This is a genomic window from Neptunicella sp. (genome assembly GCF_048268085.1).
Classification (GTDB): domain Bacteria; phylum Pseudomonadota; class Gammaproteobacteria; order Enterobacterales; family Alteromonadaceae; genus Neptunicella.
The window spans coordinates 1-57,671 of the sequence record NZ_JBLWWF010000002.1 but is presented as its reverse complement, the minus strand read 5'-3'; the positions used below and the strand labels follow the sequence as shown (position 1 = coordinate 57,671).

43 protein-coding genes and 4 tRNA genes (1 of these 47 running past the window's edge) are annotated in these 57,671 nt (G+C 44.6%); 25 read left to right on the top strand and 22 right to left on the bottom strand.

All coding sequences use genetic code 11. From position 1 onward, the window contains the following. From ACTD55_RS01680 to ACTD55_RS01650, 7 genes are all read right to left on the bottom strand, one after another. Window positions 1-510 carry the 5' portion of a hypothetical protein gene (locus ACTD55_RS01680; RefSeq protein ID WP_438862565.1) on the bottom strand. It extends 51 nt beyond the left edge of the window, so the window shows 510 of its 561 coding nt (coding positions 1-510); the start codon lies at window positions 508-510; the stop codon falls past the left edge of the window. A gap of 4 nt (window positions 511-514) precedes the next feature. Next, window positions 515-1,456: an alpha/beta hydrolase gene (locus ACTD55_RS01675; protein WP_438862564.1), complete on the bottom strand. Its 942-nt coding sequence runs from the start codon at window positions 1,454-1,456 to the stop codon at window positions 515-517. 155 nt (window positions 1,457-1,611) lie between these two features. Then, a complete protein-coding gene (locus ACTD55_RS01670) occupies window positions 1,612-2,481 on the bottom strand; it encodes a 3-keto-disaccharide hydrolase (RefSeq protein ID WP_438862563.1) in 870 nt (289 codons plus the stop codon). A gap of 130 nt (window positions 2,482-2,611) precedes the next feature. Continuing rightward, window positions 2,612-3,904: an NAD(P)/FAD-dependent oxidoreductase gene (locus tag ACTD55_RS01665; RefSeq protein WP_438862562.1), complete on the bottom strand. Its 1,293-nt coding sequence runs from the start codon at window positions 3,902-3,904 to the stop codon at window positions 2,612-2,614. A 193-nt stretch (window positions 3,905-4,097) separates the two neighbouring features. Then, window positions 4,098-4,859 carry an ABC transporter permease gene (locus ACTD55_RS01660; RefSeq protein ID WP_438862561.1) on the bottom strand — a complete coding sequence of 254 codons (762 nt, stop codon included), beginning with the start codon at window positions 4,857-4,859 and terminating at the stop codon, window positions 4,098-4,100. Beyond that, window positions 4,859-5,782 (bottom strand): ABC transporter ATP-binding protein, encoded by a 924-nt coding sequence (locus tag ACTD55_RS01655; protein ID WP_438862560.1) that lies wholly within the window; start codon window positions 5,780-5,782, stop codon window positions 4,859-4,861. Before ACTD55_RS01655 ends, ACTD55_RS01660 begins: the two co-directional genes overlap by 1 nt. Window positions 5,783-6,033: 251 nt before the next feature. Beyond that, entirely contained in the window at window positions 6,034-7,644 is a 1,611-nt protein-coding gene (locus ACTD55_RS01650) for an ABC-F family ATPase (protein ID WP_438862559.1), read from the bottom strand. A gap of 243 nt (window positions 7,645-7,887) precedes the next feature. On the opposite strand from ACTD55_RS01650, the gene ACTD55_RS01645 reads away from it, so the two are divergent. Together ACTD55_RS01645 and ACTD55_RS01640 are read left to right on the top strand one after the other, a co-directional pair. Next, window positions 7,888-9,147 carry a cation:proton antiporter gene (locus tag ACTD55_RS01645; RefSeq protein WP_438862558.1) on the top strand — a complete coding sequence of 420 codons (1,260 nt, stop codon included), beginning with the start codon at window positions 7,888-7,890 and terminating at the stop codon, window positions 9,145-9,147. Window positions 9,148-9,157: 10 nt separating this feature from the next. Continuing rightward, window positions 9,158-9,745: a DUF1294 domain-containing protein gene (locus ACTD55_RS01640; protein ID WP_438862557.1), complete on the top strand. Its 588-nt coding sequence runs from the start codon at window positions 9,158-9,160 to the stop codon at window positions 9,743-9,745. Window positions 9,746-10,017: 272 nt separating this feature from the next. Here the strand turns inward: ACTD55_RS01640 and ACTD55_RS01635 are convergent, their stop codons facing one another. Further along, window positions 10,018-10,857 (bottom strand): DUF2797 domain-containing protein, encoded by an 840-nt coding sequence (locus ACTD55_RS01635; RefSeq protein WP_438862556.1) that lies wholly within the window; start codon window positions 10,855-10,857, stop codon window positions 10,018-10,020. A 190-nt stretch (window positions 10,858-11,047) separates the two neighbouring features. Here ACTD55_RS01635 and ACTD55_RS01630 point away from each other — a divergent pair, with 190 nt between their 5' ends. Beyond that, complete coding sequence (locus ACTD55_RS01630) at window positions 11,048-11,782, top strand: MauE/DoxX family redox-associated membrane protein (RefSeq protein WP_438862555.1); 735 nt, start codon at window positions 11,048-11,050, stop codon at window positions 11,780-11,782. Window positions 11,783-11,865: 83 nt separating this feature from the next. Here the strand turns inward: ACTD55_RS01630 and ACTD55_RS01625 are convergent, their stop codons facing one another. Further along, window positions 11,866-14,391, bottom strand: a complete 2,526-nt coding sequence (locus ACTD55_RS01625; RefSeq protein WP_438862554.1) for a glycoside hydrolase family 3 protein — start codon at window positions 14,389-14,391, stop codon at window positions 11,866-11,868. A 225-nt stretch (window positions 14,392-14,616) separates the two neighbouring features. Here ACTD55_RS01625 and ACTD55_RS01620 point away from each other — a divergent pair, with 225 nt between their 5' ends. After that, window positions 14,617-15,429 carry a polysaccharide deacetylase family protein gene (locus ACTD55_RS01620; RefSeq protein WP_438862553.1) on the top strand — a complete coding sequence of 271 codons (813 nt, stop codon included), beginning with the start codon at window positions 14,617-14,619 and terminating at the stop codon, window positions 15,427-15,429. A 77-nt stretch (window positions 15,430-15,506) separates the two neighbouring features. On the opposite strand, the gene ACTD55_RS01615 is transcribed toward ACTD55_RS01620, so the two are convergent. Together ACTD55_RS01615 and ACTD55_RS01610 are read right to left on the bottom strand one after the other, a co-directional pair. Beyond that, the gene (locus ACTD55_RS01615; RefSeq protein ID WP_438862552.1) at window positions 15,507-17,198 is read right to left on the bottom strand and encodes a diguanylate cyclase domain-containing protein; all 1,692 of its coding nucleotides are present in this window, start codon (window positions 17,196-17,198) and stop codon (window positions 15,507-15,509) included. Between the two features lie 7 nt (window positions 17,199-17,205). Continuing rightward, window positions 17,206-18,720 (bottom strand): bifunctional metallophosphatase/5'-nucleotidase, encoded by a 1,515-nt coding sequence (locus ACTD55_RS01610; RefSeq protein ID WP_438862551.1) that lies wholly within the window; start codon window positions 18,718-18,720, stop codon window positions 17,206-17,208. 246 nt (window positions 18,721-18,966) lie between these two features. Between ACTD55_RS01610 and ACTD55_RS01605 the strand changes: the two genes are divergently transcribed. Beyond that, window positions 18,967-19,043, top strand: a tRNA-Met gene (locus tag ACTD55_RS01605). Window positions 19,044-19,222: 179 nt separating this feature from the next. Then, a complete protein-coding gene (locus ACTD55_RS01600; protein ID WP_438862550.1) occupies window positions 19,223-20,239 on the top strand; it encodes a fatty acid desaturase in 1,017 nt (338 codons plus the stop codon). Between the two features lie 7 nt (window positions 20,240-20,246). On the opposite strand, the gene ACTD55_RS01595 is transcribed toward ACTD55_RS01600, so the two are convergent. The 4 genes from ACTD55_RS01595 to ACTD55_RS01580 all read right to left on the bottom strand — a co-directional run bounded on the left by ACTD55_RS01595 (window position 20,247) and on the right by ACTD55_RS01580 (window position 24,174). Further along, entirely contained in the window at window positions 20,247-20,474 is a 228-nt protein-coding gene (locus ACTD55_RS01595) for a DUF3820 family protein (RefSeq protein WP_438862549.1), read from the bottom strand. Further along, a complete protein-coding gene (locus ACTD55_RS01590; RefSeq protein ID WP_438862548.1) occupies window positions 20,464-22,266 on the bottom strand; it encodes an ABCB family ABC transporter ATP-binding protein/permease in 1,803 nt (600 codons plus the stop codon). The genes ACTD55_RS01595 and ACTD55_RS01590 overlap by 11 nt, the downstream gene beginning before the upstream one ends. Window positions 22,267-22,364: 98 nt before the next feature. Beyond that, complete coding sequence (locus ACTD55_RS01585) at window positions 22,365-23,987, bottom strand: response regulator (RefSeq protein WP_438862547.1); 1,623 nt, start codon at window positions 23,985-23,987, stop codon at window positions 22,365-22,367. A gap of 111 nt (window positions 23,988-24,098) precedes the next feature. Beyond that, window positions 24,099-24,174, bottom strand: a tRNA-Val gene (locus ACTD55_RS01580). 330 nt (window positions 24,175-24,504) lie between these two features. On the opposite strand from ACTD55_RS01580, the gene gltX reads away from it, so the two are divergent. The 3 genes from gltX to ACTD55_RS01565 all read left to right on the top strand — a co-directional run bounded on the left by gltX (window position 24,505) and on the right by ACTD55_RS01565 (window position 26,280). Beyond that, entirely contained in the window at window positions 24,505-25,908 is a 1,404-nt protein-coding gene (gene gltX / locus ACTD55_RS01575) for a glutamate--tRNA ligase (RefSeq protein ID WP_438862546.1), read from the top strand. A 71-nt stretch (window positions 25,909-25,979) separates the two neighbouring features. Beyond that, window positions 25,980-26,055 (top strand) — tRNA-Ala (locus tag ACTD55_RS01570). Between the two features lie 149 nt (window positions 26,056-26,204). After that, window positions 26,205-26,280: transfer RNA gene (locus ACTD55_RS01565), tRNA-Glu, on the top strand. 554 nt (window positions 26,281-26,834) lie between these two features. Here the strand turns inward: ACTD55_RS01565 and ACTD55_RS01560 are convergent. From ACTD55_RS01560 to gap, 3 genes are all read right to left on the bottom strand, one after another. Then, window positions 26,835-27,734, bottom strand: a complete 900-nt coding sequence (locus ACTD55_RS01560) for a Gfo/Idh/MocA family protein (protein WP_438862545.1) — start codon at window positions 27,732-27,734, stop codon at window positions 26,835-26,837. A gap of 29 nt (window positions 27,735-27,763) precedes the next feature. Continuing rightward, the gene (locus tag ACTD55_RS01555; RefSeq protein WP_438862544.1) at window positions 27,764-28,603 is read right to left on the bottom strand and encodes a D-hexose-6-phosphate mutarotase; all 840 of its coding nucleotides are present in this window, start codon (window positions 28,601-28,603) and stop codon (window positions 27,764-27,766) included. Between the two features lie 85 nt (window positions 28,604-28,688). Continuing rightward, window positions 28,689-29,684: a type I glyceraldehyde-3-phosphate dehydrogenase gene (gene gap / locus ACTD55_RS01550; RefSeq protein ID WP_438862543.1), complete on the bottom strand. Its 996-nt coding sequence runs from the start codon at window positions 29,682-29,684 to the stop codon at window positions 28,689-28,691. 255 nt (window positions 29,685-29,939) lie between these two features. On the opposite strand from gap, the gene msrB reads away from it, so the two are divergent. The 9 genes from msrB (at window position 29,940) to ACTD55_RS01505 (ending at window position 41,566) form a co-directional block, all read left to right on the top strand. Further along, window positions 29,940-30,326: a peptide-methionine (R)-S-oxide reductase MsrB gene (gene msrB / locus ACTD55_RS01545; protein ID WP_438862542.1), complete on the top strand. Its 387-nt coding sequence runs from the start codon at window positions 29,940-29,942 to the stop codon at window positions 30,324-30,326. 353 nt (window positions 30,327-30,679) lie between these two features. Continuing rightward, the gene (locus ACTD55_RS01540; RefSeq protein WP_438862541.1) at window positions 30,680-32,125 is read left to right on the top strand and encodes a glyceraldehyde-3-phosphate dehydrogenase; all 1,446 of its coding nucleotides are present in this window, start codon (window positions 30,680-30,682) and stop codon (window positions 32,123-32,125) included. A gap of 198 nt (window positions 32,126-32,323) precedes the next feature. After that, window positions 32,324-33,451, top strand: coding sequence for a M14 family metallopeptidase (locus ACTD55_RS01535; protein WP_438862540.1), 1,128 nt, complete (start codon window positions 32,324-32,326; stop codon window positions 33,449-33,451). 73 nt (window positions 33,452-33,524) lie between these two features. Then, the gene (locus ACTD55_RS01530; RefSeq protein WP_438862539.1) at window positions 33,525-35,198 is read left to right on the top strand and encodes an alanine/glycine:cation symporter family protein; all 1,674 of its coding nucleotides are present in this window, start codon (window positions 33,525-33,527) and stop codon (window positions 35,196-35,198) included. Window positions 35,199-35,286: 88 nt separating this feature from the next. After that, on the top strand, window positions 35,287-35,610 hold the full coding sequence (locus tag ACTD55_RS01525) for a hypothetical protein (protein ID WP_438862538.1): 324 nt from the start codon (window positions 35,287-35,289) through the stop codon (window positions 35,608-35,610). 4 nt (window positions 35,611-35,614) lie between these two features. After that, window positions 35,615-35,908, top strand: a complete 294-nt coding sequence (locus tag ACTD55_RS01520) for a YeaC family protein (protein WP_438862537.1) — start codon at window positions 35,615-35,617, stop codon at window positions 35,906-35,908. Beyond that, the gene (locus ACTD55_RS01515; RefSeq protein WP_438862536.1) at window positions 35,898-38,672 is read left to right on the top strand and encodes a DUF349 domain-containing protein; all 2,775 of its coding nucleotides are present in this window, start codon (window positions 35,898-35,900) and stop codon (window positions 38,670-38,672) included. Before ACTD55_RS01520 ends, ACTD55_RS01515 begins: the two co-directional genes overlap by 11 nt. 320 nt (window positions 38,673-38,992) lie before the next feature. Then, on the top strand, window positions 38,993-39,757 hold the full coding sequence (locus tag ACTD55_RS01510; RefSeq protein WP_438862535.1) for a class I SAM-dependent methyltransferase: 765 nt from the start codon (window positions 38,993-38,995) through the stop codon (window positions 39,755-39,757). 213 nt (window positions 39,758-39,970) lie between these two features. Continuing rightward, entirely contained in the window at window positions 39,971-41,566 is a 1,596-nt protein-coding gene (locus ACTD55_RS01505) for an MFS transporter (protein WP_438862534.1), read from the top strand. 8 nt (window positions 41,567-41,574) lie between these two features. Here ACTD55_RS01505 and ACTD55_RS01500 read toward each other — a convergent pair whose 3' ends face one another. Then, window positions 41,575-42,210, bottom strand: a complete 636-nt coding sequence (locus ACTD55_RS01500) for a DNA-J related domain-containing protein (RefSeq protein ID WP_438862533.1) — start codon at window positions 42,208-42,210, stop codon at window positions 41,575-41,577. A 379-nt stretch (window positions 42,211-42,589) separates the two neighbouring features. Here ACTD55_RS01500 and ACTD55_RS01495 point away from each other — a divergent pair, with 379 nt between their 5' ends. The 7 genes from ACTD55_RS01495 to ACTD55_RS01465 all read left to right on the top strand — a co-directional run bounded on the left by ACTD55_RS01495 (window position 42,590) and on the right by ACTD55_RS01465 (window position 51,414). After that, window positions 42,590-44,257, top strand: a complete 1,668-nt coding sequence (locus tag ACTD55_RS01495; protein WP_438862532.1) for a ribulokinase — start codon at window positions 42,590-42,592, stop codon at window positions 44,255-44,257. After that, complete coding sequence (locus ACTD55_RS01490; RefSeq protein WP_438862531.1) at window positions 44,254-44,952, top strand: L-ribulose-5-phosphate 4-epimerase; 699 nt, start codon at window positions 44,254-44,256, stop codon at window positions 44,950-44,952. The genes ACTD55_RS01495 and ACTD55_RS01490 overlap by 4 nt, the downstream gene beginning before the upstream one ends. An 88-nt stretch (window positions 44,953-45,040) precedes the next feature. Next, on the top strand, window positions 45,041-46,546 hold the full coding sequence (araA, locus tag ACTD55_RS01485) for an L-arabinose isomerase (protein WP_438862530.1): 1,506 nt from the start codon (window positions 45,041-45,043) through the stop codon (window positions 46,544-46,546). A gap of 106 nt (window positions 46,547-46,652) precedes the next feature. After that, on the top strand, window positions 46,653-47,261 hold the full coding sequence (locus tag ACTD55_RS01480; protein ID WP_438862529.1) for an HAD family hydrolase: 609 nt from the start codon (window positions 46,653-46,655) through the stop codon (window positions 47,259-47,261). A gap of 109 nt (window positions 47,262-47,370) precedes the next feature. After that, window positions 47,371-48,336 carry a hypothetical protein gene (locus ACTD55_RS01475; RefSeq protein WP_438862528.1) on the top strand — a complete coding sequence of 322 codons (966 nt, stop codon included), beginning with the start codon at window positions 47,371-47,373 and terminating at the stop codon, window positions 48,334-48,336. Window positions 48,337-48,355: 19 nt separating this feature from the next. Beyond that, window positions 48,356-49,435, top strand: a complete 1,080-nt coding sequence (locus ACTD55_RS01470) for an aldose epimerase family protein (RefSeq protein ID WP_438862527.1) — start codon at window positions 48,356-48,358, stop codon at window positions 49,433-49,435. 59 nt (window positions 49,436-49,494) lie between these two features. After that, window positions 49,495-51,414, top strand: a complete 1,920-nt coding sequence (locus ACTD55_RS01465) for a glycoside hydrolase family 97 catalytic domain-containing protein (protein WP_438862526.1) — start codon at window positions 49,495-49,497, stop codon at window positions 51,412-51,414. A gap of 192 nt (window positions 51,415-51,606) precedes the next feature. Here ACTD55_RS01465 and ACTD55_RS01460 read toward each other — a convergent pair whose 3' ends face one another. The 3 genes from ACTD55_RS01460 to ACTD55_RS01450 form a co-directional block, all read right to left on the bottom strand. Continuing rightward, entirely contained in the window at window positions 51,607-54,120 is a 2,514-nt protein-coding gene (locus ACTD55_RS01460) for a glycoside hydrolase family 95 protein (protein WP_438862525.1), read from the bottom strand. A 1-nt stretch (window position 54,121) separates the two neighbouring features. Next, window positions 54,122-56,206, bottom strand: a complete 2,085-nt coding sequence (locus ACTD55_RS01455; protein WP_438862524.1) for an alpha-L-arabinofuranosidase C-terminal domain-containing protein — start codon at window positions 56,204-56,206, stop codon at window positions 54,122-54,124. Window positions 56,207-56,305: 99 nt separating this feature from the next. Beyond that, a complete protein-coding gene (locus tag ACTD55_RS01450; protein ID WP_438862523.1) occupies window positions 56,306-57,343 on the bottom strand; it encodes an alpha/beta hydrolase in 1,038 nt (345 codons plus the stop codon). Window positions 57,344-57,671 lie beyond the last annotated feature (328 nt).

Here is a 57,671-nt window from a genome sequence, read left to right as displayed (position 1 = left end):
CTCTGCCTGTTGGATTATTTTATTGGTAACGGGTTTACCGTTGGCCAGTTCCTTGGCTATGTTGTGGATTAAGTTATCCCGCTCAAGGATAAGTTGGTCAGCTTGGCTAAATAAATCGCTAGCCTCGGGGTAACGTTGTTTGATCTGGGTAATATCACCTAAGGTGTAATATGCCTGCTCGACAGCATCATTAAATAAACTGCGTTTTGCATTAAAGACTAAATAATTTTTCACATAAGCAGATTGGATATAGTCAATATCTGCTTGTGTCAGGCCCGCGGCTTTGGCTACCTCGGCGGCTTTGTGTTGCCATTGGTTAATCGCGTCCAAATCACCCGTGGATACGGCGTGTTTTACTCCCGTGATTAAGTCGTGGGTATTGAGAATATCGTCGCGGCTAATGGTTGTCTGGGGCGGCTGATTATTGGCCAGCAAGGTGGGGCTGAAGGTGATAACACTGACGAATGCAAACAACAGTGCTGCCAGACGAGTTTTAGTTATGATAAGCATTGTTTTACCTTCTGGTGTAATCGGTGTTGCCTGGCATGTTGTCGTTGTGGTTTTGTGGCAACGTGGGGTCAATATTGATGCTTCTAAGTGATTCACCGATAATGCGAACCACCGGGGTGATTTGTTCGTTCTTGGTGACAAAGTAACTGTGTCCCTTAATTCTGTCCAGCGAGAAGTTGATTTTATCGCAGTCAATGGCCTGTACATTGTCGGGTAATCGGTGCGGGTTTTCCGGTCCCGATTGGCCTAAGCGTCTGGATACGATTCTGTTGACCATATTCGCCACCACACTGGTGCGTAATGCCAGATCATCTCTGGCATAAAATACCGTGACCTGATCGAAGGTTGTGCTGAATATTTCTCCTTCGTTGCCTTTTTCCAGAGCCTCATTTTCAATATCCGGCGCAATCAAAAATAGTTGGGAGAGATGTTGGTAATCAGTATCTTTTAAACTGTGTAGCAGTAAGCGCGCGCCCATGGAGTGGGCGACAATATGCACGCGGCAGTTGGTTAAAAGACGGGTAACGGGTAATAAACAGGTTTTGACCAGCTCGGCTGCTAAGTCGGCCCATCGTTGATCTTGAAAATAATTGTTCACCGGCATGGCATCTTTTTGCGTCGGCCAGAAAAATGGAATGATTTTAAAGTTGTTTAACCCCGAAAGGTGCAATTGGTGACTAATATTTTCTACCCGTTGCAGTACTTTTTTATAGGGCGGATTGTTAAATCCGTGGATATAGAATACAAAATCGGAATGGGGTGTCTGGTTCAGTTCGTCCACCCATTGGGTTTCGTCAAGTGGAGACACCCGTCTAGGATCGGCAAATCGGCCAAACAGTAACGTATCTGTCAGGATTTCATTTTTTGCCGATAATTCTTGCCGGTTTGTCAGTGGTCTGGCCGAAACCAGCCAACTAATATGACTTTCCGCATCTTCCGTTAACATATTAACGTCCCTATCTGCTATAGATTGTTGATTTTATCAACAGTATATAAGCCAACTGGGGCAGCATTTTCAAGTCGGGTGATCCTTTTCGCATCTCCCGACTATGCTACAACGATATTAAGTTAGGCTAAGAGAAGCACCAACAGCTAGCGTAATTAGTTAAACAGTTTGCTATAGCGGATGGGCAGTTTATCCAGTGTTTTTATTTCAATATTTTTATAAAACACTTCTGCCGCTTCACTTTGCAGCTGAATTTTACCTTCAACTAATGGGGTGTAACTTCCGTTGTCTAGATAGCGGGAGTTTTTCAGTACCATGACGACCTGACCGTTGACGATATGCAGGCTTTGGCCTTCAAAGCAGATCAGTTCGAGCGTATTCCATTGGCCAAAGGGCTTTTCAGCATTCTCTTTACGTAACACAAATCCGGCAATGTTCTCACCTTGCCCCACCTTGATAAACGGCTGAGTTTCGTCCGCCACCGGGTTCATGATGGACTCGGGTAAATAGGCGCGAATATCGATGGCTGACGTGGCCTGACTCCAGTAATCGCCCATATGGCCACGCATAATTTGAAATTCTTGCGATAACATCCAGGAGCGAAAATATTCTTGTCCATGTTCCCCAATGGCATGATATAAAATTCCGCTATCTCTGAGTTTGTTCTCACGGGGAGGCCACTTTTTCTGCCCCCAGCGAAATTGTAATTTGAGATGATAATTGCGATAGGATTGTTTACTGGTGACGGCACCATAAATTTCACCCGAAATTCTCAGTACTGGCTGGTTATCCTGCTCAATAACAGTAAACACCTGATATTTATCATTACCGGTATTAAAACCAATAGGGGCAATAGGTTTACCATTATCATCCAGTGGTATGTCGCCATTATAAGTTTCTTTATGTTTGTAGCTTAAATAGGTATCCCAGTGACTCAGGTTTTTATCCAGCAGCGGTTGCCAGTCTGATGCAAAAGCCGGTGAGCAGATTAAGCTGACAAGTATATAAAAAGGTTTAAATTTCATTGTGTTAAGCCATTTAGACAAGATAAGGGGTTAATAGCATTGTTTTGTTGATTATGTAAAGGATAACCCGGTGTTGTTCACGCCTTCCTTGGCTAACGAGAAGGGAGCCTAAGCTCCCTGAATGTTCAAATTAATGCAATTTTAATTTGGTACTGACCATATTGCCCACTTTACGGCTGAGCATGACTAGCATCCCTTTTAACCAGCCGTGAATGGCGATTTGGTGCATGCTGTATAACGAGGTATAAACCAGTCGTGCCAGTTTTCCTTCCACAAACATACTGCTATTGGACAAATTGCCCATTAAGCTGCCCACGGTACTGTACTTACTTAAATGTACCAGCGAACCATAGTCACTATAGACGTAGTCTTTCAGCGGTTGGCCGTTCAGTTGATGGATAATATTCTTATATACCAAGGAGGCCATTTGATGAGCAGATTGCGCTCGTGGTGGTACCCAGGAACCGTCGGCCTGTTCACAGGCACAGCAATCTCCAAGCACAAAAATATGGTCGTCGGTTTTGGTTTGTAAGCTGGGTTTAACCAATATTTGCTGGGAACGATTAAGCTCGAACAAATCCAGTTGTTTAATAATATCTGGCGCTTTTACCCCTGCTGCCCAAACCATTAGATCACTTTCAATCAGTTCATCCTCGCTGGTGACAAAACCGTCTTGCTGGGCACGGATGACGCGGGTGTCTTCAAGAATGCGTATATTTAATTTCTGTAATGCCTGTTTGGCCGCATTAGCAATGCGTTCGGGCAGGGCGGGTAATATGCGTGAGCCCGCTTCTATAATGGTGATCTGGATCCGTTTGGCCGACATTTCCGGCATGCCATACGCTTTGGACAAGTTAGCGACATGATGCAACTGGGCTGCCAGTTCGGTGCCGGTTGCACCTGCACCGACAATGGATATTTTAAGAATGTTTTGTTTGGTTTCTGGTTGATTAATCCGTAAAAGCTGATTGATCAGCGCCCGATGAAAACGTTCCGCCTGCGCCAATGAATCCAGAAAGTAGCTATATTCTTTGACGCCCGGGGTGCCAAAGTCGTTACTAACACTACCTATCGCCAGTACTAAAATATCGTAGTTAATTTGCCTTTCTGGCAGGATCAACTGGCCGTTTTCATCGTGATAGGCGTCGAGCGTGATCGTTTGTGCAGTTGCGTCGAGATTGGTTAAGGTGCCTTGTTGAAATTCATAACCATTACGACTGGCATGCATACGATAATCCACACCATCGGAACTTTTATTGATGACACCCGCCGCGACTTCGTGCATCAGTGGTTTCCAGATATGCGTTCTGACTTTATCCACCAATACCAGCTCTAACATGGCGTGTTTACGACAATAACGACTTAATTGTGTGACTAATTCAAATCCCCCGGCACCACCGCCTACGATTACGATACGTTTCATGATTTTTTCCACTAAAGTTTAAGAATTTGGGGCAGGGCAGTTGTGTTGGACAGACAGGCAATAGCGCTAACTGGGGGATGAATGGAACGGTATTGGCGGCGCTGGAAATGCGTGTTGTCATAGCCTTCTAAATCAAATTGGATGAGGGCACCCTTATACAAGGATGCCTCTAATCGATAGGCTTATTGTAACACTATTGACGCAAACGGTAACCGGTTTTAAAGATCCACCATATAAAGGTCAGGCATATCAGCATAAACAACAATGTCATGCCCACACTGATACCGATATGCACGTCGGAAACACCGTAAAAACTCCAGCGAAAACCGCTGATCAGATATACCACCGGATTAAACAGGGTGATTTTTTGCCATAGTGGCGGCAGCATACTGATGGAATAGAAACTGCCACCGAGAAAGGTCAACGGAGTAATGACCAGCAATGGCACTACCTGTAATTGCTGAAAGTTATTCGACAATATGCCGAGAATAAAGCCGAATAAACTGAAGGTAACCGCAGTAAGGACTAAAAATGAGAACATCCAAAATGGGTGTTGAATATCGTAATCCACAAAAAATCGTGCAGTAATAAGGATGAGTAAACCTAATACAATCGACTTACTGGCGGCTGCACCCACATAGCCCATCACAATTTCAAGGTGTGATACCGGCGCCGATAATACTTCGTAAATAGTGCCGGAGAATTTAGGGAAAAATATCCCGAAAGCGGCATTCGAAATACTTTCGCTGAGTAACGCTAACATCATTAAACCGGGAATAATAAAGGCACCATAGCTAACCCCGTCGATATCACCCATGCGTGAACCAATCGCCGCACCAAAAACGACAAAGTACAGCGAAGTGGATAATACCGGTGAGGCAATGCTTTGCATTAAGGTACGAAAGGTACGGGCCATTTCAAATTTATAAATAGCCTTGATTGCGTAAAAATTCATTATTTGGCCCTCACTAGATTAACAAAAATGTCTTCCAGCGAACTTTGGGTGGAATTCAGATCTTTAAAATCGATGCCGTGTGCGCTGAGTTTTTTGAGTAGCTCGGCAATGCCGGTATGCTCGCTTTGGGTATCGAAGGTGTAAATAAGCTCGTTACCCTCATTAACCAGCTCCAGTGGCAAACTGTGTAACTCGGCAGGAATGGTATCCAGCGGTGTTTGCAATTGTAGCGTGAGCTGACGCTTGCCTAATTTGTGCATCAGGACTTTTTTGTCTTCCACCAGTACTATTTCACCTTTGTTGATCACACCGATGCGATCGGCCATTTCTTCAGCTTCCTCGATGTAATGGGTGGTTAAAATAATGGTGGCCCCGTTTTCGCGCAAACCGCGTACCATTTCCCACATATCACGCCGCAGATCGACATCCACTCCCGCGGTGGGTTCATCTAAAAAGAGAATATCCGGCTCATGAGACAGGGCTTTGGCAATCATTACCCGACGTTTCATCCCGCCAGATAGCGCCATAATCTTGGAATGACGTTTATCCCACAAACTTAATTGACGCAGGACTTTTTCGATATAAGCGGGATTGGCGGGCTTGCCAAACAGGCCTCGGCTAAAGGAAACCGTGGATTCAACACTTTCAAAAGCATCGGTGCTGATTTCTTGTGGCACTAAACCGATTTTAGCGCGAGCGGCGCGAAAATTGCTGACCACATTGTGACCATCGGCCAGGATCTCACCGTCACTTGGATTAACAATACCGCAAATGGTACTGATTAAAGTGGTTTTGCCGGCACCATTGGGGCCAAGCAGGGCAAATATCTCGCCTTTTTGGATGGTTAAATTAATATTTTTTAGAGCCTGAAAGCCGGAATCGTAACGTTTATTTAAATTTTTGATGGAAATGATTGATGACACAGTAATTCCCTGTATGTAAAGCGAATGCGTTTAGAACGACGAATCAACATTATCATAAGGGATTTAGCTGGCAGAAACTATTGGATTATCATTATGCAATCCATCACTAAATATGATGTTTTAGCGAGTTAAAATTTCAGCTCCCGGTCATCAACTGGTGACACTTAATGCTCAGGGGCGTGGTGAGTTGTTTAACGATAATGAGTAACACTATCCTTCTCCCGCCAGGGAACCATAGTGTTACTCGGCTGTTAGCCGTTGGCCACTTTTAGCTGATGTTCCTGACTGGCCAGATATTCATCATAAGTTCCCTGAAAATCGATCAATCGATGATTTTTAATTTCTACGATACGGGTGGCCAAAGACGAAACAAACTCGCGGTCATGGCTGACAAAAATCAGGGTGCCATCGTACTCAGCTAAAGCGATATTTAATGCTTCAATCGCTTCCATATCCATGTGGTTAGTGGGCTCGTCCATGATTAATACATTGGTGTCCATCATCATTAACTTGCCATATAACAGGCGATTTTTTTCTCCACCCGAGCATACCTTAACCGGTTTGTTAAAGTCGTCGGCAGTAAATAACAAGCGGCCTAGCATGGCTCGTACCTGTAAATCGTCGTGTTTTGGGGTACGCCATTGTGACATCCAGTCGAATAGCGTCATGGTGCAATCAAAGTCGGCGCTACTATCTTGTGGGCAATATCCGATGATGGCATTTTCAGACCACTTCACGATACCTTGCTTGGCTTGTAACTGGTTAAGCAAGCAGCGAAGCAGGGTGGTTTTACCGGCACCATTCTCACCGATAACCGCTAAACGGGCACCGGCTTCCAAAATAAGCTCGCCTTGTTCAAATAACATTTCACCTTCAAAACCATGAGCCAGATTTTCCAGTATCAATGCCTGACGAAATAGCTTCTTGGATTGCTTAAATTGTAATGAAGGGGTTCTGCGACTGGAGGATTTAACTTCATCCAGCGTAATTTTTTCCATCCGTCTGGCGCGGGACGTGGCCTGTTTCGCTTTGGAGGCATTGGCTGAAAAGCGATTAACAAAGCTTTGCAGTTCGTCAATTTCAGCACTTTTTTTAGCATTTTCAGTTAATAGTTGTTCCTGAATAAGCGAAGAGGCTGCCATAAAGGCTTCGTAGTTACCGGGGTAAATACGTAATTCACCATAATCAATGTCTGCCATGTGGGTGCAAACCGCATTCAGGAAGTGACGATCATGGGAAATAATAATCATCGTGCATTTACGCTGGTTGAGGACGTTTTCCAGCCAGCTTATCGTATGGATATCCAGGTTGTTGGTCGGTTCATCCAGCAACAGAATATCCGGATTGGCAAACAGGGCCTGGGCTAATAACACGCGTAATTTTTTACCCGGCGCGACTTCACTCATAGGCCCAAAGTGGAATGCCTCATCAATTCCGGCTTCGAGTAAAATATCTCCGGCACGACTTTCTGCGCTGTAACCGTCCATTTCGGCAAACTGGGTTTCCAGATCGGCGACTTTCATGCCTTCTTCGTCAGACATCTCCGGCAGGGAATAAATCCGATCCCGCTCTTGTTTGATTTCCCACAATTTAACATCGCCCATGATCACCGCATCCACCACCGAGTATTGCTCAAAAGCAAACTGGTTTTGGCTGAGGGTACCGATGGTTTGACCGGGCGTAATCGACACATTGCCCGAGCTGGGGGCGAGTTCACCACTAAGGATTTTCATAAAGGTGGATTTACCACAACCATTAGCGCCAATTAAGCCATAACGATTCCCGTTACCAAATTTGGCGGAGATGTTTTCGAACAGCGGTGTGGCACCAAACTGCATGGTGATGTTAGCGGTGGATATCACGGGTGGTTTCCTAGCATAAGTAAAAACGCTGCAGCGGCTGTGGCGAAAAGGGCGAACAAAATGCATACAACAAAAGGCCGCGCACTATAGTGATTTACGTGCGAAATGTCGAGGTAAACCGCGGATTAAATCGATTCTTTTATCTTGTGTTCATACCAATAGATGACTAAGTAATAAGCAAAGTGTCATTTTTAGCATTGCGCTGTTAACCTGAAGCTAATATCCACATGTTCAGGATAATCAATGACCGATCTGTTAAATAATGCCCAGTGGTTTGTGTTGATTGGTGGCTTACTGGTGTTCATGGGACTGACGTTTACTGTGATCAAACGTCTGCCGGTGACCTCTGCGATTATCTATTTGGCAGTCGGTATGTTGGCGGGGCCGACGGTATTGCATTTGTTTCATTTTAACCCCCTCAAAGAATCCGCTTTATTAGAAGTGCTAACGGAAGTGGCAGTTCTGATCTCGTTGTTTTCTGCCGGGGTTAAAATGCCGGTTCCAGTGCGGTTTTCCAACTGGAAAGCACCACTGTTATTAGCATCGGTGTCGATGACCCTGACGGTCGCCATGGTTGCCGCATTTGCTTACTATCTATTAGGACTGCCATTAGGCGCAGGTGTGCTACTAGGGGCGATTGTGGCACCTACTGATCCGGTTTTGGCGACCGATGTACAAATTCGTCATGCCAGCGATAACGATAAACTGCGTTTCACCTTAACGTGTGAAGCAGGTATGAATGATGGTACGGCCTTTCCCTTTGTAATGTTGGGATTAGGTTTACTTGGAATACATGATCTTGGCGATGCTGGAACGCAATGGATATTATTTGACGTGTTGTGGGCGACGGTAGGCGGGGTTCTGATTGGTATCATTTGTGGGGTAATCTTAGCCAAGGTCGTCTGGATCCTGCGGGGTAAACAGCATCGACATAAATTACTCGACGACTTTTTGGGCTTAGGATTAATTGGTTTTGTGTATGGGTTAAGTGTTATGGCGAATACCTGGGGTTTTTTGGCCGTATTTTTTGCTGCCGTGGCATTGCGTCAAACCGAGAATCAATTAGCGGTAAAATCAACTCGCAAAAATACCTCTTCGCAGAAAATGCCGTCCACAGTCAGTAAAGGGTCGTTAATTTTTAAAGAGCACCTTGAACGTTTGTCTGAATTGGTACTGATTTTACTGATTGGTGGCACGTTGTTTATCGACTCGTGGAGCTGGCGAGCGGTAGTATTGGCATTATTTTTATTTTTTCTGGCTCGACCTGTCAGTGTGTTTATTGGATTACTCGGCAGCCGAACCTCTTTCCGGGTACAGGCGATTTCTGCCTGGTTTGGCGTGCGGGGAATTGGTTCTCTGTATTATTTGATGTATGCCATACAACATGGACTGCCTGAGCATATTGCACTACAGTTGATGCATTTTACCCTGATTGTGGTGACCTTATCGATTTTACTGCATGGCACAACGGTTAAACCCTTAATGAATCGGTTTTGGCGTTAGATCAACAAAGATGATGAAGCAGAAAGGCAAATTAGTTAAATGGGATAATGACAAAGAATTTGGGTTTATTCAGCCAATGGCCGTGAGCAAGCCCATCTTTATCCATAAAAATGCTTTTATTAATAAAACCAGACGCCCTGAGCTTAACGATATTATTACCTATGTGGTTGTCACCGACAGACAAGGAAGAGCCTGCGCTCAACATGCTACTTATAGCGGTGAAAAACGGGTAGTTAAACAGCAAAAATCCGTTAATCGGCTTTCTATCTATCTCGCTATAATCTTTTTAATGCTTATCTCAGTGGCTACCTGGTTGGGGCATTTCCCCAGAATATTGTTAATCAGTTATTGGATGCTAAGTGTTGTTACCTACCTAGCTTACGCCTGGGATAAATCTAGCGCTAAACGCGAAGGTTGGCGAACTTCGGAGCAAACACTACATCTGTTAGCCTTGTTCGGTGGTTGGCCGGGCGCAGCGATTGCGCAGCAGCATTTACGTCATAAGTCGGTCAAAAAGTCCTTCAGGATTACCTTTTGGTTCACTCTGATGGCCAATGTGGTGGCGTTGGTTTGGTACTATTCAGGCAAAGTGGGTTGAATCACAAAGTTTAACTAAATCAATTGCTGTATTGGCGCTTGTGGTAATGCGTTTTCGCACTTTGCTGTCGTATCGATACACAACGCAACGGCAACGTACTGATGGAATTAATCGGGGACATGTGCATCATTCAGGCCAGAATGGCCAGTTGTATGCCGATCTAAGCCCAAAATATTGACAGCCAAACAGATTATTGATTTTGTGGTCGCGCAGCAGCATTAATAGGTATTGGGGTGATAATGGCGTAATTCTGGTTACGCCGTGATCCACTTTTATACTGTTTCAACCGTTAAATCATACCCGGCGTATTTGCGCATATTAATTACCCGATCACCATCCAATAGCCAGTATTGACCTTTGATGCCATTCAACTGGCCGCTAAATTGCCCTTCTTTATCCAGATTGATGGATTTAACTTTGTCCGGATACTGGTCAACCGGATAGTGAATTTCTATTGCTGGTGCATCGACAACATTGATCGCCTGAAGTCCATGTTGCTCGGTTAATGCGGTTAATGGTTCGGCTACTTTTTCCAGTAATTCATCCCGTAATGCGACTAAATCAACCTGTTCCGGCTGGCTTTTTAACATGGTGCGCCAGTTAGTCTTATCAGCGATATGTGCTTTAAAAGTGGTTTCCACTAAACCGCTCATTAAGCGATTTTGTACCCGCATTATGGGAATGGCTTGAGTGGCGCCCTGATCCAGCCAGCGACTGGATACGCCGTCGGTAACGTGACGGGTAATCCCCACTTTCACGGTGCCAGTATTGGCCAAATAGACAAAATGATCGGCAAAACAGTTTTCCTCTCCCCACTGTGGCTCACGGCAGGTTCCGGCATCGTAATGGCACAATTCGGGTTTGATAATGCAACTGTCGCATTGAGCCAATGAAATCAGGCAACGATAGCAATAGCCCTGATTAAAGCTCTTTTTGGTTTTTGTTTGGCAGTGCACACAATGAATTTGGTCATTAAAGCTAACATTGATGTGATGACCAATCAGGTTATTCATATCGACAAGTTGGTCACCGACGGGTAACTGGTATTGAGCTAGATGGTTTGTGTCTGTGCTAACCCGCATCTTGCGGATAGTGCCTTGGTATACTGTCATATTGCGGTGTGCCTACGGTTATTTCGGGATAAAAATAGGCTGGGATTATACCAGTAAATTAAAGTCAAATTTTCGATTTACCCGCAAGTATGTCAGGATAAAACAAAGATGAAGGTCATCTATTGATGTCATTCGTTTATTAAAAAGGATGTTCAGACCATTTCAACTTATTACTGTAAGGAGAAAAGTCATGACAAAAACAGCCAGCCTGTACCGTATGGTTACCGACCAGCATATTTGTCCCTTTGGATTAAAATCCAAAGATCTGCTTAAGCGAGAAGGCTATAGCGTTGAAGATCATAAACTTACGTCACGCCAGCAAACCGATGAGTTTAAACAACAGCATGAGGTTAACACGACGCCTCAGACGTTTATTGCTGGCAGACGTATTGGTGGTTACGACGATTTACGTGAATTTTTTGATAAGGGGCCGGCTCAAACGGAAGGAACGACTTATACCCCGGTTATCGCTATTTTCGCTGTGGCATTGTTGATTGCCCTTGGATTGAACTGGAATACCAGCCAAGCGCTGTTGTCGGCATCGACCATTACACACTTTGTTGCCCTCAGTATGTGTTTATTAGCCGTACAAAAGTTGCGTGACTTGTACGCTTTTTCCAACCAGTTTATTACCTATGATTTACTCGCCATGAGATGGGTGCGTTATGCCTATGTTTATCCGTTTGCAGAAGCCTATGCCGGACTTGGGATGCTGGCAGGATTCAATGCCTGGTTAGTGGCACCCGTTTCATTATTTATTGGTGTGGTGGGGGCGGTCTCGGTGTTTAAAGCGGTTTATATTGATAAACGCGAATTAAAATGTGCCTGTGTGGGAGGTAACAGTAATGTTCCACTGGGATTTGTATCGCTGACCGAGAATTTATTTATGATAGGCGCGGCCCTCTGGATGTGGCTGACACCCTGAGTGACTGACTAGAGCGATGGCAATAAAAAGGTGACTTTTCTTCCCCATATGGGGGAAGAAAGGTCACCAATAGGAAGAAATGGCTATTGCGGACAGTGAGTCGTCTCAGCTGATTTTTCACTAGGCACTATTCGAATATTACTTAAGGTTATATCCGTTTTAGCACCGCTGCTTAATTTGAAAGGGCTATACACTCGAGCGAAATTGACATCACTAAAACAGGCTAGGGGGATGCTAATTTGTTGCCATTGATTAACCTGCACGTTGGTCAGTTGCGTGTTCAAATCCAGTAATTTACTGCAGCCATTTTCACATTGCATTGAAAGCGTTATTGGGCTGGAGGGAAGCTGATTTAATTTTAAATCAAAACTGATGGATGCATTTTTCTCTTGGTAAGGACGTAAATCCTCAGGGAAGTTACTCGCCAATGAAACCGCTGCCTCCTTATGCCACATGATATGCAGCGCATCTTCCTGAACATGGTAATCGGTTGTTTTAACCGATAGCTCAGGTAATTCCACGACGCTGGAAGTCATGGCTTTAGTTTGTTGATTGGCATTAATCCGCAGTTCCCATGGGGCCTGTACCGTCAGACTAAATAATTTCATTGGGGATAATTGAGCTCCCTCAGCGGTTTGTACCGTTTCATTCAAATCATCGCCTAACAGGTTGTCATCCTGATAAGTTAACCCAAAGCCGTATGGCAGCAACGGTGCATATTCAGGATCGAAGCGATTGGCATGCTGAGTCGGCGTATTAGGCCAGCTAAAGGATAGTTTTCCGACGAAATCATAGTTGGGTTTTTGTTCTGCGGCATTAAAGATCACATCCGCAATCGCGCCACCTTCAGTACCGGGTAACCATGCGGCAATGAAGGCGTCAGAAGCATTTAGCTCGGGGTTCACCCACATTGGCCGACCCGAAATAAAGATAGAAACAACTTTGATGCCATCGGCTTTAAGCTGACGTAATAAGGCGAGGTCTTTTTTGTTACCGCGCTGATATTCCAGATTATCGACGTCGCCATTACCTTCCGCGTAAGGGTCTTCACCAAATACCACAATGGCGACATCAGGCTTTTGACGATATTCGCCGCTGACACTCAGTTCAGTGGAACCACCGGCTTGTTCAACTTGCTGTTTGATTCCGTCATAAATAGAGCTACCACCGGGGAAATCAGCATTAACATTTCCGGTACCTTGCCAGGTAATGCTCCAACCACCAGATTGCTTGCCAATATTGTCGGCACCATCACCGGCGATTAAAAAGTGTTGGGTTGGATCAAGAGGTAACAGGTGCTGTTTATTTTTCAGCAATACCAAGGATTCCCGCACCGCTTGGCGGGCAATTTCGCGGTGTGCCTGTGAACCAATAATCTCATTGTTACCGGCTAACTGACGGTGAGCGGGGGAGGGTTTGTCAAATAAACCGGCACGAACTTTTACCCGCAAAATACGTCTTACTGCGTCATCTAGTCGGGATTGTGCAATCACCCCCGATTTGACTTGAGCAATGAGGTTATTCATTAATGGTTTCCACGCATCAGTAGGCACCATATAAATGTCCAGACCGGCATTCATTGCCTGAGGACAATTCTCATTAGTGCAGCCTTTAATTTGACCATGACCGTTCCAGTCACCTACCACTAAACCATCAAAGCCCATCTGATTTTTGAGCACGTCAGTGAGCAAATATTTGTTGCCGTGATTTTTAATTCCATGCCAACTATTAAAAGACGCCATCACAGTTTGGGTGCCCGCACTTAAACCACCTACATAACCTTGCGCGTGAATATCAAATAACTCCTGTTCGCTAGCCAGGTTATTGCCTTGGTCATCACCATTCTCAGTTCCACCGTCGCCAAGGAAATGTTTTGTGGTGGAGATAACGTGTTGTTGATCCATAAAATCAACTCCCACATCACCTTGCAGTCCTTCAACAATCGCTGCCGCGTAATCACGTACGATTTCAGGATCTTCAGAATAGCCTTCATAGGTTCTGCCCCAGCGATCATCACGCACAACTGCAACGGTAGGAGCAAATACCCAGTCGATTCCGGTGGCGAGTACTTCCTGTGCCGTAGCTTGCGCAATTTTTTTAATCAGAGCCGGATTGTGAGCGGCCCCTAATCCAATATTGTGCGGGAATAACGTTGCGCCGATGACATTATTATGACCGTGCACAGCATCGGTGCCCCACATGGTGGGAATAGTAGAGCCGTCCAGAGAATCATCAATGGAGGCTTGATACATATCCTCAGCCAAGGTTATCCAGTCTTCCGCTTTGGCATGTTTATTATTATTCGGAAACGCGCCACCGCCGTTAAGGAACGAGCCAAAACCATAACGACGCATATCTTCAACACTAATATCCCGAATTTCCGGTTGAATGGTTTGGGCAACTTTTTGCTCTAAGGTCATGCCTGACAGTATGGTTTCTACTCGTTGTTCAACAGCAGGGTCCTGTTTGACCTTAATGTTCAGTGATGGCCATATTTTGCTGGCATCTTGATTCACAACAGGATCTTGTTGTGACATATCGTTGCTACATGACTGCATGGCTAACGCACAGGAAAGTAGTAATGTAGATTGGCTTAACAGTTTTTTCATTCAGTTTATATCCAGTATTTCAATACACTGCCTTAGTGCAGTGTTTTACAGTTTGTTTCAATCTTGTTGATGGGGTGTTAATTGTGTATCTTATTATGTAAGCGCTTACATTTACAGTTTTTTTATTCAAACACGATATTTTTTTAGGCTCTGGGCTGAAATCGTAATAGTGGGATGCGCACATCTACGTTAAACAATTAACTCAAAATAAACATGAGGTAAGAAATGAATCATTATTTTAAATTTGCAATTGCCGGGGTGTTATTGAGTATTACATCGATAACCAATCTGGCCTTGGCTGCACAACCAATTCACTGGCCTAATGGTGCTAAAGCCGCGATTAGTCTGGCTTATGATGATGCACTAGATAGCCAACTGGATAATGTGGTACCGGCACTGAATAAATATGGTTTTAAAGGTTCGTTTTATGTGAAATTAGCCTCGCCGGTGATTAATAACCGTTTTGATGAATGGCGGGCCATTGCAGCACAAGGCCATGAATTGGGTAATCACAGTCTTTATCACCCATGTCGGGCATCGTTACCTGGACGGGAGTGGGTAACCGAGGATGCTGATCTGGATCGATACAGCGTGAGCCAAATGGTATCAGAAGTGAAATTGGCTAATACATTTTTACATGCCATCGATGGAAAAAACGACCGAACATTTACGACTCCTTGCGGTGATTTAAAGGCGGGTGGCGAAGATTATGTTAACCAGATTAAGTCTGAGTTTGTGGGAATTAAGTCAATGTTTGGTGATCAACCTCAGCCAGCCACAGAGTTGGATGTAAAGCAGACCCGAGTTTGGGCGCCAACTGGCAATAGCGGTAAAGAACTGATCGACTTTGCCAAGCGAGCCGCTGAAATGGGCACGCTGGGTAGTTATACTTTTCATGGCGTCGGTGGGGATCATCTTATGGTTTCGGTGCAAGCCCATAACGAATTACTCGCTTATTTAGCTGCGCATAAGGATATTTATTGGGTGGACAGTTTTATAAATATCAGTCGCTATATGGCTAAACAACAGACTAAATAATGATCGAGCCTGAACCTGTCACCTGTTTTTCAACGGGTGACAACGTTAACTGATTTAGCTGATACAGGAAGGAAATTTCACTCCAGACTCGTTTGTGGGCTAAAGCAGAAAAATTGATTTCTTCCCTGACTTTTCGCTTGATATAAGGCTAGATCAGCGTTTTTAAGTAATTGTTCAGCGCTAATTGGCTGCTCAGGTGAAAATGTCGCTATCCCAATACTGACGGTGACATAGGGTGCGGCCTCACTGAAGAGGTGGGGGATTTTCTGTTCAATAATGGCAGTTAATATTAACTCAGCAATGTGAATTGCGCCTTGTTCGTCGCTTTGTGGTAACAAATAGATAAATTCCTCGCCACCATAACGGGCCACGAAATCTTCATTTCTGCGTTTATTACTGGAAAGCACATAGGCAATTTCTTTTAGACATTTGTCGCCTTTAGCATGGCCATAGTTATCGTTATAGGCTTTAAAATAATCGACATCTAACAATAAAACCGATAAAGGCCACTGGTGACGAAGGGCTGATTGCAGACTATTTGATAATCGTTGATCGAGCGCACGTCGATTGGCAATGCCGGTTAGGCTGTCGGTTAAGGATAACTCTTGTAGTTTTTGTTTTTGTTGTTCAATGGTATCGACAACATAATTAAAGGAGCGGGCGATATCGGTAATTTCATCATTACCTTGAATAAATAAGGCTTCATTTCCTCCTGAGATGCGTCCACGTACTTTTTTATTGAGTATTTCAAGCCGTTTCACTACTCGTTGGCGGATAAGAAACATTATGGCAAGTAAAAACACGCCAGCAAGCAGAGACATCAGTCCCATCAAGCGAATTTGTTGTTTGACCTGCTGGTTGGTTTGTTGGGTTTCGTGCTGAATCGCATCGTTGAGCTTGGCCGACTGGTATTCAACCAGGTTGGACAAATCATTAACCAGATTTCGCACAAAATGGCCTCTGCCAATTGCTCTTCCGGTGATTTTCAACTGTTCCATCCGCATGGTTATCAAACCTTGTTCACCGAGTAACACTTCGCGCAATTGCACGATGGTTTCGTTGGCGCGGGATTGGGACAAAATAGGTAACTGGCCAATTTTTTGTTGTTGGCTAGCAAGTAATGCATGTACTTTGCTGGAAATCTGTCTTATCTGATTCATTCTGGTAAGCGTAATCGCTTCAGAAGAGGTGGTTACCACATCGGCGAGTTCAATGGTCCATAGATAAGTCGCAGGTGTTTGCGCGTTTTTATCGTCATTATTTAGCATATATTGCATCACCTCTTTATAGAGTTGATACATGATTAGTTTTTGCTGGGTAATCTGGGTTTCAAATTGTAGTTTTTGCTTTATAAGCTGGTTTAAATCATCTAATTCCGTGGCAATTGATTCAATATGGATCGCTAAATAATCATCTTTTTCACTATTGTCGATGAGCGTTAAAATATCTTTGACATTGTTATCAATGTCTTGCTCCGCAATTCGGCGTGATGCCTGGCTGGAAGCTTGCGTGAGCCCTTCAATTAAATAGGTTAAAGAACTTACCTGACTGTTTACCTTATTACTATGCACTAATGCCGGAATCGATTTATCCGTAATATCATCCAAAATCATTTGGAATTCAGTTAATCGATAGTAAACCAGTGAAGCAACTGCACTTAGCAGGAGTAGGGCACTGATTAATATAAAAGTGAAAAACGTGTTGAGGGATAAAGAGCGCTTCTTTGGATTCTCTAACAAATAAGATGATGGGGTGCGTTTTTCCTCCATGAGAACCTTAGTTTTGTGGCGCTTGATCAACTAAGCGAGACTCAATTACAGGCGAGATGATTTTGTCTTGCACAATCTGATTAATCACAATATCAGATAAGGAGCGCGCAGCCTGGTTTGACTGGAGGATTTTATGACTGCTGGATAACATTGAATAACCATCTCCCCCTGCTGCTACATAGTCTGTTGTGGCTAATGTATATTGTTTATTGGTGACCAAGGGCTGGTTATTAATTTGTACCTTGATCACTCTATGTCCCGGTTTATTTGCTGAATTATACACAATTTTTACACCTGATACTTGTAAATAACGGCCTTTGACTTGTTCCACGATACTTAGACCATTCTCTAACGCATCCAGAATTTGCTGGCCACTCACATCAAGCATAACGACACTCGAACGATAGGGCAGAACATCACTAATATCTTTACGGGTTAGCACATAATTGGCCGGAAAACGTTTCTCACCTCTAATCGCTCCGCTATTAAGTACGGCAATGTCTGCACCGCTGTATTGTTTAATACTATCGACAATATAATTGGCAAAAGCATTTTCTGCGGTGCGGATTTGCAGACGCCGGGTGTCAATCGGGATTTGTGACTGACCGATAGGCTCAGCCAACAAACGATTAAGCCGTCCTGTATAACCGGAAATTTGTTCTGTTATCTGCGGTTCTTGTGGGTAGTCCTTTAAATAATGTTTCTGCCACTGAATTGTTAGTGATTCGTGTTTATTGCTTTGCCAGGTTAAATTAACAACCGCCGCGACTCCGGGTTCAGTAATGAAAACCTCATTGGGTAACGTGGTCGCAGGACTATTGGTTTCAGCATTGACGTAATTATCTTTGTGTAAGATTAAATCAACAATCTTCTGATTCAGTAATTGTTTAACACCGGGGAAGTCAACGGAGTATATTAGTACAACAATATCCGCACCCTGTTGACGTAAAAGTGAGGCTTGTTGTCTAATGGCTTTTTCCGGATCGATAATTTGCAAACGTTTGACCGCATATTCCTCGATGACGGATATATCCACAACAGACAAAATACCTAATCGGTAATTATTTTTGTCGATAATCGCGCTGCCAACCAACCCATCTAAATTTCCCTTGGTTAAGGGATCAAAAATATTACTGGCGACTAAAGGAAAGGCCGCTTCAAAGGCACGTAGTGACAACTCATCTTCGAAATAACTGAATTCTCTTTTAGAAACCGCCATCGCATCAGGTTCAAGGGTGTTTAATAAATCAATGATGTGTGAGCCTTTATCTAAAGTAGACAAACCACTGGGGCCCAGGCTAGCGCCACTGAATAGAAAAAATGTATCGGAATTATGTTGGCGGGCTTGCTTTAATAATGTTCCAAGTTCAGCGTATCCGCCTATATTTGGCACTGAAATTTCAGGCATGTTACCGGTGAAAACAATGGTTGCTTTTTCGGTTGCTGCTAGGGATGAAAGACTCACTAAAAACGTGCAGCATAAAATTGAATGTAGCAGATAGTTCAACAAACGTTTGGACATGCAAAGACCTAATAAAGCAAAGATTCATGCGTGATTGACAGACTATATACCAAACTACCTTAAAATGGCGTGTTCAGCGAGAGCTAAAACAGACGGATTGATTCCATTAACATCGTGGATGTCCAAATTGATGAATATATCTCCACTTTAGCGTCCAATTGCTGTATTTATCGGCAATCAAACCCGATTTGCAAAACTTTACTTGCATGATTGAACGACACCCTATATCTTGCCGCTCGAATCGGACGCGGGATGGAGCAGTCTGGTAGCTCGTCGGGCTCATAACCCGAAGGTCGTAGGTTCAAATCCTGCTCCCGCAACCAATTCCGATGTATTGTTTAGTTACCGCTCAAAATATCACTACCTTATCACGTCAGTTATTTTATCTATTCCTCGTAAGATTCCCGTTGCTATAAATATTTATTTGTTCGGTTGTATAAGCCTTTTAGTGTCAATTTTGTTAGGCTAGTTACAGCGTTATATTGGCTTTTGGGGAGTGCTGGTGTTGGAAGCAGAACATTCATTAAATTCATTATCCACACAGCAACAAATCAGGCTCATTACTCAAGCTGTTCGTCATGAAGAGCAGCGTTTAAGAACGCGTTTTGCCATCTTGAAATATCAAAACGGGATTGGCCTGTTTATTTTATTGTTCGCGCTGGCAGGCATGCTCACCAGTGGTTACCTGTATTATTTAGGCAGTATTCCTGCGTGGGTCTGTATTATCGCTGCAGCACTGTTTGCATCTCTTTCCCATGAAATCGAGCATGATTTGATCCATCGACTGTATTTTCGTGAAAACGCTGTGATCTATCATTTAATGATGTTGATCAGCTGGTTAATGCGTCCTAATACGGTTAATCCCTGGTATCGTCGCGATATGCATCTGTTACATCATAAAGTGTCGGGTACCAGTAAAGACATGGAAGAACGTTTGGTGGGCAATGGTATTAAACAGGGTTTTAGCCGTTATGTGGTTATGTTTGATGGTTTGTTGGGGGTACTGCTGCGTCGCTCGGTGTTGCGCAGGGAACTGGATAATTTTTCGGTATCCGAGGTGCTGCGGTCTACCTTTCCGTTAGCGACCTTGTATTTTTCGTGCTGGTACCTGTTTCTGCTATTTCATGGTTTTGATTGGCTGGTGGGAGGCCATTATCCGTCCTGGTTAATGACACTAATGAGCGTTATAAATTTTATTGTGGTGGTATTGATTGCCCCCAACTTTATTCGCTCGGGCTGCTTAAACTTTATTACCTCCAATATGCATTATTACGGTAACGTTAATGGTCTGATTCAGCAGACTCAAATTCTTGATCGCTGGTACTTTATGCCATTTCAGTTGTTTTGCTTTAATTTTGGCAGTACCCATTCAATTCACCATTTCGTGGTTAACCAGCCATTTTATTTACGCCAAATGGTTGCCCGTAAGGCGCATAAAGTCATGCGGGAGCAGGGCGTACGTCATAACGATTTAACCACTTTTACAACAGCGAATCGTTGGTTAAACAGTCCGGGATAGAGACAGGTTACTTTTTGTGGTGATCGCGCAACAGGGGTTGTAGCATTGCTTCAAGGCCATTTACTTTTATTTCGTGTATCAAGGCCAATTGTTGGCCCAGTTTCCCGTCAGGGAATCCTTTACCGGCAAACCAGACTAAATAGGGTTCGGGTAATTCCAGTAATTTTCGACCTGCATATTTTCCAAACGGCATGGTTTGGTTAATGGCTTCTAACATCGCCTGACTATTCTGCATGTTGTTTCTCTGTCTGCTTTTGTTGACTCAGCCACAGTGCTTTATATAAACCATTTTGTGCGAGTAATTGGTGATGGTTACCTTGCTCGGTGACGCGCCCCTGTGATATGACTAAAATATTATCTGCATCGACTATGGTTGATAATCGATGGGCAATAATCAGACTGGTATGGCCTTGGGAAACTTCCCGTATTGCAGATAATATGGCTTGTTCAGCATGGCTATCGAGTGACGAGGTCGCTTCGTCAAACAGTAATATTCGTGAACCTTTAAGAATGGCTCGGGCAATGGCCACCCGCTGTTTTTCGCCACCGGACAGTTTTAAACCGCGTTCACCCACCTGCGTTTGTTTGCCTTGCGGCAGTGACTCAATAAAATGACGTAGATGCGCTAAATCAATGGCTTTTTCGACTTCATCCTGTGAAGCTGAAGGGCGGCCATATTGAATATTGGCAAAAATACTATCGTTAAATAACACCGTATCTTGTGGCACGATGGCGATATTTTGGCGCAATGACGCTTGTGTTACGTCACTGATGGCTTGTCCGTCAATCAGAATGGCGCCTTGATTTACATCATAAAAACGAAATAATAATTTAATGATGGTTGATTTACCTGCACCACTTTCACCGACAATCGCGACTTTTTGCCCAGGCAAAATGGTGAAACTTAAATCCTGTAAAATAGGTCGATCGGAATGATATTGGAAACCGACTTGAGCAAACTCTATCTCGCCTTGAGAAACCGTTAATTCATGGGCAGCATTACTATCGGTAATTTGAGGTTGTTTTTCCAGCAAGGTAAACAGGTTTTCAATGTTGGCCAGCGAGCTGCGGATTTCGCGATAAACAAAGCCTAAAAAATTCAGTGGCATAAAAATTTGCATGGTAAAGGCGTTGATCAAGACAAAGTCACCGAGGGTCATGTGGCCTTGAGTCACTTGTTGGGCGGCTAAGCCCATCATCGCTGTCATGGCCGCGGCAATAATAAAAGCCTGGCCACCGTTTAAGGTAAACAGTGATAAACGGTTTTTGCGACGCGCCTGTTCCCATTCGGCTAAATTAGTGTCGTATAAATCCGCTTCGTATTGTTCATTATTAAAATATTTAACGGTTTCAAAATTGAGTAAACTATCAATCGCACGAGTGTTAGTGCTGGAATCGGCTTTATTCATTTCCCGAACGTAACGGGTACGCCAATCGGTGGCTTTTATTGAGTAGGCAACATAGCAAATAACCGATAATAAAATGATAACGCCAAAACCAATACCGTAATGATAAAACAGTATGCCGGCTACCATGCCTATTTCCAGCAATGTCGGCACGATATTGAACACCATAAAACGCATTAAAAAGCCGATCCCGGATGTGCCGCGTTCTATATCTCGTGATAATCCCCCGGTTTGGCGACTGAGATGAAAGTCCAGTTCCAGTTTATGTAAATGTTCAAAAACTTGCAGACCAATTCGTCGCATGGCCCGCTCGGTTACCCGCCCAAACAACGTATCGCGGATTTCGCCCATTAAAACGTTAGCTAAACGCACCACCCCATAGGCTAGAATCAGAGCAATGGGAATGAATGTGAGCACATTACCGTCACTTTTTACGTCTAAATCATCAACAATATATTTAAGAATAAATGGTAAACCGACACTGGCTAATTTGGCCGCGACAAGACATAACAGTGCTAGAACAATTCGCCCTTTAAATTCGAGCATATAGGGCCACAATTTAGTGAGTACGTGCCAGTTAATTGGGCCGTCATGTTCAGTAGTGAGTTTTGAAGGTCGCATCTAGTTGATAGTCAATATTTTGAGGGCGGGGATCATATCAGTGTTTGTACCAATCCCTAAGTCAGGTTGTTGCGGAATGATGTCGCGGTGATCCATTCTTAGACCAGCTCGGCAAAAAAGCGGCTGACTTTTTGATAACGTTCTTCCTGTTCATCGGTTAGTTCACTGTTTTCAATGGTATAAATACAGCGATTCATGACTGATTTAGCATTATCTGACAGTTCCCGGTTTTTCGATTGCATGGCGATTGCCTGAAGCAAGTTAAGTGCAATAGCCGGGTTTTTGGGCATGATTCGGTATGCTTGCCGGAATATCTTCATGGCATTGAGCAGATCGCCCTTTTGGTAAAACTCCACTGCGCTGTTATTTAATTCTTTAGGACTATGACGGATCGCCTGACGTTCCTGTTTTTCCTGATGAATATAATGCATAAAGATTTGCCCTTGTGAGGGCTCCGTTTTACAGCGGTTTTCTATTTCATTTAGCACATTCATGGATTTCTCGAACAAGCCTATTTCGTGAAAGGCTTTGGCTTTATCGAGTAAATCTTCCATTGAATCATCCGCTAACGATAATTCATCAATTTGCTCCAACAGGGACTGTGCCTTGTCTTTTTCGTCCTGCAAAAAGTGCATCCGGGCATTGATCACTAATAATTGTTCAGTGAGTTGCACCTTGGGAAACTGCTTGCGAAAGCGGCGTAAATACTCATTGGATTGTTTAACTAAATTATTGGTTTCTGAATCGCTGGCGGTCATGGCATAGTCAATTCCCGCTCGCGCCACATTAAGGTATATATCCGGCTGGTCGTAAACCGAGTTTTTGGCGTATCGGACTATCTTTTTCGAAATTTCAAATTGATTGGCATAGTCATGGGTAATTCTGGATAGGGTTACAGCGGTTTTATGCCGATTAATATTCCGTGGAGATATTTCGGAAGCCAGAATAGTACTTTCTAGTGCCATGTCATAGTCTTCCTGACGGATCTGGATTTCGGACAATAAATCAAATGCCTTGATTTGCGCGTCGGCTTTAAAGGCTAAACGCAGTAATAGCTTTTCGGCTTCGGTATCGTTATTTAGTGCAATCAGAGCATTGGCCAAACCAAATTGCGCCCATGCAAAATTTTGTACATTAATGATTGCTTGATAAAAGTCGCGGGCTTTTTCGGCTTGATCGCAGGCTAACAGCAGCTCACCTTTAAGTTTTAGAGCTATGGGAAAGTATTCTGACTTGTCAGGTGTGGTCAGAAAAGCTTCGATATTTTCTAGTGCCAGCTCGTAGAGCTGTTTATCCATTAATTGATAAACTTCACGGAATATTTTTTTGCGTTTTAATACCCGCGACAACCGTTTACCTATTTCATTGACGGTAAACGGTTTAACTAAAAATTCGTCAGGTTGTAATTCGATAATACTGTGAACGATATCTGCGCTGGTATCGGCGCTAATAAAAACAAACGCACTGGCAGGGGAGAGTAATCTGTCTTTAATCAGGGTTTGATAGAGATGGTAGCCTTCCTGTTCTTTTTTTAAATGATACGAACAGATAATCAGATCAAACTCTTCCTGCTCGATCTTATCGATGGCTTTATCCGCTTGATCAATATAGGTGATTTTATCAAAGCCAAGTTCTTGTAAGGCATACTTCATATAGCCTTGGGCAAGAACTTGATCATCAATAATCAAAATATTGGTCGATTTGGCCAAGTTACGATCCATCTTTATGCTTGCTTATTAATTGAATTTAATAAGGTTATCGTAAAATGACTAAAAACTATAACGACTATTTTTATTTTAACGGGAAAATATTAAAGCAGAACTAACAGGAAGTGGTGGACGCTACTGGGCTTGAACCAGTGACCCTCGCCTTGTAAGGGCGATGCTCTCCCAACTGAGCTAAGCGTCCATTTTACTACTTTCTCGACTTGTTAGGCTGTACCTCTCAAGTGGAGCGCTATTATAGGTAGGCAAAATTTACTGTCAACATTATTTGAAAAAAACTGAATCAAATGAACAATATCTGTGCAAAACAGCGTTTAAATTTATTGGTTGAATTAAAAATGCACAAGTCTGGTTTAAAATTACAACAATTTAAGTTGGGCATTGTCCATGATCATAACGAACCATCTGTTTGGTTTGTCACAACGGTTAAATAAAGCCTGTTTCATCAATCGCATTAGTACTGGCTTTAGGCTAAAATGCGGCTAATTTTTTTAATAGATGAGATAGTTATTTTATGACGGTTGTTACCCGATTTGCCCCTAGTCCTACCGGTTATCTCCACGTAGGTGGAGCTCGCACTGCACTTTATTCCTGGTTATATGCTAAAAGCCAAGGGGGTAAATTTGTTTTACGAATTGAAGACACCGATATTGAACGTTCTACTCAGGCAGCGATTGATGCAATTTTAGAAGGGATGAATTGGTTGGGGCTGAGCTGGGATGATGGTCCTTATTATCAAACCCAGCGTTTTGACCGTTATAAAGAATTTGTACAACAGTTACTTGCTGACGATAAAGCTTATAAATGCTACTGCTCACGGGAACGTCTGGACCAAATTCGTGAACAACAAATGGCCGCCGGCGAAAAACCTAAATATGACGGTAAATGTCGTCATGGTGTCGAGCAAGAAGGTGATTATGTTATCCGCTTTAAAAACCCGCAGCAGGGCAGTGTGGTTATCAATGATCATATTCGCGGCAAAATCCAAATCGCCAATGCCGAGTTGGATGATTTAATTATTCAACGTACTGATGGTGTACCAACCTATAATTTCTGTGTGGTGATTGACGACTGGGATATGGGTATTACTCACGTAGTGCGAGGTGAGGATCATATTAACAATACGCCACGGCAAATTAATATTCTTGAAGCCTTGGGGGCTCCTGTGCCGGAGTATGCCCATGTTTCAATGATATTGGGTGATGACGGTAAAAAACTGTCCAAGCGTCATGGTGCGGTTGGAGTAATGCAATATCGGGATGATGGTTTCTTACCGCAAGCATTACTGAATTATCTGGTGCGTTTAGGCTGGTCTCACGGTGATCAGGAAATATTTAGTCTGGATGAGATGATTGAGTATTTTAGTCTGGATGATATTGGTCAGTCGGCGTCGGCATTTAATACTGATAAGCTAATTTGGTTAAACCAACACTATATTAAGACACTGCCTGTTGCAGAAGTGGCAAAGTATGCTCAGTGGCACTTTGAGCAGCAAGGGATTGATACCAGCAATGGTCCTGCGTTGGAAAAAGTGATCGCGATTCAAGCGGATCGGGTTAAAACCTTAAAAGAGCTGGCCGAAATAAGTCGTTATTTTTATCATGAATATGACGAGTTAGATGCGAATGCGGCTAAAAAACATTTACGTCCAGTGGCTCAAGAACCATTAGAGTTGGTAAAGACCAAGTTACAAGGTATTAGCGACTGGACTGCAGAAAATATTCATGCCGCTATTAACGCGACGGCTGAACAATTGGATGTAGGAATGGGAAAAGTGGGTATGCCTTTGCGTGTTGCTGCTACTGGTTCGGGTAATTCTCCGTCACTGGATGTGACATTAGAGTTGCTAACTTTTGAGCAAGTTGCGCAACGAATAGACAAAGCGTTGAAATATATTGCAAATAGATCAAATTCCTAAAAAAAACCGTTGACATAAAAAGGGTGGGTGCCTAGAATGCGCCCCGCTGTCAGGGAATGACATTAAGGCACGGGGCTATAGCTCAGCTGGGAGAGCGCTTGCATGGCATGCAAGAGGTCGGCGGTTCGATCCCGCCTAGCTCCACCAAATTTCATGGAATATTCAACTAGCACCTAGGCCGGTTGAATTAAAGAAAGATAAAAATTCTGTTGTAAGGCAAAATTAAGGTCGCTCGGTTCGCCAGCTCATCTTGCCTTACAAAAATCTCGGAACGTGTTTCCGAAAGAAGATTTTTTGTCCCCATCGTCTAGAGGCCTAGGACACCGCCCTTTCACGGCGGTAACAGGGGTTCGAATCCCCTTGGGGACGCCAAATAAGAAAGGCCCGACTGTAGTTCAGTCGGGCCTTTTTTATTTGTTGTATTCCATGAGAAATGAGAACCCCTCGGTTCGACCAGTTTATCTGGAATAAACTGGAACGTCGCTTGCGACGACCCAAAGGGCGAAATACATGGATGTATGTAGTACAAAAACGTCTGGAACGTTTTTGAACGCACGCAGTGCGGCCCGAAGGGCGGAGGGCAGGGATAGCCCGGAGTAATCCCCACTTTCAGTATCTGGTAATGCCTGTTTGTTTGTCGGGCCTTTTTTATTTGTTGTATTCCATGAGAAATGAGAACCCCTCCGGTTCGACCAGTTTATCTGGAATAAACTGGAACGTCGCTTGCGACGGCCCGAAGGGCGAAATACATGGATTGTATGTAGTACAAAAGCGTTTGGATCGAATTGGAATGCACGAACGGGGGAGTGCGGAATCTTTAGCTGCGTAGCACCCGAATGAACGGTTTGCCATGGTTGGCTAGACTGGGGCGGATCATCATGGATGGGTCATTGACTAACGTAAGTCCGGAATAATCCTACTGCTACTTACCCTTCAATTCGCTGAACGATCTGTTCACACAAGCGATGGCTATCTACTATTTGTTGACTGGCATCGTGGTTGTTGATTCCCTGATTAAATTGCCTAAGCATATCGTCAATCATCGTGACAAATCCGCGTTTATATAGGGTATTGTCCCAATCATTGAAGCTCAGTTCTGTAGCCGTATTATTCTGCCAAACACGGCCTTGGCGTAAGTTCTCAATCTGCCACTTTTTGTTTTCAGCGTAATATTCCAATCGTTCTTCGGTTACACCGTTAAGGCGATTCATCGAAGCGCTAAAGAGACTTCCATGAGCTTGCCACTGGACTTGTACAGATGCTAATAGACTCTGATGTTGATAGGCAAAAACGTCGATCTGTTCTGGCATTGTGCCATTGCAGTGACGGACAAAATCCAACACATGAATAAAATCATCAAATATAAACTGGCGAGCTGTAGAAGGTAAATTGTGGCGGTTTTTCTGGTAATGCACTTGCACTGGTTTGGCTTGTAACAAGGGTTGGTATAACGGAGCAAAACGGCGATTAAAACCTAAAATCAATGGCAGGTTTTTGCGTATTGCCAAGTTAACCAGTTGCTCACATTCTGCATAGTCATAACTAATGGGTTTATCGATAAAAACAGGAACACCAGCGTTCAAGCATAGTGTGGCAATGGCAAAGTGGCTCTCGGTACTGGAATGGATCATTGCCGCATCAGGTTTATTGGCTAATAGCTCAGTCAGATCCTGATAATACTCGTTGATACGATATTGCGCGGCGAGATCAACCAATGTTTCTCGATGACGGGTACATAATATGGGGGTAATGCCCCTATGGTTAGCTACAATGGGTAAATACGCTTTCTGGGCTATATCACCGAGTCCAATTATTGCTATGCGCATGCAAGGCTCCTGTTGATCTGATGCAGTCGTTACGCAATAGTTTGTGCTAGGCAATGTTTTTCATTGACCGCTAACACTCTGCCTTGAGTAATGGCGCTTTCAACACACAGCATGGTTTGGTAACCGTCATGGGTCATATCGCTCATTCCAGCCGATTTATCAATCCAGGGGTTCCAAACGACTAAACTATCGTGGCCATCAGATTGAATATTGGTGCTATATGACGTGGATTGGATCTGGCAGTTGTTTAACGGATTAAGGTGAATACGGTCAGTTTCAGCCGAAAAAGTATAAGGTGAGGGCGTTTGCAGAACATTACCCTGTGCTAATTTGTCAATATATTGCCCAGATACACCATTCAGTCTGACTTGTTCAATATCTTCAATTTTAAAATAGCTGTGTAATGCCGCATTGAAGGTAAAAGGACTGTTACCGATATTTTCGGTGATTAATTCAATATGTAGCTGTTTGCCAATGGTGACTTTTAAACAAACGGCAGCCAATCCGTCAAAACCCGCGCCTACACATGTTTCCGGCGCTAATATAATCTCGGTGCCTTTGACGGTATCCTGGCAATGCGTTACATGCCATTGCTGTTCTCTTACATAACCATGAGCAGGGTATTGTGTATCGTTATGAGGGCCAAACCAGGGCCAGCAAACCGGAACGCCACCACGAATCGCCTTGCTCCCGTCTAATTTGCTTTTGTCACTTATCCATAAACGTTCGCGCTGATCATGTTTAGGGCAAAAGCTCAGAACATGTCCTCCAAATAAACTGATTTTGGCAAAAGCAAAAGCGTTGTTAATTTCCAGACAATCGATTACGGATGGGTGGGATTCAAGGGTTACGGATGGACTAAGTTGCATTGACAGACCTTGTGTTAAAGCGAATGAAAATAATCATCAATAAAAAAGGCGACATAAATGTCGCCTCTAATATGACTGATTGGGTTTATTTTGCAATATGCGCAACTAAATCCAATACCTTGTTTGAATAACCAATTTCGTTATCGTACCAAGATACCACTTTGACAAACGTATCAGTCAGTGCAATACCTGCATCAGCATCAAATACCGATGTGCGGGTGTCACCGATAAAGTCCTGAGAAACCACTGCATCTTCGGTATAACCCATAATGCCTTTTAATTCGCCTTCTGAAGCGGCTTTCATAGCGGCACAAATTTGTGCGTAAGTAGCGGGTTTTGCCAAGTTAACCGTTAAATCAACCACTGAAACATCAGCCGTTGGTACGCGGAATGCCATACCGGTTAATTTACCATTTAATTCAGGGATAACTTTACCCACAGCTTTGGCTGCGCCAGTTGAAGAAGGAATGATGTTTTGAGAAGCACCACGTCCACCACGCCAATCTTTAGCTGAAGGTGAATCGACCGTTTTTTGTGTAGCGGTTGTCGCATGTACAGTGGTCATTAAACCATCAACGATACCAAAGTTATCGTTTAATACTTTGGCCAAAGGCGCCAAACAGTTAGTGGTACAAGACGCATTCGATACGACGTCCTGACCTGTATAGCTGCTATGGTTAACGCCCATAACAAACATAGGGGTGTCGTCTTTGGAAGGGGCAGACATCACGACTTTTTTCGCACCCGCTTCAATATGTTTGCGTGCGGTTTCGTCAGTTAAAAATAAACCGGTAGATTCAACCACGACATCCACGCCAATTGCATCCCACGCTAAATCAGCTGGGTTGCGTTCAGCCGTAACTCGAACTTCTTTACCGTTAACTACTAATTTACCGTCTTTAACGTCAACGGTGCCGTTAAATTTACCGTGAGTAGAGTCGTATTTTAGCATGTATGCCATGTAATCTACGTCAAGCAAGTCGTTAATACCGACGACTTCAATGTCATCACGCTCACATGATGCTCTGAAAACAAACCGACCGATACGTCCAAAACCATTGATCCCAACTTTGATAGTCATGTTCCACCTTACATTTAATGTTGCTGAAATTATTGTAACTAAATTACAGAAATTATTGGTAATGTTCAATGATTACGCGCATAAACTCGCTTCATCTGTTATAAAATTACAATTTAACCCAATTGTTCGTTTAAAAATTAGACACTTGTTCTACGCATGTTAGTTTAGCAATGATTTTGATATTCATCGTTTGTTTGAACTGCTATACCTGTTATTAAATTTTTTATGAAAGACAAACAGTCGTTGAGGATAACTATGAAGTTAACAGAGCAACAATGGCAAGAACGATTAACTCCTGAAGAATTTAGAGTATGCCGTGAAAAAGGTACTGAACGACCATTTACCGGAGAACTGCTCGATGTAAACGATAAAGGGATGTATTTGTGTAAATGCTGCGGTGCCGAACTTTTTTCATCTGACACCAAATTTGATGCTGGCTGTGGTTGGCCATCGTTCTTTGCCGAGCATGCGGAAAATATCGGGTATCACACCGATACCAGCCATGGTATGACGCGGACCGAAATTACCTGCAAGCATTGTGACGCACATTTAGGTCATGTTTTTCCTGATGGCCCACAACCCACCGGACAGCGTTATTGTGTGAATTCAGTTTCTCTTACATTTGAACCCGGCGAAAAATAATTAATGAAAGTTTTTTTCATTTTATTTTGAGCAGAGTATGGTCATCCCAGAGTCTTGGGATGGCCTGTTAAGCCACGATAATCAAAGGCGTTGACTCTGCCACGGTATACATCATAGCTGCTTCAAAATGGTTAAATATCTTATCTCAAACTCACATTGCGTATAAAAAAACAGCGATTGGCGTAAAGTTACCAAAATAAACGCCTAAAGCCGCTGATGTAGAGGCTTTCAGTAATTTCTGTACAATTTTGCATCAGTTGATTCTTTCATTACACTAGCGCCGATTTTGCTATGGCAACTCCCGTAGTAAGACAATAGAACCCTACAAAACAGCAGCGTAAAAGGCCGTAAGAATGAATCAGCAGCATGAACAGCTATTGCAGAACAGTTGGCAGGAACGTCAGGAATATGCCGAACAAATGTTACCGTTATTAGGTAAGTTATACCGGGATAAATCTATCGAAGTAACCATATATGGTCGTTCACTGGTGGGTGCCAGTGCCATTGATATTATTAAAGCGCACCGCACGGTTCGCCAGCACGAAGGTCAGAAACTTCGCCTAAGGGAAACCTTTCCATTTATTCAGGCATTAAGTGCCATGCCGTTAGCGCCGGCTGAGATTGATGTGGGTAAACTAGCTTATCGTTTTCATTATGCCGATTCATCTCAAGGTGCGGACATTCAGACGTACTTAAATAATGCACTAACCAGTATTAATCAGGTATCCGAGCAGCAACAGCCACGAGATGTGGTGCTTTATGGATTTGGTCGAATAGGGCGATTGTTGGCGCGTTTGATGATTGAACGTCAGGGCAAAAACAATAAATTACGGCTGCGTGCAATTGTAGTGCGTGGCGGTAAAGAAGGTGATCTGGAAAAACGCGCCAGCTTGTTACGTCGTGATTCGGTGCATGGTCCATTTAATGGGTCAATTACCGTGGATAACGAGCGTAATGCAATTAAAGCTAACGGTGCGTATATTCAGGTGATTTATGCTAACTCTCCTGACGAAGTAGATTATGCCCAATACGGGATCGACAACGCCATTGTGGTAGATAATACCGGTATGTGGCGTGACGCTGATGGATTAGGCTTGCATCTTAAATCTGAAGGTGCGGCTAAAGTACTGCTCACCGCACCAGGTAAAGGTGAGATTAAAAACATTGTGCATGGCGTCAACCATGGCGACATTTTAGCTGAAGATACTATTTTATCGGCAGCAAGTTGTACTACTAACGCCATCACTCCAGTACTGAAAATGATGGATGAACAATACGGTATTAGCAGTGGCCATGTGGAAACGGTACATTCTTTTACTAATGATCAGCATTTGATTGATAACTTCCATAAAGCGGATCGCCGTGGTCGCAGTGCGGCATTAAATATGGTCATCACCGAAACCGGTGCGGCTAAAGCTGTTGCCAAGGCATATCCGAAACTAGCGGGCAAACTGACCGGCAATGCGATCCGGGTGCCCACTCCCAATGTGTCACTGGCTATTCTTAATTTGCAGTTGAATAACAGCACCAGTCGTGAAGCGTTGAATGATTTTTTACGCAGCGCGTCGTTGTTTTCATCGTTACATCACCAGATAGACTATTCCGCTTCGACAGAAATTGTGTCAACCGATTTGGTCGGAACTCGTTTTGCATCGGTAGTGGACTCTCAAGCCACCATCGTGGCAGATAATCGCGCTACTCTTTATTTATGGTATGACAACGAGTTTGGCTATAGTTGCCAAGTGATGCGTGTGGTGCAAGATATGGCGGGATTAAAAGTACCGTCATTGCCGGTTTAAATTAATTACGAGTAAACAGGGTGGACGTGATTTCACCCTGTTGCATTTTTACCCAGTCCATTTTAATTACTGTCAGCCTAGTTTTACTCTCAACCTTCAAAAATTCGCTAAAAGCCCTGTCAGGGTTAGCCAGTCGCTTTTAAAATATGGTAGATTACGCCAGTCATTTATCCCTACAACTAAATTCGAAGACATTCCATGAGAATAACCAGTAATTTTGATAGCGGAAATATTCAAGTCATCCGTGCGGAACAACCTGATGATATTCAATTAGCTATTAACAAAGATAATCAATCCGATTTTTTTCAGTGGTTCCATTTTAAGTTGGATTCCACTCCATTTATTAATCATAAATTAACTATCCAGAATGTTGATAAGGCAGCTTACCCAGACGGTTGGCAGAATTATCAGGCGGTTGCATCCTACGATCGCGAAGAATGGTTTAGAGTTGATACCGAGTTTGACGGTACGAATCTGCATATCGATCACACACCCGAGCACGACATTACCTATTTTGCCTATTTTGCGCCGTATTCTTACGAGCGCCATCTTGACCTAATCAGTTGGGCACAGACCTGTTTTGATTGCCGTCATGAGCATTTGGGCGAAACGCTGGACGGTCGAGATATGTCGTTATTGGTCGTCGGCCAACCAGAAGAAGGTAAAAAGAAAATCTGGATAACGGCTCGCCAGCACCCGGGTGAAACGATGGCGGAATGGCTGATTGAAGGTTTACTAGAACGTTTACTCGATGAAGATGATGGTGTAGGCCGTTCATTATTGGATAAAGCGGTATTGTATATCGTACCGAATATGAATCCAGATGGCTCGGCTCGTGGTCATTTACGCACGAATGCCAACGGTGCCAATCTGAATCGTGAATGGCAATCGCCCAGTCAGGAAAATAGCCCGGAAGTATTGTATGTATTAAACAAAATGCAACAAACCGGTGTTGATATGTTTTTGGATGTACACGGTGATGAAGCCTTGCCTTATAACTTTGTGGCCGGTTCAGAAGGAACGCCAAGCTATAATGCACGTATCGAAACATTGGAAAACCGCTTTAAACAGGCTTTTTTAATGGCTACACCAGAGTTTCAGGACGAGGTTGGTTATCCCAAGGATGAGCCGGGGAAAGCCAATTTAACAGTAGCGTGTAATGCCGTGGCGCATCAGTTTGATTGTTTGGCTTATACGCTGGAAATGCCCTTTAAGGATAATATAAACTTGGCTGATGCGGCTTATGGCTGGTCTCCCAAGCGCAGTAAACAGTTGGGTGAGGATGTGCTTATTGCTATTCACGCCGTGGCAGATCACTTAAGATAATACGTTGTTTTAAAAACAAACATAAAAATCAGGCGCAACGCCTAATAACAATAAATAATAATAGGGGAATACCTTGGAATCCTTTCATAATTTTTTGAAAATGCTGGATGGTAATTTGGGCAGTGCGGGATGGTTCCCGTATGTACTGTTAGGGGTAGGTTTATTTTTTACAATCTATCTTAAATTTCCACAAATTCGCTATTTTAAGCATGCGTGGTTAGTGGTTACCGGTAAATACGATAAAAAAGGCGCACCGGGCGATACAACCCACTTTCAGTCTTTATCGACCGCGCTGTCCGGCACCGTCGGTACGGGTAATATCAGTGGTGTTGCATTCGCCATTTTCTTAGGTGGACCAGCCGCGTTATTCTGGATGTGGGCAACGGCCTTTTTGGGCATGACCACCAAATTTGTCGAAGTCACCCTGTCGCATAAATATCGGGTAAAAACTGAAGACGGCACGATGGCAGGTGGTCCCATGTACTACATGGATCGACGCCTGAATATGAAATGGCTGGCCATCGGTTTTGCAATTGCCACGGTTATCAGCTCATTTGGTACCGGTAATTTGCCGCAAATCAACAGTATTGCCTCTAGCATGCAAGAGTCATTTGGTCTGGAGCCGATGATCACTGGTGGCGTTTTGGCAGTGTTACTTGGTCTGGTTATCTTGGGCGGTATTCACCGTATCGCGGCAGTCACGTCTAAAATTGTACCGTTAATGGCGGGAATATATTTAATTGGTGCCTTCGGAGTTATTTTTTATAACATCGAAAATATCGGACCCGCTTTTGCTTCTGTTATTGGTGATGTATTTAGCGGTTCTGCGGCTACCGGCGGTTTCCTTGGTGCCACTATCGCGTATGCCTTTAACCGTGGGGTTAACCGTGGGCTGTTTTCTAACGAAGCCGGTCAAGGTTCTGCACCAATCGCTCACGCAGCGGCAAAAGCAGATGAACCTGTTTCAGAAGGGATGGTGTCTATCCTTGAGCCATTTATCGATACCATTATCATTTGTACCATCACCGGTTTAGTGATTTTGTCTTCTGGTGTATGGCATGAGAAGTTCGACAACGTATTCCAAAAATCCGATATGGCTATCGTGGCAGGGAAATTTTCCGAAACCAACGAAGCCGATCGCCAGGAAATGTTTAAATACCTTAATCATGTTGACGACCATAAAATTAAACCTTACACCGGTGATATTAAAGTCGTTGAAGGTAAAGCAATGCCAGGTGATTACACTATTATGCAAGCTCACTCTTTTGCCGAAGATGTGCGTTTTAGTATTGGTGAAGCAGAAGATGCGTACACTGGCACGTTAAAAATCGTAGATGGATTGCCAGTAAAAGATAGTGTGATTATTTCCGGTAAGTCGCTGATCCACTCTGCCGCCTTGACCACCAAAGCCTTTACCCGAGGTTTCTTTGGTGATTTTGGTCAGTATATTGTATCCATAGGCTTATTACTGTTTGCCTTTTCGACTGCCATTGCCTGGTCGTATTATGGTGATCGGGCGATGACTTATCTATTTGGTGCGCGTTCGGTTATGCCTTATCGGGTTATTTATGTCGCCGGATTTTTCTGGGCATCATTTTCAGATACGACTTTAGTTTGGACTTTAGCCAGCGTGGCGATTGTGGTCATGACCTTACCTAACCTGTTTGGTATTTTCATGCTTCGCAAAGAAATGAAAGAAACCGTCGCTCAGTATTGGCAAGATTTTGATAAAGAACATAAAAAATAAACCTGAGGCGTTTACCGCCTTAATATATTAATACTTATAAGGAGTGTCGGCCTTGGGTCACGCTCCTTTGATCTAACTGGAGTAATGCATGGCGTTAATTAATTGCCCTGCCTGTAATAAGAAAATATCGGATAAAACCAAGTTGTGTCAGCATTGTGGTGTTGCTTTTGATCAGGTTGATGAAGAGGATGTGCGTCGCAAGGCCGCATTGCGTAAAAATCAGCAATTACAAAGTGTTAATACCCAATCTATTATCGCTATTTTAATGATTGCCGGTGGAGCATGGTTTGCGCTGCAAGATAATGTGGATAAAGAGTCGCTGGAATACCAGATTGCGGTGGGAGCTGCAGTGGGAGGATTCTTTTGGGCGATTGTTAATCGCGTTCGTATTGTGTTCTTAAAAAGGTCATAACAGTATGTCGATGCAAACCTTAGTCAATGCCATGTCACCTGAAATCTATCAGCGCTTATTGCAAGCGGTTGAAACCGGTAAATGGCCCGATGGCACCGTATTAAATGAAGAACAGCGTGAAAATAGTCTGCAGGCGGTGATGTTATATCAGGCCAAAGTATTAAAATCAGACGAGCATATGTCAATCGGTGAAGATGGCCAGATTGTGCAAAAATCCCGTCAGCAGTTAAAACAAGACATGGCCCAGCAAGCCTATAACTCTAATCCTATAATGCGATTCAACTCGGATGATATTTAAATCTCTTCTTACTCCTAAGTATAAAAACAAAAATCCTCAGGTCAGAATTAGCGCCATTGCCGGCTTGTCACCGACGGATCCTGAACAACGAACTCAATTGCATGAACTGGCTTTTAATGACGACAACACCCAAGTGCGTCTTAGTGCCTTACATCGACTGAATCAGTTTGTGCTGTGGTGGAAAATAGCGGAAACCGACAAAAACGCTCAAGTCAAAAAGCAGGCTTATCAAATTGTTGAACAACAATTGCTAGCAGATGAACCTGAATTACTGAATGTTGCTGAGCGCAGTCAGTTTATTAAAGAGTGCACTAATAATGCGTTATTAGAAAAAATTGCCCGCCAAAGTAATGATACCAAAGTGGTGCTGGACATATTGCAGCGCCTAAATCGGCCTCAGCTAAACAAGCAACTGTTTTTTGCCACTGACAACAGTGAACTGCAACTCGCATTGTTGAATGAGTTTAATGATATTGCCAGCTTGCTGAAAGTATTGAAAAAGGCGTCCAGCCCCCATGTGCGTGAGCTGGCCGAGCAAAAACTCCAGCAGCAGCAACAACAGCAACAACGTAGTCAGGACGTAAATCGTCAAGCCCGTTTGCTGTTAGCCAAGTTGGCCGCATTAGTGGACGTACCCGACTACCAGCGGCTGCTTGATTCACAGACCGAGTTAAATACCCAATTCGAACAGTTAAGTAATGAGTTTAACTTGTTAGCCACAACTGAATCGGACGAGTTCACTGGGAAATATCAGCAGATCCAGGTCAGTTTGCAAAACCGCCTCGAACGGCTTTATCCAGATTGGCACAAACAACAGCAACAACAAGTTAAATTAAAGGCTGAAGCCGAAAAACTAGCTGGTTTAGAGCAACAGATAAGCCTGATTCAAAATGCATTAAACGGTGATATTGCCAGCATTGACGAGGACAGAAATCAACTATGGCTCACGCAGTTGCAAGATATTCACGGGGATTTGGTTAATATTGCTAATCAACAGGCCCAAGCGTTATTAAAACAGTCAGCCCAATTACAACGCACCCTTGGGGCGTTGCCACAGATCCAACAGGCGAGAGAGCAGGGCGCGACACTTTTACACGCATTGAATGAGTTAGTCTTACCTGAAAACATCGAACAGTGGTTAACGGTAAAGCGTGATTTTGACGAGCTTAAACAGCAATGGCGTGATTTAAAACAGATTAGTCCTGCAGATAGCTTGGGCGACGTCGCTAATCAATGGCATCAATTGGTTAAACAATGGAATAAAACCATCCGTGAACTGGAAACCGATATCAACCAGCAACTGGATGATGCCCGTCAGCAGTTATTTAAGTTTGATCGCTTAATTAAGGTTGGTAAATTTCATGGGGCGATGGCATTGCATCGTAAATTGACCGCAGCAGTGCAAAACTTGCCGGACGCTTATCGTCAGAAAATACAGGCCAAATTGGATAGTGCCACCGAAGAAGTCAGCAAACTGCAGGATTGGCAAGCTTATATTGCCGCACCGCGTAAACCTGAATTACTGCAAGTGATTCAAGAGCTGGCCGAACAGCCTAAACCGGTTGCTGAGCAAGCTGAGCTGATTAAGCAATTACGCCAGGACTGGAACAGTTTAGGTAAGCTGAACACCCCTGAAGATGATGCTCATAATCAGGCATTTGATCAATGGAGCGAACAAGCGTTTCAGCCATGCCGTGAGCATTACCAGCAGCAGGAACAGCTGCGCAAAGACAACCTGATGCAAAAGCAGCAGATTATTGGCGAACTGGAACAGCTGGCTACCTCAGCGCAGGATAATGCTGAAAAAGTAAAACAGTTTACCCGATTGGAGCAACGCTGGTTTAAAACTGGCGAAGTGGATCATAAAGTCCGCCAGCAGGTAAATAAGCAATATCAGCAAGCCAAAACCGCGCTAAAAACGATTGCGACTGACTTTTATCAAGATAATGAACGACGCAAGTTACTGTTAGTTAAACAGGCCGAACAACTTGGTAGTATTGAAGATACCCAACAGGCAATTGAACAGGCCAAACAACTACAGCAAAAATGGAAAGAGATCGGTTCGGCCGGGCGCAAACAGGACGAAAAATTATGGCAGCAATTTAGAGCGCTGAACAATGTCGTGTTTGATAAACGTCAGGATGAACAAGCACAACAAAAAGCCTCGGAACAGCAGCATATTGTCCAGCTTGACGCGTTACAGCAACAATGGAAAGCGCTCACTAATGATGCTCAAAGTATTGCTGACCTGCAGCACACTCAGCAATATCAGCAGGATATGCAAACCCTAATCAATGAACTGTCGCCTCCAGCGATGAAAACGTGGCGGGGGAAAGTCGAAAAATTACTGCAACTGCAACAAAGCCGAGTTGACCAACTGCAACAGCAGGCCGAATTAAATCGTTTTGAGGAGTTATTTACTTTGTTAGCTAATTGGCAACAAGGGGATTTACCAGATGACGTTGATGCACTGCCGAATGCCTGGCAACAAGCCTTGCGGGTTAATCAGCCAGATGCGCAAAAACGTCATTCACTAACCCTGCAAATGGAAATTCTGCAAGAAGTGGACTCGCCAAGTCAGGATAGTGGTTTACGCAAGCAAATCCAGCTACAACTGATGGCCGACAAATTACAAACTGGCGTTCAGCCCAGTTTGGATGAGTTGTTAATTCAGTGGTTGCAATGTGGGGCGGTGGTGAAGGAGCAACAAGGCTTGTTGCAACGCTTAACCGCATTGGATTTGGCTGCGGCAACCAAAGGTTAAATTCAGTATAAAATCTAAAGGGGAGTATATCACGACTCCCCTTTACCATTCCCGTCACCCTTGCCGTAAAAACATAATCGCTTTATTCAACTCAATGACTAAACGCAGCCAATCCACATCCTTTTAGAGACTGCTTTTTCGCCAATTCTGGCTTGAATATCGATTGGCGTATCGGCAAACGTTGATGATTACGGTAAAGGGTATAAAGCCAAGCAATGATGGTGTCATTCTGGTTGTCCTTTAGATTGGACTTTTTTTATAACTAATTGATTTACCTTAATATGCAGAGTAATGTTGGCTAAATTAAAGAGGGAACCTGAATGAAATATCTAACTGCAAAAACGCTATTGGCAATAAGTTTGCTGTCACTCTCCGCTATCGGTCATGCCAATCCATCAACCCAACAGGTCATCAAGTCAGCGGTTGAAAATCCTGATCGGCCTGACGCGGATCGGGTTAAGGATGCTAAACGCCAGCCAGAGCAAATTATCAACTTTTTCAATGTGCAACCGGGTACCACAGTGCTGGATGTGCTGGCAGGTAGCGGTTATTACTCGGAAATATTGTCCCGTGTCGTTGGTGAGCAGGGCAAAGTGATTATCCATAATGATAAGCATTTTCTGAAATACTATGGTGAAAGCCTGTCCAAACGCTTAGGTGATGGAGACCGACTCGCCAACACCGTGCGCATGGATGTTTCGCTGAATAACCTTGAACTGGAAGAAAATAGCGTTGATACCATTTTCCTTATTCTGGGCTATCACGACTTTTTTTATGTTATGAGCGAAGCCGAGAAGATCAACGTCACTAAAGTATTGGCCAAATTTAGACAATTTTTAAAACCCGGCGGGATTATTGGTATTGTCGATCATGAAGCCATGGCAGGTGCGCCCAGCAGTGTTGGCGGTACGTTGCATCGAATTGATCCGGCCATCGTGAAAAGCCAAATGGCTGACGCCGGTTTTACTCTGGACGGTGAATTATCCATATTGCAAAACAACACCGACGATAAATCGAAAAAGATATGGGATATCCCCGGCGGTATGACCAGCCGTTTTGTATTGCGATTTAAAAATACTAAATAACGACGTGAGTTGTGCTCGGTTAGTCAGGAAGGGCTATTTTCAATACAAATAGCGGGAATATTCCTTCCATTTCATTTTTCTACATTGATCTATCCCAAGCTTTATTCAGATAACCGCATGATTTTTTAATATATAAGCGTTTGATACTGGTCAATTCCACTGTAATTAGGTTCAATAGGGGATTGAATCAAGTTGTTTCAGGATAAATATTTAGTGCAGGTTAAAAGTTATTCATTTCATCATCCCCTAGCGTTCTGGATGGGATGTGTGTTTATTACCTTGGGCGTGTTATCGCATATTCCGATGTTTGTGCATGCCTCGCATATGGGCTACCGGATGGTGGGTATGCCGATGGGTAATACCATGCTGGTGGGAATGGCATTGATCCCGATGGGATTAATTTTTGCCTGCTATGGAATGATGCCGAGATTAGCATTGTTACGCCAAAATAACTGTACTGCCGCGATACATTTTCATGTTGCGGATCATAGCCCGCTGAATTGGGAACACTGCAAACTGGTGTTTGCCTTATTGGTGGCGGTTGTTGTGGATGTGATGAAACCGGCCACACTTGGTTTTGTGATGCCCGGGATGGTCAATGAGTATCAAATAGACTCTGAAACAGTGGGAACACTGGCGTTAATCGCGTTAACCGGCACGATGCTTGGTTCCATATTATGGGGCCGTATGGCGGATATGTTAGGTCGCCGTGCCGCTATTTTATTATCGGCGTTGATGTTTATCGGTACATCCATTTGTGGTGCGATGCCAAGTTTTGAGTGGAATCTGGTCATGTGCTTTTTGATGGGATTGTCCGCGGGGGGGCTGTTGCCTATTACCTTTACCTTAATGGCTGAAATGATCCCTGCCCGTCATCGTGGTTGGTTGCTAGTGGCGTTAGGGGGCGTGGGTACCGCTGCCGGCTATCTATTAGCCTCGGGAGCCGCCGCCATTTTGGAACCACTATTTAGCTGGCGTATTTTATGGATGTTAGGTTTACCTACCGGTATTGCGGTTATTGTTCTTAACCGTTATATCCCCGAATCCCCCCGTTTTTTAGCCAATGCCGGTTTACGTAAAGAGGCGCGGGCGATACTGGCGCAGTATAACGGTGAAGTGGATAGCGAAGATCAGATCACAGAGCCAGAACAAGCCGTTGATAACAGTGGCTTTTTACATTCCATCAAAGGCATCTATGCCAATATCACCGTCGCTTTACTTGGTATCGGACTCGTGTGGGGCGTAGTTAATTTTGGCTTTTTATTGTGGTTACCGACTAATTTACGCGATATGGGCATGAGTGCCGAAACCACTAATGTACTGTTGGCGCAATCCGGATTATTGGCTTTGCCGGGTATTTTGGCCGTGGTGTGGTTGTATCACCACTGGAGTAGTGTAAAAACCCTGGTGTTATTTGTTGGGATGACCGCCGCCAGCCTAATGCTGTATTGGCTATTTGAATTATTCGGGATGGTGTCTAGCAGTACTATTATTGTTGCTACCGCGTGTTTGTTGGTCAGTTCCAGTGGCGTTATTGCCATGCTAATCCCTTATGCGGCGGAAATCTATCCGGTGCATTTACGTGGTTCTGGCACCGGAATTGTGGCAGCAAGTTCTAAATTTGGCGGAATAATGGGGGCGATATTGGGCATTATGGGGATCTTTAATAGTTTGTCTTTCTCTGCACTCTTAATCGCACTACCTCTGTTGTTTTTTGCCGTGGTTTTACTTAAAAGTGGAATTGATACCCGGGGGAGACGACTGGAAGATATTCAAGCCGAGTTTGCCAGTAAAGGTAAACTGCTCTAGGTTGCCCGTTAAAACTGGTATTTTAAACACTGGTAAGCCTGTTGCAGTTTTTGCGTATAGCCGGTTTCACCACCTTTATCCGGATGATGTTGATGAAGTAAACGTCGATATTGTTGTTTTAACGCAGAAGGGGAGGTGAGCTCAGCTAATTCCAGTATTTGCATGGCGTCCTCGACACTGATATGCGCTACCAGATCGTTGGCTGGAATCTTACCTAGTTTGGCCCAAAAGGTATCTAATAACGTTTCTACCTCTTGTTGATCGGTATCGGTAAAATTATCCCAATTTAGATAATATTCACGCAGTTTGTCCTGTTGCTGCAATCCATAGCTTCCTTGCTGCCACGGGCGCATTTTTATCGCGGAACAATGAATGTCCAGCTCAGCATGTTGTGCTTCTATCCACTCATCTCTTAATTGATAAAGGACGTTAAACAATAAAAAGTGGGTCTGAAACATCATTAATGGATCGGCGAGCAAGTTGTCGTTATAAAATGCATAAGGCGGTTTTTTCAGCCTTTGCAACAAGTCATATTCCGAAATACCGTCAGGATACAGGGGCAGAATATCTTGCAAATATCGCTTTAATTGATGTTTATGTAGATGGGCTTGACTCATGTACGTAAGGGTATGAGATATAGACATAAAATGCCAATACTCTGGCCAGCTGAATCACGTGGTTATGCAAAGGACGCATCACTCCAGTCAACGTGTCTGCCGCCTGTGATACCTCATCATGTTAAGACTGATATGACATTGCCTTGCTGTTTTGTAATATAAAATTAACAAGGTGTGTCGTTTGTCTGAGCTAAGTGTTCGCTAATCCGCCCGCTAAAAACTCCATTTTACGGTTAATAGTCCAATAAAATTAAGGGATCTAACTTGTTCTATATTGATAGGTCATAGCAGCGGTTAGACTTAAGAATATTGCTATAAATTCTTTACAATTTCTTAATATTGATATTATCATACAAATAGATTTTAAGAATACTTATTGCTAAGTAAAAATTTAAAAAGGTTTTGTATGTCGCGTTATGCACTTGGTCTCGACTATGGTACTGACTCCGTCAGGGCATTGCTGGTTGATACCGCCACCGGGCAGGAAGTTGCCAGTCATCTGGTGTTGTATCCAAGGTGGACTGAAGGCTTGTATTGTCAACCTGGCAAGGACCAGTTCAGACAACACCCGCAGGATTATCTGGATAGTTTGCAACTGGTATTGACCGGTTTATGGCAAAACGCGCCGGCAGGTAGCGCCGACAACGTAGTCGGTATCAGTATCGATACTACTGGCTCAACCCCAGTCGCGGTTAATGAGCAGGGCAACCCTTTAGCGTTAACGCCGGAATTTAGTGACAATCCCAACGCCATGTTTGTGCTATGGAAAGACCACACTGCGATAAAAGAAGCCGCTGAAATTACCGCCGCTGCCAATGCGGCATCGGTTAACTATCTTAAACACATGGGCGGTATTTATTCCTCTGAATGGTATTGGGCCAAAGCATTGCACGTACTCAGGCAAGATCCAGAGGTACGTGATGCTGCCTATTCCTGGGTAGAACACTGTGACTGGCTGACCGCCGAATTAACCGCCACCACCCATCCGGATAAATTTGTGATGGGTCGCTGTGCCGCGGGACACAAGCAAATGTGGAATGCCGAATGGGACGGTTTTCCGCCTAATAGTTTCTTTACCAGTATTGATCCGTTACTGGACGGCTTGGTCGATACCTTGAATCCAAACACTCAACCTGCAGATCAGGTTGCCGGACAACTTACTGCGGATTGGGCGAAACGTCTGGGATTGCCCACCGGTATCCCGGTCGGCTACGGTGCTTTTGATTGTCATATGGGAGCAGTCGCCGCCAGTGTTAAACCTGGCGTATTAACCAAGGTAATGGGGACATCGACCTGTGATATTACCGTTACCTCCAAACAGCAGCTTGGTGAGCGTTGTGTGAAAGGAATTTGCGGTCAGGTTGATGGTTCGGTACTACCCGGCATGATTGGACTAGAAGCAGGACAATCGGCATTTGGTGATCTGTACGCCTGGTTTAAAAATGTATTGATGTGGCCAGTGCAACAGGTATTGCCGTCAATAGCATCGCAGGATCCGTCATCAACCAATCAGCTGGTTGAGCAAATTGAACAACGTATCTTAGTTGAGCTTTCCTACGCAGCCCAAGCCGTGCCGGTAGGCAGCAGTCGAATTACGGCATTAGATTGGGTTAATGGACGTCGTACTCCAGATGCCGACCAGTCAGTCAGTATGGCCATCAGTGGTTTGAAAATGGGCAGCGAAGCGCCGCATATTTTTCGGGCACTAGTAGAGGCGACCGCCTTTGGCTCAAGAGCCATTACCGAACGTTTTCGAGATGAAGGTGTGCCGGTTGAGTCGGTAGTGGTGATTGGCGGTATTTCGAAAAAATCCGATTTTGTTATGCAAACCTGTGCCGATGTGTGGAATTGCCCCATTGACGTGCTCGAAAGTGAACAAAGTTGCGCCTTGGGCGCAGCCATTTTTGCGGCTGTTGTTGGTGGTGCACATGCCACTGTGGCCGAGGCTCAAGCAGTGATGGCGTCACCGGTATATAAAACGTACTTGCCAAATCCTGAGCATGCCGCGCTATATGATAGCTTGTATAAGCGTTACCTATCCTTGGGAGATTATGTCAACGGAGGTGCCGTATGAGTTACAAAGAATTAAAACGTCAGGTGTATGAAGCCAATATGGAGCTGGAACATCGCAATCTGGTGACTTATACCTTTGGTAATGTCTCTCAGGTTGACCGTCAGCAAGGCGTTGTCGCCATTAAACCCAGTGGCGTGCCTTATGCAGATTTAAAAGCCGATGATATCGTGATTGTTGATATGAACAACAACATTGTAGAAGGGCGCTTTAACCCTTCATCGGATACCAAAACCCATACATATCTATATCGTGAATGGGGTGACATTGGTGGTATTACTCATACCCACTCAACCTATGCCACCGCATGGGCACAGGCGCAACAACCAATCCCCTGTTATGGAACGACCCACGCCGATTATGTTTACGGCGAAATCCCCTGTGCGCCAGTGATGAGTGACGAACGTATCGCCAAAGATTATGAAGATGAAACCGGGGCGCAGATTGTTGAATGTTTTGCTACCCGCTCCCCGGACGAGTCACCGATGATTATTGTCGCCGGCCACGCGCCCTTTACCTGGGGTAAAGATGCGGCCAAGTCGGTTTATCACGCCGTATTATTAGAAGAAATTGCCAAAATGGCTTATTTGACGCGAACCCTGGCTCCTTCGGTCAAACCTTTAAAGCAAGGGCTAGTCGACAAGCATTATCTACGTAAACATGGCAAAAATGCCTACTATGGTCAGACATCATCCTAAGCATCAGTCAGCAACAGAGTTGAACTAGTTAAAAATTGCAAAGGTGATAACAATATTGCCGTTACTACCAAAAGTTTAAGAGGAATTTATGAATAAAGTCGCCAATAAAGAAGTTTGGTTTGTTACCGGATCACAAGATCTGTATGGACCCAAGGTACTGGCTACCGTTGCAGATGACAGCCAGGCAATTGTTGCCGGCTTTAATCAATCCGCCCAGTTTCCGTTGAATATAGTGTGTAAGCCTACGGTTAAAAGTCCACAGGAAATCCATCGTGTTTGTCAGCAGGCAAACTCGGATGAAAATTGTGTGGGATTGATTCTGTGGATGCACACTTTTTCTCCCGCCAAGATGTGGATTGCCGGCTTAAATGAATTGCGTAAACCGTTCATGCACTTGCACACCCAGTTTAATGCCAAACTGCCTTGGTCAGAGATCGATATGAATTACATGAATACTCACCAGAGTGCTCATGGTTGTCGTGAGTTTGGCTTTATCGGTACCCGTATGCGTATCGAACGCAAAGTGGTGGTGGGGCACTGGCAAAAACCGGAAGTGCAAAGCCAGATTGATGACTGGTGTCGTGCAGCGTTAGGCTGGGCTGAAAGCCAAACCCTTAAAGTCGCGCGCTTTGGCGATAATATGCGCCAGGTTGCGGTAACCGAAGGCGATAAAGTAGCGGCGCAAATTCAGTTCGGCTACGAAGTACATGGGTTTGGAGTCGGTGCGCTTGTCGAAGTGGTTAATCAAGTGTCCGATGCCGATGCCAAAGCCCAACTGGATTTGTATACCCAGGATTATGTGGTGTCTGATGAAACGCTCAAAGACAGTACATTACGCCAAATGCTGGTTAATGAAGCCAAACTGGAACTGGGTATGCGCCAGTTTTTAGAGCAAGGTAATTTTAAAGCTTTCACCAACTGCTTTGAAGATTTATACGGTCTGACCGGATTACCGGGTTTAGCGACCCAGCGTTTAATGTCACAAGGTTACGGTTATGGCGGTGAAGGTGACTGGAAAACATCAGCGATGCTGCGCATCATGAAAGTGATGGGACAGGGGCGCAAGGGCGGTAGTTCCTTTATGGAAGACTACACCTATAACCTTCAGGAGCCTGCTGACCAGGTACTTGGCGCGCATATGCTGGAAATTTGTCCGTCGATTGCGGCTAAAAAACCGAGTCTGGAAGTACATCGTCATACTATCGGGGTCAAATGTGATGTGGCGCGCCTGTTATTTACTGCGGCACCGGGACCAGCGATTAACGTATCGCCCATTGATATGGGTAACCGTTTCAGAATTTTAATCGCTGAAGTAGATACGGTTGCTCCTCCGGCTGATCTGCCACATTTACCGGTAGCATCTGCCTTATGGGAACCTAAGCCCAATCTAGCGACTTCTGCAGCTGCATGGATCCATGCGGGTGGAGCGCACCATAATGTTTATAGTCAGGCGGTAACGACGGATATGGTGATGGACTTCGCCGAAATGGCCGGTGTTGAAACTGTCGTTATTGATGAAAATACCAACATCCGTACATTCAAAAATGAATTACGTCAAAACGCAGCATATTATCATCTAAGTCGAGGGCTATAGCGCCTTTAGCGGCAACCGTAAAAGGTTGTCGCTGTATACCGTCATCAATCAACAGTGCTATCCTGTGATGCATTTCCAGTTTTTATTTGTTTTGGAGTTTTTCTGAATGTTGGATCTTAGTAAGTATCAGGGGATCGTATTTGATATGGACGGGACTTTGATTGATTCCATGGGATCGCATTTGCGCGCCTGGCAACAAACCTGTGAGACCTTTAATTACCCGTTTGATGTTGATTATATGCATGGTTTGGGGGGCATTCCGACCCGTAAAACAGTCGAAATTCTGAATGACAAATATCAAAAAGAGCATGATCCCGATGAGGTGGCGTTACATAAGCGAGATTTCTGGCTGGCGATGGGTGAGTCTCCCGTCATTATTGAAGAAACCGTAAATGTGCTTAAACACTATCAGGGCAAGCTTAAAATGGGTATCGGTACTGGCGCTGAGCGTCCGCATGCAGAACAAATGCTGCAAGATACCGGACTATTATCCATGGTCGAAACGCTGGTAACCGCCACAGATGTGACACATGGCAAACCTCATCCGGAAACCTTCCTGACAGTAGCGCGTAATATGGGCATAGAACCACAGCACTGTGTGGTGTTTGAAGATACCCAAATCGGTTTTGAAGCGGCAACCCGAGCTGGAATGGATTGTATTTTGGTACAAAACGGCCAGATACAGATGGAAGGGTTATCCCGTCTCCTGAAGTAATCTATTTACAATTATTACTTTTACCTTAACTTATTTGCATTTAGCACTTGCGATCGCCAGTGCAATTGTAATACAAAAGTATAATAATTGTTCTAATTCGGTGAATAACATGAAAACGAGTACCAACAGTAGTACGCGTATTAATAATATACTTGCGCAAAATGCAACCGAGTCAATTAATTCACAGCGTAGACGCTTTATGCTCAATACCGCTCTTGGTGCATCCTGTCTGAGCTTGTTACCAACCGCGCTGGCCACATCAGCTGTGCAGCCAGAATCACTGTTTTTTGATCAACGTTTGAATAACTCGCAATGGCAACCGGTAGTCTGGTTTAATGGTTTGGATCGTCACCTTGTTAGTCGCCATCCTAATCAGCCAGAAAATATTATTTTGCATCAATTTGCGGGCAGTTTAAGTGCCAGTGCGGCGTCGTTAAAGCTTGATGAAACGGTACGTCAATTGCTTTTGGGGCAGACACAACCGGCTAATCCGCGCTTACACCAAACACAACAACAATTTTTTCTTACCTTCTGTAGCGGTAGTTCACCTTCTTCAATGCAAGGCTATGTTGCGGTAGCGGATCAGATTAATGGACCATATCGACTGCAACGTACAGCACCGCTTGCGGCCGCTACTGAATTGTCATTGTTTGATAATCAGCATGGTGAAACCTATGCACTGATATCCGATGGCGAGATGATTTCGGTAACGCCATTTCATCCACAAACACAACGTTCAGGTAAACGCACCGCGTTATTGATGTCCTCATCACTGAAGGGGTATACCGCTAATGCGCCAGCTCGGGTTACGAGTCCGGTAATGTGCTCGTATCGCGGCGGTTTAATGCTGGCGTGTGTGGAACAAACGGGACAACAATTGCTGCAGTTACAGGCTACTCAACTCCACGGAAATTGGCAGCTGAGTTCATTTCAGGACATAAACGATATTCAGTTAACCACTCTGGCGTTTGATTCAAATAGTCAGCTTTGGTCTGCTAGCGCGTCGTCTAGTCAATCGGGGCACCCGAAAAACAATGTCAATCTGACTCCCATAACGTCCGTGCAGCGGGCATGATTTCAATTAGGATATAGATATGAACACCTTACCCAGTACTCGTCAGAGTCACTATGGATATTTAGCTGATGGCACTGAAATTACTCAGGTTGAATTACGCAATAGTAATGGTATCGAAGTCGATATTATTGGCTATGGTGGCATTATTACCCGGTTGTTAACCGCAGATAAAAATGGCCAGTTTAAGGACATCGTGTTAGGTCTGGATGATCTCGACAGTTATGTCAAATCCAGTCCCTATTTTGGCGCGCTCATTGGCCGTTATGGCAATCGTATCGCCAAAGGTAAATTCAGTTTACAGGGTAAAACCTACCAGTTGGATATCAATGATGGTGAAAATCATCTGCATGGCGGCTCGCGGGGCTTTGATAAAAAAGCCTGGGATATGGCGCCATTTGTGACCGAACACAGTGCCGGTGTGGTGATGAGCCTGATTAGTCCCGACGGTGACCAAGGTTATCCTGGTACGCTTACAACCGAAGTGGTTTATGAATTAACCAATGAAGATGAGTTGGATATCCGTTATCGCGCCACGACGGATAAGCCAACGATCATCAATTTAACCCAGCACAGCTATTTCAATCTGGCCGGCAAAGGCACCATACTCGATCATCAACTAATGATGAATGCGGCTAAAATAACCCCGGTTGATAAAGGCTTGATCCCCACAGGTGAACTGGCAGATGTCACTAATACCCCTTTTGATTTCAGACAATTAAAGGCGATAGGTAAGCAGATTAACGACGATAATCAGCAACTGGCTTACGGTTTAGGCTACGACCATAATTTTGTACTGCCGGATAAAAAACAGGGTGAAATGTCACTGGCGGCCAGAGTGGTTGAGCCAACGACAGGGCGCATTCTGGAAGTACATTCTGAGGAACCGGCGGTTCAATTTTATTCCGGTAACTTTTTAGATGGTAGCCTGAGCGGTAAAGGTCGTTCATTCGAACATCGAAGTGGCTTTTGTTTAGAGCCTCAGCACTATCCTGACTCACCCAATCATGACAATTTCCCCTCTACAACATTACTACCGGGGGATACCTATAAAACCCGGATCAGCTATCGCTTTTTGACCACGGCGCAAGATTTGGCGTAACGCCTGATTCAGCAACCTGTCCATGGCGACAGGTTGCCTTTCAAATAAAGGACACTTCGATGCAAAAGCTCATACTGTTTTGCGGTTTAATGCTGTCATTTGGCCTGCAGGCTGCTTGGCAGACAGAATTGGCCAGCCCGGATACCCACCTGCGTGCCACGCTTTGCTTAACTGAGAGTGGCCAGTTGCGTTACCAGATTTTCTCTAATCAACAGGCCATTTTAAAACCTTCTCCGTTGGGGCTTGAATTGGATAAAGTCAGTTTTAAGCAGGGGCTGAAGTTTGTCTCGATGTCATCGGTAGAAAAAGTGGATGACCATTACCGGATGTGGACCGGCAAACAAAGAAATATTGATTATCAGGCAAATCAACTAAGGGTGAATTTTGTCAATAATGACCAACAAAGTCTGACGATTATATTGCGTTTATCCGATGACGGTTTGGCGTATCGCTATGAACTTAGCGGTTCGTCTGTTTCAAAATATAACGTTACAGCAGAATTAAGCGGCTTTCATTTTTATCCCACGACTCGCGCCTGGTTGCAATTTAAAGCCGACGCGCAAACAGGCTGGAGCAACACTAATCCTTCCTATGAAGAGGATTACCTGCAGAATATTGCGGTGGGAACACCATCACCTACTCAGGCTGGTTGGGTATTCCCAGCCTTGTTTAAATACAAGGATACCTGGATAGCCTTGTCCGAAACAGGCATGGACGGGCACTACAGTGCCACTAACTTAGCCCAGTACAGTGATGATGGATTGTACCGGATTCGTTTCCCTGATCCGGCAGAAACCGTCACGCCGGGCCAGCATTTACCCCAGATTAGCTTGCCTTATCAGACCCCTTGGCGATTGGTGGTGGTGGGTGACTTAGCCACCGTAACTAATTCGACTTTGGGTACGGATCTGGCCCCAGCAAATCAGCTAGCCGACACTGATTTTATTCAACCGGGTATGTCGGCATGGAGTTGGGGATTACTCAAAGATGACGCCACCGTTTACCCGGTACAAAAACAGTTTATTGATTATGCGGCTGACATGCATTGGCCCTATGTGCTGGTGGATGCTGACTGGGATCAGAAAATCGGCTATCAAAAAATCGCTGAGCTGGCGGAGTATGCAGCGACCAAAAACGTTGGTCTGTTGCTTTGGTATAACTCATCGGGTGACTGGAACAAAACGGTATTTAGCCCCAAAAGTGTGCTATTAACCCATCAGTCGCGAGTGGCGGAATTTAGCAAGCTGCAAAAAATCGGTATTAAGGGAGTAAAGATTGATTTCTTTCCCGGCGATGGGGCGTCCGTTATGCAGTATTATCTGGATATTCTTAAAGACGCGGCTGACCATCAGTTGTTAGTCAATTTCCACGGTGCCACGTTACCCCGCGGGATCCAGCGAACTTTTCCCAATTTTGTGACCGCCGAAGCGATTAAAGGTTTTGAAATGATTACTTTTTCGCAGAATGTGGCCAACAATGAAGCAACCCATGTCGCCATGTTGCCCTTTACCCGCAATCTGTTTGACCCAATGGATTTTACCCCCATGGTGCTGGGTGATATTCCCAACATCGAGCGCAAAACCACTAACGGATTTCAACTGGCGTTACCGGTGTTATTTATCTCCGGTATCCAACATCTGGTCACTACGCCTGAACAAATGGAACGGGTACCGCACTATGTTAAATCGTATTTGCAGACCATACCCGGTCAATGGGATGAAAGTCGTTTTATTCAGGGATACCCCGGTAAACTGGCAGTTATCGCCCGGCGCAGTGGCGATACCTGGTATGTGGCAGGTGTTAACGGCGAGCAACAGGCCAAACATCTAAATCTCGATTTAAGCTTTATGGGGCAAAAAGAAGGGGTGTTGATCACCGATGGCAAGCAGTCTCGTTCATTTTCTCAAATCCCGGTCAGTACTGGCAAGTTAGCGGTTTCCGTCCAAGCGGCGGGCGGGTTTGTGATGCAATTTAATTAAATTAAAATAACTCCGGCTTGGAATAAGTCATGACACTCAATAGCGTCGCTATGGGCACAAATGTCGTCATTGAGTAAAATGTTATCCGAGTAGCTACCTTTGATTGAAGACACCTATAGAATGATGATCATCAAAGGATTGCACTGTCTGTATTAGCAGGCAGTGCGAGTTTGTATGCTACAAGCCAGTCGATTATTCACCCCAGATATAACTTTGCCCTGCCTGGGTACTAACATCTATCAGCGATAAATTTGCCAAAGATAAGGTGGGCAAATTCAGATTAGTGTGTTTTAACGGCGTTTTAAGCGTGGGCAATTGATAAAAAGGGTTTGGGTTATTGCCATGAGCCTTGTTAGTGGTAATACCTTGCGCTTTTGGCAACGGGGCGTAACTGCCAATGCGCAGATTACCGCCTAGACGAGAGGTGATTTTTAGATAGGTCACTTTACTTTGTTGCCAGTGCATATCGACGATAAATCCGCCTCGAGCCACCAAACCGGTTACCTTGCCTTGCGGCCAGGCTTGCGGCAGGGCGGGCAAAAGATGCAGATAGCCATCATGACTCTGCATCAGCATTTCAGCCACACCGGCAGTAAATCCGAAATTGCCGTCAATTTGAAAAGGCGGATGAGCGTCAAACATATTGGCATAGGTACCGCCAGCCTCACCTGAATTTGTGGTAACCAGCTGAATTTGATCCCGGATCAGTTTTAATGCGCGGTTACCGTCAAGTAAACGTGCCCATAAATTGATTTTCCAGTTCATTGACCAACCGGTTGACGGATCACCTCGCTGCTCCATTGTCACACGTGCCGCGTTAAATAAATCCGGAGTACGGGTAGGGGATATCTGGTTGCTTGGATACAAGCCATACAGATGCGATACGTGACGATGGTGATCAGCCGGATCATCCCAGTCGTCCATCCATTCCTGCAATTGATGATATCGACCTATTTGCATGGGTGGCAGTTTATCCAGCAGTTTTTGCCAGACTGGTGTTGATTGCTGATCCAGCCCCAAGATGTTGGCAGCATTAATACTGTGGGTGAATAAATCAAACAGTAACTGATTATCCAAGCTGACCCCGGCGGCTATCTTTTTGCCGGTTATTCCGGCGGCGTTTTCCGGTGACATGGAAGGGGAGACTATTAGCCAGCCGGTCTTCTGGTCGGTGATCAGAAAATCTTCAAAAAACTCACAGGCTCCTTTCATGATTGGATAAATACGCGCTAAATAGGCTTTATCACCTGAAAATAGATATTTTTGCCACAGGTGCTCTACTAGCCAGGCATTGCTGGTGGGCCATGCCCCCCAAGACCAGTCGACTCCACCGCTGATGCGCCATATATCGGTATTATGATGAGCCATCCAACCCCTTGCGCCATACATTTTGCTGGCCGCCATCTTGCCGGTTTCCGACAGGTCTGTAATGAGTTGCACCAAAGGCTGGTTCAGTTCTGCCAGTTGGGTTGTTTCTGATGGCCAGTAGTTCATTTCCAGATTGATATTGAGCGTGTATTTGCTGTCCCAGGGAGGCAGCGAATGGGGATTCCAGATCCCCTGTAAATTAGCCGCCTGAGTACCGGGCTGTGAAGATGAAATGAGTAAATAGCGACCAAACTGAAAATACAGGCTGACCAGCGCAGGATCATTCCGTTTGGCAAATTCCCGAATGCGGACATCAGTAGGCTCATTGGCATACGGGCTACTGCCAAGATCCAGTGATACGCGATTAAAATACTGTTGGTAGACGTGACTGTGTGCCTGTTTGGCCGATTGGTAAGCGTTAGCAGATGTGGCTAAGCTCTGTTGCGCCGTTTGCAGATAGTGTTCCGCTCGTTCCAGGGCATTGGCACTGATATCGGCATAGTTTACGAAGTTGGTCGCAATAGACACGGCAATCAGTATCTCCGAGGCTGATGAGACGTTAAGTGTATTGCCTTGTTGTGTAATGTTGCCGTCACTGTTAATTACCTTGGCAATATTGGCCAGTTTTACTTGTCCTTTAATACCTTCATGATCAGGGGAGGTTCCTTGCATCAGCAATGTGCCATTGCGCGCATCAATGTTGACCGGCATGGAATTGGGATGTGACAAGGATAAAGATACATTGAGTGCGTTTGGCTTACTGGCGCTGAGATGGATCACGATGACGTTATCTACTAACGAACTGAATATTTCTCGTTTATAGCTGACCTCTCCCACCTGATAACTAACCTTGACCAGCGCGTTTTGAAGATCCAGTTCACGATAGTAATGGCTATAGTGCTGGTGCCCGGTAAAGTCCAGTTGCAGTGTGCCAGCGGACTGGTAGGGCATACCTTGAGACCCTTGACTGGTGATGTTTTTTTCAGCCAGTTGTGACGCAGAAACATAATCGCCGGCATTGAGTCGTTGACGTATTTCGGGCAGCGCGTCCTGCGCGTTTAGATTTAAGTTGTTATGTGGGCCGCCTGCCCAGAAGGTATCCTCATTCAGTTGAATAGTTTCGTTCGGAACACCACCATAGATCATCGCGCCTAACCGACCGTTACCGACCGGCAGCGCTTCCTCCCACTGCGAAGCAGGCTTGTCGTACCATAGCTTTTGAGCGCCGGTGTTGGCAAAAGACGGCTGCAACCCTGCAAGTAGCAAGCAGGACGTGTAAAGTCCTGCCAATACAAGTTTGCCAACAATAGTTGCCGTGCAGCAAAAATAGTTTTTCATGCTAGGCGGCACTAAAATGGTAAATTTCCACACTCAGCGGCGCGATTGACAACGGGCCTTGCGTGTCAAATTTTGACTCTGTAGTCAGTACTTCAGGTGGCTTGCCGAGCTGATTTCTGGCATCAACGGATTTGCCAGTAAATTTCCAGCATGTTCCCTGTTTGGAGGTATTAAAGTGCTGCAAATTCAAATCCAGATCATGCGTGCTGCGGGTCGCGTTAATCACCGATACGATCAGCGTATCACCAGATTCATTCAGCGACGCCGAGACATCCAGAGGATAGGTAGCACTCCCTGAATTGACTTTGGGTTGATCGCCTCCAATCGGGTATTGGGGAGCCGGTTGAGGTGAATTGCCATTTACCGCCACAGGCGTTACCCCATAGTGTTTATTGAACAATTGGAAAACCCGGCCTTTGGTACTGATGATTGACTGGGTACGATTAAAGTCCATCCAGGCCGTTGCCATGGTATAACCGGCCATATCGATAAAGTCGGTATGACGATAGAATTCATGCAAGGTCATCGCGATGGCGAGTGCGCCTTTCAGATCATCCTGAAAATGGTATGCCCATTCATCAAAAAATACTTTGACCGAGCCTTTTTCCAAAGCTGGAAATGCTTTTTTATATTCTTCCCAGGCATCAACCATGGTACGAACTCTGTCCGGTGGCTGACGAACCGACTCCAGCAATGTCATATCTACGTCAAATAATTTGCCGGTTGCCAGGTTGAAACGTTTGCCTTCCGGAGGGTAGGCGTGAGTGGCCAGCGCATCAAACTTGCCCCAGCTTCCTTCCAGCATGCCGTAAGCCCAGTCTCTATCCGACCCCACTTTAACCTGTGGTTGTCCTTCGATAAAAATGCCCTGACCGGTGGTCATTTCGTCCACAAATCCACCGGGCGCAACGATATAAATTGACGGATCGACGTCACGCATCGCATCAGCAAATAAATTATGCTTGGTGACATAGTGTTCCCGTGACATATGCCCACGTTGCCAATGTCCATACATTTCATTACCAATATTCCAGTATTTAACCTTATACGGTTCAGTGTGTCCGTTGGCCGCACGTTTTGCTCCCCATTCGGTGTTTTTGTCGCCGTTGACATACTCCACCAATTCAGCACCGGAGCGTGGCTCACCGTAACCCGTATTGACGCACCAATAGGGTTCGCACTGAATGAGTTGACACATTTGCAGCAGTTCATCTACGCCAACGTCGTTAGGTTGAACGGCTTTCCAGACCGGATCCAGAATGGGTGGACGTTTATCCGGGTCGCCGACGGTATTTTTCCAGTCATAAGCGGAAATAAAGTTACCGCCGGGCATACGCAGCATTTTGCAATCCATTTCTCGCATTAGTGCAATAGTATCGGCACGAAATCCACCAACATTGTCGGCAGGCATCAATGATACCGCCCCAACTCGCAACGTACCTTCGCCTTTAGCAACAATTTCCAAGTGGCCAGAAGTGGTATCTGCTTCAGGTGAAAACTGGAAGTTAACCGTATTCCAGTCTTTTGACGATTTCACCGTTACCGTTTGACGTTGTTGCTTGCTTTCCCCCCAAATAAGGGTAATGAATACCTTTTTGACGTCACTGCTGTTCAGTACTATTCGACCTTGATAGGCCTTATTTCCGGCTAGTGCCAGGCCATTTTGGGCGATACCTCGATAATTATTGCTATCAAGATGGATAACCGGGCTATGCTCGCCGACATAGGGACGATCCGTATCCAGACAGATCGCCGACATGTCACCGATTACGGTCCACTTGTTTACAAAGCTCATTGCGGCACGTCTGTCGGTGGGTTTGGTTTCGGCCTGTGCCAGTACCCCATAGTAGAATTTCCGATCGTCGAGTACTTCACTCCATAAACTATGATTGATTAAATTACCAATGTGTTCGATAAAACCACCGTAGATATAGGGTGATACGTTGGGGAAAGTGTGGGTCGGGTCAATTACTGCCTTGATGCTGTTATCGTCCATACCGAAAACGGGTAACACCTGACTGCCGGCCAATGCAATGGTGCCTTGCAAAAAGGTTCTTCGCGAGATGGGTAAAAAAGAATTTTTCATTGATTTCTCCTATGCCGAAGGTCGTAAATAGCTAGTTGGGTCAGGGTAAAAGTGTGGATGTGAGGTTTTAGTCATGGTTAATAGCATTATGCCAGCCTGTTAATTTTGCGCCTGAGCGAAGGTTTCATTTAAAAAATGAATCATGTCAGTAACAGCCGGGAAAGCTAACTCAGAAAAACAGCCACTTGAATAGGCTGGGCAGCCACTGTCCAGAAAGCCGTGAGTTCTGTCGTTAATGATTTTGAAGGTTACCGGTTGACCCGCTTTTTTAAGGGTATCCACATAATGCTGGGCCGATTGTGGTGTGGTTAGTGTGTCGTCGCGGCCTACTAATACAAACTGTGGGGGGAAGGCATAAGTATTGTGGGTAACAATATAATGATTGGGGGACGCAGCCTGATAATAATCCGCATTATCCTCGACGTTTATTTTTGCGCCAAATAAGCCTCTTGGCGTTGCATTAGCCCATTTCCAAAACGGGTTACTGGCCGATTCAAAGCCATTTTTGGCTGACGCATATAAATCAAAAGCGGCATAATTCAGAATGGCAGCCTGTACCTTAACGCCATCTTCATCGGCGATTTGTTCAGCTGTTTTGTTGGCAGGCAGATAGCTGGGCGTAAAACCTAATGTATTGCCAGCGAAACCGTCGCTTTCCAGCTGGCGCCCGGCTAACGTCACCATGGCGGCCAAATGACCACCAGCGCTGTCGCCAGTGACCGCGATTCGCTTGGGATCACCATTGTATTGTTGAATATTATCTTTAACCCACAGTACGGCGCCCATCGCATCTTCAACAATTTCATTGGCTGTAGTGGTGTTATCCAGACTGGCCAAGGTTCGATAATTGCTGTTTACCACTACCATATTGGCGTTGGCGGCAATGTAATGAGCTAAATCTGACATGATTTCTTTGGTATTAAGCAGCCAGCCCCCGCCGTGATAAATAATCAAGGTTGGCATATTTTGAGCGTTATTATCCGGTACATAAATATCAGCCGTTAACGGAAATCCCTTGGGTTTCGCCCAGATAACATCTTTGTGCAGAGTGACCTTATGTTGGGCGAAGGCACAAGGTGTACCGACGGTTATCGCTATTAACAAAAAACTGATATAAGTTAATGATTTAAATCGCATATTTTCCCTTGATAGTTTTATGTTAGCTACTGCCACTGGATTCAATCAGGTTGTAATCCGCTTGATGTTAGCACTATAAAAAATGACCAATGTTAAATATTATTATCACACTTATTATGTTATTTAACATTGTGCTTACATCCGGGAAGGTTTGTCTGTACTTTGCGTAAAACAATTATTACTGAATGCTGGAACTGTACCAGTCAGGAGAAACACTGAATGAAACTAAAACATTTGTATCGTCCTATGCTCGCCACCTTAATATTGCTATCACCATTAGCGATGGCCACAACCAAGGTGACGCTGGATGTTGAGCATCCCGGGGCCA

Excerpts from the sequence above, each read along its gene's own strand:
- ACTD55_RS01675 (WP_438862564.1), bottom strand. The coding sequence starts at position 1,456 with ATGTTAACGGAAGATGCGGAAAGTCATATTAGTTGGCTGGTTTCGGCC.
- ACTD55_RS01670 (WP_438862563.1), bottom strand. The coding sequence starts at position 2,481 with ATGAAATTTAAACCTTTTTATATACTTGTCAGCTTAATCTGCTCACCG.
- ACTD55_RS01665 (WP_438862562.1), bottom strand. The coding sequence starts at position 3,904 with ATGAAACGTATCGTAATCGTAGGCGGTGGTGCCGGGGGATTTGAATTA.
- ACTD55_RS01660 (WP_438862561.1), bottom strand. The coding sequence starts at position 4,859 with ATGAATTTTTACGCAATCAAGGCTATTTATAAATTTGAAATGGCCCGT.
- ACTD55_RS01645 (WP_438862558.1), top strand. The coding sequence starts at position 7,888 with ATGACCGATCTGTTAAATAATGCCCAGTGGTTTGTGTTGATTGGTGGC.
- ACTD55_RS01640 (WP_438862557.1), top strand. The coding sequence starts at position 9,158 with ATGATGAAGCAGAAAGGCAAATTAGTTAAATGGGATAATGACAAAGAA.
- ACTD55_RS01635 (WP_438862556.1), bottom strand. The coding sequence starts at position 10,857 with ATGACAGTATACCAAGGCACTATCCGCAAGATGCGGGTTAGCACAGAC.
- ACTD55_RS01630 (WP_438862555.1), top strand. The coding sequence starts at position 11,048 with ATGACAAAAACAGCCAGCCTGTACCGTATGGTTACCGACCAGCATATT.
- ACTD55_RS01625 (WP_438862554.1), bottom strand. The coding sequence starts at position 14,391 with ATGAAAAAACTGTTAAGCCAATCTACATTACTACTTTCCTGTGCGTTA.
- ACTD55_RS01620 (WP_438862553.1), top strand. The coding sequence starts at position 14,617 with ATGAATCATTATTTTAAATTTGCAATTGCCGGGGTGTTATTGAGTATT.
- ACTD55_RS01615 (WP_438862552.1), bottom strand. The coding sequence starts at position 17,198 with ATGGAGGAAAAACGCACCCCATCATCTTATTTGTTAGAGAATCCAAAG.
- ACTD55_RS01610 (WP_438862551.1), bottom strand. The coding sequence starts at position 18,720 with ATGTCCAAACGTTTGTTGAACTATCTGCTACATTCAATTTTATGCTGC.
- ACTD55_RS01595 (WP_438862549.1), bottom strand. The coding sequence starts at position 20,474 with ATGCAGAATAGTCAGGCGATGTTAGAAGCCATTAACCAAACCATGCCG.
- ACTD55_RS01590 (WP_438862548.1), bottom strand. The coding sequence starts at position 22,266 with ATGCGACCTTCAAAACTCACTACTGAACATGACGGCCCAATTAACTGG.
- ACTD55_RS01585 (WP_438862547.1), bottom strand. The coding sequence starts at position 23,987 with ATGGATCGTAACTTGGCCAAATCGACCAATATTTTGATTATTGATGAT.
- gltX (WP_438862546.1), top strand. The coding sequence starts at position 24,505 with ATGACGGTTGTTACCCGATTTGCCCCTAGTCCTACCGGTTATCTCCAC.
- ACTD55_RS01560 (WP_438862545.1), bottom strand. The coding sequence starts at position 27,734 with ATGCGCATAGCAATAATTGGACTCGGTGATATAGCCCAGAAAGCGTAT.
- ACTD55_RS01555 (WP_438862544.1), bottom strand. The coding sequence starts at position 28,603 with ATGCAACTTAGTCCATCCGTAACCCTTGAATCCCACCCATCCGTAATC.
- gap (WP_438862543.1), bottom strand. The coding sequence starts at position 29,684 with ATGACTATCAAAGTTGGGATCAATGGTTTTGGACGTATCGGTCGGTTT.
- msrB (WP_438862542.1), top strand. The coding sequence starts at position 29,940 with ATGAAGTTAACAGAGCAACAATGGCAAGAACGATTAACTCCTGAAGAA.
- ACTD55_RS01540 (WP_438862541.1), top strand. The coding sequence starts at position 30,680 with ATGAATCAGCAGCATGAACAGCTATTGCAGAACAGTTGGCAGGAACGT.
- ACTD55_RS01535 (WP_438862540.1), top strand. The coding sequence starts at position 32,324 with ATGAGAATAACCAGTAATTTTGATAGCGGAAATATTCAAGTCATCCGT.
- ACTD55_RS01525 (WP_438862538.1), top strand. The coding sequence starts at position 35,287 with ATGGCGTTAATTAATTGCCCTGCCTGTAATAAGAAAATATCGGATAAA.
- ACTD55_RS01520 (WP_438862537.1), top strand. The coding sequence starts at position 35,615 with ATGTCGATGCAAACCTTAGTCAATGCCATGTCACCTGAAATCTATCAG.
- ACTD55_RS01515 (WP_438862536.1), top strand. The coding sequence starts at position 35,898 with ATGATATTTAAATCTCTTCTTACTCCTAAGTATAAAAACAAAAATCCT.
- ACTD55_RS01510 (WP_438862535.1), top strand. The coding sequence starts at position 38,993 with ATGAAATATCTAACTGCAAAAACGCTATTGGCAATAAGTTTGCTGTCA.
- ACTD55_RS01500 (WP_438862533.1), bottom strand. The coding sequence starts at position 42,210 with ATGTCTATATCTCATACCCTTACGTACATGAGTCAAGCCCATCTACAT.
- ACTD55_RS01495 (WP_438862532.1), top strand. The coding sequence starts at position 42,590 with ATGTCGCGTTATGCACTTGGTCTCGACTATGGTACTGACTCCGTCAGG.
- ACTD55_RS01490 (WP_438862531.1), top strand. The coding sequence starts at position 44,254 with ATGAGTTACAAAGAATTAAAACGTCAGGTGTATGAAGCCAATATGGAG.
- araA (WP_438862530.1), top strand. The coding sequence starts at position 45,041 with ATGAATAAAGTCGCCAATAAAGAAGTTTGGTTTGTTACCGGATCACAA.
- ACTD55_RS01480 (WP_438862529.1), top strand. The coding sequence starts at position 46,653 with ATGTTGGATCTTAGTAAGTATCAGGGGATCGTATTTGATATGGACGGG.
- ACTD55_RS01475 (WP_438862528.1), top strand. The coding sequence starts at position 47,371 with ATGAAAACGAGTACCAACAGTAGTACGCGTATTAATAATATACTTGCG.
- ACTD55_RS01470 (WP_438862527.1), top strand. The coding sequence starts at position 48,356 with ATGAACACCTTACCCAGTACTCGTCAGAGTCACTATGGATATTTAGCT.
- ACTD55_RS01465 (WP_438862526.1), top strand. The coding sequence starts at position 49,495 with ATGCAAAAGCTCATACTGTTTTGCGGTTTAATGCTGTCATTTGGCCTG.
- ACTD55_RS01460 (WP_438862525.1), bottom strand. The coding sequence starts at position 54,120 with ATGAAAAACTATTTTTGCTGCACGGCAACTATTGTTGGCAAACTTGTA.
- ACTD55_RS01455 (WP_438862524.1), bottom strand. The coding sequence starts at position 56,206 with ATGAAAAATTCTTTTTTACCCATCTCGCGAAGAACCTTTTTGCAAGGC.
- ACTD55_RS01450 (WP_438862523.1), bottom strand. The coding sequence starts at position 57,343 with ATGCGATTTAAATCATTAACTTATATCAGTTTTTTGTTAATAGCGATA.